This is a genomic window from Pseudogulbenkiania ferrooxidans 2002 (assembly GCF_000174355.1).
GTDB classification, from domain to species: domain Bacteria; phylum Pseudomonadota; class Gammaproteobacteria; order Burkholderiales; family Chromobacteriaceae; genus Pseudogulbenkiania; species Pseudogulbenkiania ferrooxidans.
The window spans coordinates 299,274-354,120 of the sequence record NZ_ACIS01000005.1; the positions used below are offsets into that span (position 1 = coordinate 299,274).

Sequence of the window (54,847 nt, forward strand, 5' to 3'; positions counted from 1 at the left end):
GCCACGGTGTCGTCCGGCTGGAGGTGTTCGAACAGGGCGTGCCGCCGCGTTTCCGTCTGCACTACGCGAGCAAACACGGCCACCGCTGGCCGGCCGATCAGGTGCGGATCGAGACGGAGCGGGCCGACGGCAGCCGCCAGGGTTTCACCTTCGTGCAGCGCGATGGCTTTGTGGAGTCGTTGGAAACCATTCCGGAGCCGCACGAGTTCGTTGCCCGGCTCAGTCTGGGGCACGATCAGCACCACCACGACTACGACGTGGAGTTTGTCGAGCATGCCCATCATCACTCGATCAAGGATTACGAGGGGCTGGATTTGTCCGCGCCGGGGTATCAGGACCCGCACGAACTGGCCCACGCCAACGACATCCGCCGTCGCTTTGCCAACCGGGAGGTGACCACCGGCCAGATCATCCTGTTCGGCCTGACCGGCGGGCTGATTCCGTGCCCGGCGTCGATCACGGTGCTGCTGTTGTGTCTGCAGCTGAAAAAAATCGCCCTCGGCGCCACGCTGGTACTGTGTTTCAGCATTGGTCTGGCACTGACGATGGTGGCATCGGGCGCGCTGGCCGCGCTGAGCGTGAAGCACGTCTCGCGCAGTTGGAGCGGGTTTGGCGAGTTCGCCCGCAAGGCGCCGTACTTTTCCGGCGCACTGATCGTGCTGGTCGGTTTGTATGTCGGCTACCAGGGACTGAGCGTCTTGCTCTGACGCCGAGGGTGGCGTTTCAGGCCAGACCATTCCACACAGCCCGGGTGCGCCATGTCATGGTGCACCCGGGCTGTTGTTTTTAATGATCCTGCCCGCCGCCCGGGTTGCCTTGGTTGATGATCTGGCGGGGAGGAACCTGACCGCCGCGGCGCGGTTCCTCGGGGCGAGGAGCGAACGAGGGCCGGGCGGAAGGGGCGGCGTTGGGGCGCTCGATCTGGCGCCGCTCGATTTGAGGGGGGGCTCTGTGTCGTTCCGGGACGCCGACGTCCGGCTGACGGGGCCGGGCTGGCTCCGGTCGGATAATGGTGGGCATCCCCGTTGAACGTGGCACGCGCGGCGCCTCGGCTCCGGGTTGGCGCTGCTCGAAACGGCGGTTGTCGTTTCGACGTTCGCTGCTGCCGGGCTCCGGTGGGCGTGGCCGGCTCGACTCGGGGCGGATGATCTGGGGCGACTCCGCTGGCGGCCGCGGTGAGCGAGGCACGTCGATGAGCCGGTGATCCTGACCGGGAGGTGTGATGCGGCGGTCGCGTCGTTCCCCTTCGCCACGCGGGACCTCGGGGCGCTGATCGAAACGGCGCCGCGTTTCGGGTGCCCGGGCCGGATTGATGATGACGGGCATGTCGCGCCTCAGGTCCGGTTTGGGCTGCAACGCGGGCGAGGTCGGTTGAGCCTGCTGGCGCGGGAACTGGCGCGGTTCGCCCGACGGAGCCACGCGTTCGGGCGGCCGCGGGGTGAAACCGTGGTAAGGGACATTGCCGCGTCGTGACGGGTCATGCTCCCAACGGAACGGCCCCTTGCGGTCGAGCCACTCGCGGTGCGTGACGTGCGGGCGGAAGTAGTAGTTGTTGACGTTGACGATGGTGACGTGGCGGCGCGGCCAGTCGAAGTTGCCGAAGAAGAAGCCGACACCGACCGTGATACCGGTGCCCCAGTAGATGCCCACGGTCGGCCCGACGTAGTAACCGGGCCAGATCCAGTAGTAGGGCGGATAACCCGGCCACCACCACGCCCCGTAGACCACCAGCGGATCGTAATACGGGACGTAGACGATTTCCGGGTCGGCCGGCTCGATCACGATAACCGTGTGTTCCCGGGCAACCCGGAGGTAGCGGTTGGAGCGCAGGGAGCCCTGCTCCCAGGCTTTATCGCGCAAGCGCTGCACGGTATCCATGACCTGGTCTTCCTGGGCCAGGAAGGCGTCGCCGAGCTGCTCGGTCCAGTCCAGGTGCTCGTCCATCATCTGCAGCACCTGCGGGAAGGCGAGCAGGGACAGCACACTCGGGTCCCAGTCGTTGCGGTTGGCTTCGCGCACGGCCTGGTCGCCCTTGAGTCCGGGGTGATCGCGCGACCAGCGCGCAGCTTCGACCACCTCGAGCGGGTAGGTCGATGCCATCAGCACCTGCGTCAGCAGCGAATCGGGGTAGAGGGCGATGGGCGCGAGCATCTGGTCGAGCTCTGCTTGGGTGTACACGGCGTCCTGGGCGACGGCGGGCGGGGCGGTCGCCAGGCCCATGGCAGCGGCAAAAATCAGGACCAGGCACTGTGTCATAAAACGTCGGATGCGTTGGGGCATGGCGGGCCTCCAGGGCATGCAAGGCGAGTCGGGCGTCAGCCGGGTGACTCGGGGTTGCGGGCAATGTCGTGGTCGCCCGCTCAAGCCATCGTTACCCTGCCGGGTGTCGATGGGTCATGGCTATCAGCCGGGTATCGAGCAGACGGGCCAAGCCCTGTCCGCCGGCCGTCATCACGGCGTCGTGATTCCACTGGAAGAGCGGTTGGGCTACCGGGGCCAGCAGGTTCATCCAGCGCTTGGTGGTGCGCACCTGCCAGTCGTAGCAGACGACGGTGATCACACCTTCTTTTCTGAAACTCCAGCGGCCATGGCCTTCGAGTTCGCCGCTCGCCGTGCCTTCCAGGCAAACCAGCGGTTCGATGCGGGTGACGCGCATGTCAAAGGTCAACCGGTACGGCAGCACGCTCTTCCAGGTATAGCGCTGTACCGCACCGAGACCATTGTCGTCACCGGCCTCCAGGTCCAGCACCTGCTCCAGGCCACGCCACCAGCTGGGCCAGCGGCGCGAGTGGTAGATGGCGTCCCATACCGCCTCCACGGGAGCCTCCAGGTACCATAGGGTGGAGAAGCGGTATTCCGCCATGACTGTACGGTTTTCCTGTGTTTGACGGTTTACGGTTGGAAAAAATCCGCAGCGAGCGGGACGTCGATTTCCACGTCGTCCATCAGCACGGTTTCCTGCTGCTCGCCGTCAAGACCGAAACTGACCACCTTGACCGGGAACAACGTGCCTTGCGTCAGCCAGAGCTGGAAGCGATGCACGCCGGCCACCGTGTTGCCGGGGGCGCCGGTGATGCTCCATCCCTGGACGGGCCAGTGGCCGATAGTGCCCTTGCCGAGTGGCGTCGTGTCGCCACCGGCCTGCAGGATGTGCACCGCTTGCAACAGCATTCCGACATGGGAGCGGTCGATGCGGTGCCCGTGCGGGCCGCGGATCAACGGGTTGTCGGGCGCCAGCGTCAGCGCGAAGCCAGGTTGGCCGAAGGGCCAGACCCGGACCTTGTTGCCGTGCGGGCTGTAGATCATCAGTGCCCCGGGATGCGGCGTGACGAACTCCATGCGTACGAAACCCGGTTTGCGGTAGGCGTAACGGACGACTTGCTGGCGGGTGTGCGGTGCGCGCGAGCGGACGGTGACCCGGTAGCTGTCGAGCTGTTCGAACTGCTGCTGCGCGGCGGCGATCGGATCCGTCAGGCCGGCCGGGACGATCAGGGCGGTGGCAAGCAAGGGCCAGAGCATGGCTTACTCCACGACCTCCAGCACGCCGGCCATGCCTTTTTCTTCGTGGCTCTTGAAGAACAGCAGCTTGTTGGGGCAATGGAAGGGGTAGCGCCCCGCCACGGTCGGAGTGAAGCGGAAAGAGCGGGGCTCCTCGCCCAGGCGGCTGTCGATGTCGACCTGGTCGGGCGGCAGCTTGAGGACGAAGCGGTGCGGGATGAGCCCTGCTTCGACCTTGACCGATAGTTCGACCGGGGTGCCGGCCTTGACCACGATGTGGGCGGGCCTGAAAAAATAGCTGCCGCCGACGATGGCGACGTGCTGTACGCCGTCGCTGGCCACCGGCACCCGATAGGGTTCGTCGGCAGCACGAGCCGTGCCGGCAATCAGCGGGAAGGCGAGTGCCAATGCCAACCCGGCGAGGGTGAGTCTGGTCCTGTGCATGGTGACTCCTGTGTCTCGTCCGGGCGCGCCCGGGAGCGGCGCCCGGCTTGTGGTGATGCCGGGGTCAGTAGCCGCCCCCGCCGCGGCCGTGGTCGCCCATGTCGCTGTCGTGCGTCGGTGTCGCCCCTGGGTCGCCCATCGAGTGGCAGCCGCCGAGAGGCAATGCCAAGGCCAGAGCCAGTAACAGCAGCCAGCCGGTCAGCCGGTGCTTCCTGTTCATGTCGATCTCCTTCATCTATCGGGTTGGGAAAGGGGCCGGCCCGGCTTAACCGGACCAGGCGCCCGCGTCGCCCCCCAGCGCCGTGCAGGCGTCGGCAGCGATCGCCCGCAAGCGGGGCTCGTTGTCGGTGCCGGACAGGGCGTAGCCCATGCCGTGGTTGGCCCAGTAGGCGGTACGGCTCGCGCCGTTGTGCAACAGTCGCAAGCTGATTTCGCGGGAGGAGTAGGGAGAGATGTACAGCGTGAGGCGTTTGCCTGTGCTGTTCTGGTACATGAACTGCGCGGCGGGGCCGGATTCGCCCGGCAGCAGCCGGCCGCCCACCAGCGCGTAGCCATACTCGCCGAGCGACGGCGCCGTTACCGCGCGCTTCAGCCGGGCCGACAGCCAACTGAGCAAGTGGGCTTCTTCGCGGACGGTGACTTCCACCGGGTGACGGCGTTCCGGGGCGTACACGGCATAGGCCAGATCGGCGCGCTGGGCAAAGGCAGGTTGGCCGAAGCCGCCGGGCAGCAGCTGTGCCGGCAGCGTGATGGCGAGCATCAGGCCGAGGGCCAGCCCCCCGGCGATGGCCGCGCCCAGTTGCCACCATGGCGTGCGGCGCTGCACGAACAGGCTCGCGGTTTCGCCGGCGAGCGGGAACAGCCGCCGCAACGCTGTGTTCTGGCTGCGGTAATGCGCCACGCGCGCGGCGGCGGCCGGGTCATGGCCGAGCCGCTCCAGCAAGGCGCTACGCTCGGCGTCGGACAGTTCCCCATCCACCAGCGCCGACAGCGGACGCAGCTCGTCGGCGCTGTCAGGGGTGTTGGCGGTGGTGTCGCGTGGCTCGTTCATGGTGAGTGCTTCACTACTTTCAATGGGGGCCGGCCGGGTGTCGCATCGGCCGCGGGCTCGGTCAGCAAGATACGCATGCGTTCCCTTGCCCGCGACAGGCGCGACATCACGGTGCCCACCGGTACCTTCAGGACCTTGGCGGCTTCCTGGTAGCTGAGCTCTTCCAGAGCGATCAGCAGCAGCACTTCGCGCTGTTCCAGGGGCAAGCGGTAGAGGGCGCGCTCCACATCGCGCAACAGCAGTCCGTCAACCTCGCCGGTGGCGGCCGGCTGTTGCTGCCAGGGGGCTTCCTCATCGTCGAATGCCACCTCGCGCCGGGAGCGCAACTGGTCGATGAAGCGGTGGCGCAACAAGGTCAGCAGCCAGGCGCGCAGATTGCCGCCGCGCCCCCAGCGCCATTTGCTCAACGCCCGCTCCAGCGTGTCCTGCACCAGGTCGTCGGCCCAGGCCGGATCACGCGTGAGTGCCCGGGCGTAGCGGCGCAGATGCGGCAGCCAGACCAGCAGGTCGGATTCGAAACTCATGGCCCGCCGGGCTCAGGGCTTGACGGTGTGCCACATGCCCTTGAAGCCTTCGCCGTTGGTGTCGCCCGGCTTCTTGTCCATCGACCAGCGATAGAGCGGGTGCCCTTTGTGGGTCCACTGCTTCTTGCCGTCGCTGCGCGTGATCGTGCCCCAGTCACCCGATGCCTTGTCGTACGAATCGGCCACGGCCGGAGGCCAGTTGTCGGCGCAAGGGCCGGCGCAGGTGCTCGTGTCCTTGCCGTCCTTATCGAAGGTGTAGAGGGTCATACCGTGCTCGTCGACCGCCATGCCGTTCATCATCTTGGGCGATTCGGCCAATGCCGGCAGAGCCAGGGTGCTGCCCAGTGCCAGCAGGATCAGGGGGTGTTTCATGGTTACGCTCCTTGTGAGTAGGAAAATCGGGAACCTCAGGGATGTTTTTTGCCGGCGCCGAATCGGTGCGTGGCCGGCGCATCGTGTTTACGCACACTAAACGTTTCAGCGGCCAGGTTTATTCCCACCGGTAACGCGGGAGGCGCAAAAAAAATCCATCGCCATGGGCTAAGCCTAGTCGATGGCAGCGGGATGGGGCGGTGAGATGGCCCGATGGCTAAGGTATCGGCGGGGCCAAGGTCGGCAGCGGCGGCCGCTTGACGCCGACGGGATGGCCGGGTGGGTTGTGAGCGGGGTTACGGCCTGCTGCGCGAGCGGATGGCGATCTAAGCCGCCGTGGGGGAGGTTTCGGACGAGCCGATGCGGTTGCGGCCGGCGCGTTTGGCGGCATAGAGCGAGCGGTCGGCCTGTTCCACCAGCCAACCCGCCGTCGCCGGGCGGTTGGCCGGATGGCAATACAGCCCGACGCTGACGGTCACCACCGGTCGCAGGCTGCCGGGCGGGGTAGGGAGGGCGAGGCTCTCCACCGCGGCGCGGAAGCGTTCGGCGGCTTGCCGTGCCTGCACCAGGTCACAATACTGCAGTATGGCGACGAACTCTTCACCGCCGTAGCGCGCCACGGTGTCGCCGCCGCGCAGTTGTTCGGCCATGCACGCGGCGATCCGCTGGATGCACCGGTCGCCTTCTACGTGCCCGAAATGGTCGTTGTACTGCTTGAAGAAATCGATGTCGGCCATCAGCAGGGTCAGCGGCGCTTGGTGTCGCGCTTGTTGTTGCAGCGCCATTTTCAGCACGGCATCGAAATGGCGGCGCGAGGAGAGCCCGGTCAGGCTGTCGTGGATCGACGCTTCATAGGCCTGGCGGTAGGAGTGCTGCAGCCGCGTCTGCAGCTTCAGCACCTCGAACAGCAAGGCGCCCAGCATGATGCCCGCGGCCGCCAGCTCGAAAAAGCGCGAGGCATGCCAGCCGACGGTATAGCGGATCGATGAAGAACACACGGTGATCAGGTACAGCAGATAGGAATAGCAGCTGAGCGCGAGCCAGCAGTGGAACGCGCTACGTAGGCGCGTCACCAGCAGGACGCTCAGCAAAGCCACGAACCAGCTCGCGAGCAGGTAGGCGCCAATGCCGCTGTGGGTCAGCGCGCTGTAATCGCTGTTGTCCTTGATCAAGAGGTCAAGGTCTGGCACCAGCCGCGACAGCACGGCCACTGCGAACCAGGCCAGGCCGAGCGGGGCAAGTACGCAGAGGGACAGCGCCTGACAACGAACGCGCTTCGACAGCGGGCGATCCTGCTGCCGCTGCAGCACCAGCATGGCCAGCAGGATCAGAAAAGCGGTGCCGCCAAGACGTGCCAACCAGAGCCAGATCGCCATGCGTGAGCCGGGCGGGAACCCTCCGCTGGTGGAAAACACCCCGGGCAGGTTGATCAGCAAATAGCCGGACATCAGGGCCGAGTAGCCAAAGGCGACACTGAGCAGGCCGTTGCTGAGTTTGTGGTCGGCATAGAACTGCAGCAGCACCAGGTAGGCGATGATGCTGTTGGTGACGGTCAGGGCGGTGATCTGCACCGGCCGCAGATTGCCGCCGAGTGCCGTCGGGACGTCGATGTCGGGCAGGATCATGAGCACAGCGGCCGTCATCGCGGTGGCGATGAGGCCGGCCAGGAGCAGGCTGCGGCGGGAGGGGGCGGTCGAGAAGCTGTCTTCCATGGGGCACCGTTCTAGGCGGTTTTTTTGTCAATGCGGGCGGTCGTTGGACTCGGTGATGGTGTTCTGCCTGCCTTGGTGCAGGGGCAGTCATGAGACGGACGGACTAAGCGGAGAGGAAGGGGGAGCTCTCAGCGGGTGTGAATAATACCAATAGGATTATGCAATTGTCACGCCGCCTTTGGCTGGCCAGCTCGACGTCATGCGGTGGTGAGGCCGCCGCAGGCGGTACGGCGCGAGTGGTAACCCGTGCGATCGGGGTTTTCCCAACCCGGTATGAAATTTGCTGTGGTGTTCAGACCGGTCTGAACACGGCTTGATTGAAACGACTATGGAACGAGCGCCTGCCACCTTGTCATCGCGACTACCCGCCAGCCTGTCCGCCGGCTGGCATGCGGCCCTGGAACTGGGCTATGCCCGTCTGCCTGGCCGCACGATTCCGGTGCGGCGCCGCCATGTCGGCCCGTTACGGGTGCAAAAGCACTTTGTCGATGCCACAGGCGTGTGCCAGCACATCATCGTGCACCCACCCGGCGGCATTGCCGGCGGCGACCGGCTGAGCATTGACGTCTCGTTGGAAGAGGGCGCCGATGTGCTGATCACCAGCCCAGGTGCCGCCAAGTGGTACGACGGTTTCGGCCGCTCTGCCAGCCAGTCCGTCACGCTCGCGCTGGCCGACGGCGCCCGGCTGGAATGGCTGCCGCAGGAAACCATCCTCTACGCCGGGGCGGACGTGAGGCTGGACAGCCGCATCAAGCTCCACGGCGACGCCAGCCTCTTGCTCGGCGACGTGGTCTGCCTCGGACGACCGGCTTGCGGCGAGCATTTTGACCGCGGGCAATGGCAGCAGCTGGCCGAGATCGAGCGCAACGGCCGGCTGATCTGGTGCGAGCACGCCGTGCTGCCCGGCGCCAGCCCGCTGCTCGCCTCACCGGTGGGACTGGCCGGCCACAGCGTGGTCGCCACCCTGGTCTGGGCTGGCCCGGCGCTGCCGGACGAACTGCACCAGGCCGCGCTGGAAGTCGATACCCCCGGCCGGGCCGCCGCCACGCAACTGCCCGAGGTCTGGCTGGCGCGCTTCATCGGCGACTCGGCCGAGGACGCGCACCACTGGCTGCGCCATCTACGCGCACTGTTACACCCCTTCACCCACGGCCGTCCGGCGCAATCCCCGCGCATCTGGGCGACCTGAACCAAACAACGGAAAACACATGGAACTGACACCCCGCGAGAAGGACAAGCTGCTGATCTTCACCGCCGGCTTGCTGGCCGAACGGCGCCGCGCGCGTGGCCTCAAGCTCAACTACCCCGAGGCGGTGGCCTTCATCAGCGCCGCCATCATGGAGGGCGCGCGCGACGGCAAGACTGTGGCCGAACTGATGCACTACGGCACCACCTTGCTGACGCGCGACGAGGTGATGGAGGGCGTGCCGGAGATGATCGGCGAGATTCAGGTCGAGGCGACCTTTCCCGACGGGACCAAGCTCGTGACCGTCCATCAACCCATCGTTTAGGAAAGGGCCATGACCCTGCGGCGCAGGCGCGATCACGGCTTGGGCACTGCTCGGAATCCTCATGTGCACCACGTACATGCCGGTTCCTGTACGGTGGCCGCACCGTGTTGACGTTTGCGCGCGACAGGTTCTGCCCCTCTCCAGGAGAAGACGCATGATTCCCGGACAAATCCTCGCCGCGCCCGGCGAGATCGAACTCAACGTTGGCCGAAGCACGCTCACGCTGACCGTGGCCAACACCGGCGACCGCCCGATCCAGGTCGGCTCGCACTACCACTTCGCCGAGACCAACGATGCGCTCGCCTTCGACCGCGAGGCCGCGCGCGGCTTTCGCCTCAACATCCCGGCCGGCACCGCGGTGCGCTTCGAACCGGGCCAGACGCGCACCGTCGAGCTGGTCGAACTGGCCGGCGCACGCGTGGTGTACGGCTTCCAGGGCAAGGTGATGGGGGCGCTATGAAAATCAGCAGGCAAGCCTACGCCGAGATGTTCGGCCCCACCGTCGGCGACAAGGTGCGCCTAGCCGACACCGAGCTGTTTCTTGAAGTCGAGCGCGACTATACCCTCTACGGCGAAGAAGTGAAGTTCGGCGGCGGCAAGGTGATCCGCGACGGCATGGGGCAGGGCCAAAGGTTGGCCGAAGAAGTGGCCGACACCGTCATCACCAACACTCTGATCCTCGACCACTGGGGCATCGTCAAGGCCGACCTCGCGCTCAAGAATGGCCGCATCGCCGCCATCGGCAAGGCCGGCAACCCGGACATCCAGCCCGGGGTCGACATCGTCATCGGTGCTGCCACCGAGATCATCGCCGGCGAAGGCATGATCGTCACCGCCGGCGGTATCGATACCCACATCCACTTCATCTGCCCGCAGCAGATCGAAGAAGCACTGATGTCCGGCGTCACCACCATGATCGGCGGCGGCACCGGCCCGGCCACCGGCACCAACGCCACCACCTGCACGCCGGGGCCGTGGCACATGGCGCAGATGCTCAAGGCGGCCGAGGCCTTCCCGATGAACCTCGGCTTCACCGGCAAGGGCAACGCCAGCCTGCCGGAACCGCTGCGTGAACAAGTGCGTGCAGGGGCCATCGGTCTGAAATTACATGAAGACTGGGGCACCACCCCGGCGGCCATCGACAACTGTCTCTCCGTGGCGGACGAAATGGACGTGCAAGTGGCGATCCACACTGACACGCTCAACGAATCCGGCTTCGTCGAGGCTACGCTGGCGGCGTTCAAGGGCCGCACCATCCACACCTACCACACCGAGGGCGCCGGCGGCGGCCACGCGCCGGATATCATCAAGGCCTGCGGCGAGCTCAACGTGCTGCCGAGTTCCACCAACCCGACGCGGCCGTTCACCGTCAACACCATCGACGAGCACCTCGACATGCTGATGGTGTGCCACCACCTCGACCCCGCCATCGCCGAGGACGTGGCCTTCGCCGAAAGCCGCATCCGCCGCGAGACCATCGCCGCCGAGGACATCCTGCATGACCTGGGCGCCTTCGCCATGATGTCGTCCGACAGCCAGGCCATGGGCCGCGTCGGCGAAACCATCCTGCGTTGCTGGCAGACCGCCGACAAGATGAAGCGCCAGCGCGGCCCGCTGGAGGGCGACGCCTCCGGCAACGACAACACCCGCATCAAGCGCTACCTCGCCAAGTACACCATCAACCCGGCCATCACCCACGGCATCGCGCACGAAGTCGGCAGCATCGAAGTCGGCAAGCTGGCCGACCTGGTGCTGTGGAAGCCGATGTTCTTCGGCGTCAAGCCGAGCCTGATCCTCAAGGGCGGCATCATCGCCGCGGCGGCGATGGGCGACGCCAACGCCAGCATTCCGACCCCGCAACCGGTGCACTACCGGCCAATGTTCGGCAGCTACGGCGGCGCCATCGCCGCGGGCAGCGTCACCTTCGTGTCGCAGGCGGCGCTTTCGGCCAACGTGGGCGAGGCTTTGGGGCTCAAAAAGCGGCTGGTGGCGGTCAAGGGCTGCCGCAGCCTCAAGAAAACCGACCTGATCCACAACGACTACCTGCCGAAGATCGAGGTCGACCCGCAGAACTACCAGGTCAAGGCCGACGGCCAACTGCTGTGGTGCGAACCGGCCGACGTGCTGCCGATGGCGCAGCGCTACTTCCTGTTCTGACGGGGATGGGATAAATCTTGCCGGGCGGGCAAAACGCCGTGTGTCCGACTTGCCACCGGAATGCTACGTGAAGGAGACACCATGCTGGTGATTACTAAGCGCGCCGACGACCCCAGCCACTGGAACGCCGAGCTTGTCATGAGCTTCGAGCTGCGCAGCAAGAGCCGGCTGCGCACCACCGCCAGTAGCGGCGAAGAGGTCGGCCTGTTCCTTGAGGCCGGCCAGCCGCTGCGCCACGGCGAGGTACTGCAGGCCGAAGACGGCCGCCGCGTGCGCGTCGTCGCCGCGCCCGAAGCGCTGCTGCACGTCAGCTGCGCTAACCCGCGCGAACTGTGCCGTGCCGCCTATCACCTGGGCAACCGCCATGTCCACCTGGAAGTGGGCGAGGGCTGGCTGCGCTTCTTGGACGACGACGTGCTGGCGCAGATGCTGCTGCAGCTCGGTGCCAGCGTCGAGCGCCTCTCGGCGCCGTTCAACCCCGAGCACGGTGCTTATGGCGGGGGCCATCACCACTCGCACGGCAAGGAGGCGGCGTTCCAGTACGCCCCCAAGTTGCACCAATACGGGCAGGGCGCATGAACGGCGGACTCGCGCTGCTGCAACTGTTGCGGTTGGCCAGCCCCAGCCTGCCGATCGGTGCCTACAGCTATTCGCAAGGGCTGGAAAGTGCGCTCGATCTCGGTCTGGTGACGGATGCCACCAGCGCCCGCCAGTGGCTGCATGACGTACTGCACGGGCCGCTCAGCCACTTCGAAGCGGTGCTGCTGGTGCAGGCGTGCCGCGCCTTGGTGGGCGCCGACGAAGCGAGGCTCGATGCCATCAACCAGCGCCTGCTAGCCAGCCGCGACAGCCGCGAACTGCGGCAGGAAACCGAGCAGATGGGCTACTCGCTGCGCCAGCTGCTCGCCGCGCTGCCCGAGAGCCAAAACCAGCCCTGGCCTTCCACCCTGGCCGACGCCCCGGTGGCGGTGCCGGTCGCGTGGGCGGTGGCGGCACGCACGCTGGGGTTGGCCGAAGACGCCGCGGTGACGGGCTACCTGTGGGGCTGGCTGGAAAACCAGGTGATGGTGTTGCTCAAGGCCATGCCGATGGGGCAGACCGCCGGCCAGCGGCTGCTGTCGGCGCTGCTGCCGGAACTGGCCGTCGCCGTGCAAACGGCACGCACACTGCCCGAAGACGAACTCAGCAACTTCGCCCCCGGCCTCGCCTGGGTGGCGATGAAACACGAAACGCAGTACAGCCGGCTGTTCCGGTCTTGAGAATCTGAAGGAGAACATCATGCAAAAAGCCCCTCTGCGCGTCGGCATCGGCGGTCCGGTCGGTTCCGGCAAGACCCATCTCACCTGGGCGCTGTGCAAAGCGTTACGCGATATCTATAATGTCGCCGCCGTTACCAATGACATCTACACCCAGGAAGACGCGCAATTTCTGGTGAAGAATGAAGCCCTGTCGCCCGACCGCATCATCGGCGTGGAAACCGGCGGTTGTCCGCACACCGCGATCCGCGAAGACGCCTCGATCAACCTCGAAGCCGTGGCCAGGCTCAACGCCCGCCACCCCTGCCTCGACGTGATCTTCATCGAAAGCGGCGGCGACAACCTAGCCGCCACCTTCAGCCCGGAACTGTCCGACCTGACGATCTACGTCATCGACGTCTCGGCCGGCGACAAGATTCCGCGCAAGGGCGGGCCGGGCATCTGCAAGTCCGATCTCCTGGTGATCAACAAGATCGATCTCGCTCCGCTGGTTGGCGCCTCGCTGGAGGTGATGGAGCACGACGCCAAAAAGATGCGCGGCGAGCGGCCGTTCGTGTTTTCCAATCTCAAGAGCGGGCAGGGGCTGCAGGACATCATTCGCTTCATCGAAGACAAAGGCATGCTGACACTTAACAAGGAAGGAACCACCCATGCGTAAACACTCCCTGATCCCGGCAGCGCTGCTGCTGGCCCTGAGCGCCGCCGCCCAGGCCCACCCCGGCCACGGCGTCAGCGGCCTGGACAGTGGTTTCGTCCACCCGTTCTCGGGCCTGGACCACCTGCTGACGATGCTGGCCGTCGGCCTGTGGTCGTGGCAGATCGGCGGCTCCGCGCGCTGGCACGGTCCGCTGACCTTCATGCTGATGCTGGCCGTGGGCGGCGCACTGGGCTGGGCCGGCTTGGCCGTGCCCGGGCTGGAAACCGGCATCGCCGCCTCGGTGGTGGCCACCGGCATGCTGGTCGCCTTCGCCGCGCAGCCGGGTCGTACCGCCGCGCTCGCCGTGATCGGCGCCTTCGCCGTGCTGCACGGCATGGCGCATGGCCTGGAAATGCCGGGCAACGTCTCGGGCCTGGCGTATGCCGCCGGTTTCGTGCTGGCCTCCGGCCTGCTGCACGCCGCCGGTCTGCTCTTGGGTGCCGGCCAGGCGCGCGTGCGCGCCAGCCGCCTGCTGGTGCGCGGCGCCGGCGTGGCGATCTCGGCCAGCGGCGTGGCCCTCTTGGCCGGATGGGTCTAAGAACCGGTTTACGATCGGCTGCGCTTCGGCGATTCGGCGTTAAAAACGTCTTCGGGATATTCGTTTACCACGTGTAAACGCCGCTTCCTCCGCCGTTTTTGCCTTGCCTCGCCCTAGCTTGCGTGATCGTAAACAGGCGCCACACCCACCCGTCCAACACCACAGAACGCCCCGGCATGGGGCGTCTTTTTATGCTCACATGCCAGAATAAGAACAACCTATTGGTCCAAAAGTCGCGATTTGGGACAATAGATTGATACAAGCATCGCCGGGCAGCGTACCGCACCCTAGCGCACGACGTGGAGCCGTCACACCACAGGACATGGAAAAGACCAACCTATTAGTCCATAATCAGCCAATTGGACCAATAGGTTGAACTTCATGCCAAAACGCAACCTGCTCAAGCTGAGCCCGCTCCCGATAGAGGCCCGGTTCGCCCTGGAGGCCTTGGGCGAGCGCATTACCCAGGCCAGAAAGGAGCGCCGCCTCTCGCAACGCGAAGTCGCCGAGATGCTCGGCATCTCCAAGACCACCTACGTCTCCATCGAACACGGCCGCGACTCGGCGCAGATCGGGCACTACGCCCGGGCGGTCTGGCTGCTCGACGTGCCGGGCACCTTCCTGCCGGTGCCGGAAGACGACGTTCTGGCGCTGGAGAAGGGGAAACCATGAGCGATGCACCGGTCCACGTCTGGCTGCCCGGTCAGGCCGTCTCGTCGCTGGCGGGGGCGTTCACGCTCGATGCCAGGGTCTCCCGCTTCCACTACGACGACGGCTACCGCGAGCAGGGCGGCCCCTCGCTGGCGCCGGACATGCCCGTCAGCAAGTCCACCCACAAGATCGCCGGCCGGGACCCGATTTTCCCGATCATGCTCGACAGCGGGCCCGACGACTGGGGTCACATGCTGCTCGAGCGCCGCCTGGAAAGAGAAGTATCGCGTCTCGACGCCCTGACCCTGGGGCCCGCCGATGGCGCGGGGAACATCGTGCTCGGCCATCTGACCCCGGAACGATTCGAGACGATGTCGATCGAGGCGTTCCAGGCCGTGCTGGCCGACCTGCCGGAGGCACAGGACCCGGCGAGCCAGCGGCACCGGGAGCGCGTCATGCAGTCGGTGTTCCAGGGCACCAGCCTGGGCGGCGCCAAGCCGAAACTGACCCTCGAGCGAAACGGCGTGCAATACATCGCCAAGTTTCCCGAGCGCGGCGACGATCCCTTCCTGCCGCAACTGGAACTGGCCATGCTGCGCCTGGCGCGTGACTGCGGCATCGACGCCTGTGAGGCGGAAGTGATCGAACCGGCGCCGCATCGCTACGCGCTGCTGGTCAAACGCTTCGACCGTCACGCGCAGGGCACGGGATTCGCCCGCACCGGCTATGTCAGCGCCTGGTCCGTCGCCCGGCTGGATCAGCATCAGGAGAAGAGGGAAGACCAGGCCTTATTGGCCACCCGGGGCTTTACCCCGGCCATGTACGCGCGCAGCTACGTGGCGCTGGCCGGCCACATGATGCGTTGGTGCGGGGGCGGCGAGCGCTACCGCGCCAACCTCCGTGAACTGTGGCGGCGGATCGTTTTCAACTCCCTGATCCGCAACACCGACGACCACCCGCGCAACCACGGCCTGCTGTGCGACAGCATGGACCCGCACCAATGGGGACTGTCGCCGGCCTTCGACATGGTGGCGCAACGCTCCGCCGGCATCGTGCCGAGCCACGCCATGGCCTACCTGTTCGACGAGCCCACGCGCGGCAGGAAGCACGCGCAGCGCCGGCTCGTGAGCGCCTCCAGCCGTGCCGACCTACTTCTCGCCGCCACGCTGCACTACGGCTATGAACGGCACGAGGCGGAAAGCGTTCTTGATGAAATGCGGGGGCTGGTGCGGGGCAAGTGGCGGGAGTATCTGATTAGCGCGGGGATGCCGGCCGAGGAAACCGACCGTTATGCAAAAACATTGGGGCTGGATTTCGATTGAGCGTCACGCTTGCTTGAGTCCCGGGAGCCCCGCCGGGCTTTTCCTGGCATGGAGCCCATTGTCGTGGTCATGCAGGCGCCACAACCGGCAACGCCTTACTCATCAAGGTATTGCATGAGCACAATGCCGGCATGAATATCACGTGCTAATACGGACCCGGCCGGTTCGCTTACTCGCGGTCAGCTTCATAGGGAGGGATAAGGAAAGTGGCAAATACCGAGCATTTCCCCGCCGAAGGCGGTTGTGACTGTCGACACGTTCGCTATCGCATCGAAACCGCGCCACTGGTCGTGCACTGCTGCCACTGCCGCTGGTGCCAGAGAGAGAGCGGGGCCTCCTTCGCCCTCAATGCCATGATTGAAGCCGACCGAGTCACGCACTTGTCTGGCGAGCCTGAGGTTGTCGACACCCCATCGGCAAGCGGCCAGGGGCAAAAGATTGCTCGATGCCCCAGGTGCCACGTGGCGGTGTGGAGCAGCTATGCCGGTTCGGGGCCGATACTGCGCTTTGTGCGTGTCGGCACATTGGACAATCCCGACGTGCTCCCGCCGGACATCCATATCTACACCTCAACGAAGCAGCCCTGGGTCATCATTCCGGATACCGTGCCGTCCTTTACCGAGTACTACGATCGCGCGCAGTACTGGTCAGCGGCGAGCCTGGAGCGGCGCCTGGCGATACTCCCACAGATTCAGGCTTATCAAGCCGGGCGTCAGCGGGCCTAATTGGCGGGCCATCTCGACTTCGTGGCATTCCCTGTGCGCCGCGTCGCGCACCACGTCGCCGGTCTCGGTTAATAGCGCAAGCATGAAGCTGGAGCCACACGCTCTCGCAGGCTTTGGGCTTGGCTGAAGCGCCGCGGGCAGGTGAGGCGGAGGCTTCCTCTTGGGAAGCCTCCGCCCCGCCGATTACGAGGCCAGCGAGCCGGCGGCGTTCACCTTGACCGCCTCATGCGCCTCGACCCGGCTCTTGACCCGCCCCAGCGAGCCGATCGCCACCGCCGCGATCAGCGCCGGCACCGCCAGCAGGCTCAGGATCACGCCCATGTCGAGCTGCATCGCCATCAACCAGCCGCCGGACAGCGACCCCACCACCGAACCGCAACGACCCACGGCGTTGGCGTAGCTCACCCCGGTGGCGCGGTTGCTGGTCGGGTAGAAGGCGGCGGCCAGGGCGTTGGCCCCCACTTGCGAACCGCTGACGCAGAACCCCACCCCGAACACCGCCAGCACCAGGAGCCAGAGCTGGCCGGCGCTGGCGCCGCACAGGGTCACGAAGACGGCGCCGATCACGTAGGTGACCGCCAGGGTACGGCAGGCGCCGAAACGGTCCATCAGTCGCCCCAGCAGAATGGCGCCGAGGGTGCCGCCGATCTGGAAGGTGGCGGTGACCCACGAGGCGCGGCTCAGGCTGGCGCCGGTGTTGTGCAGCAGGGTCGGCAGCCAGCTCGAGATCAGATAGATGATCAACAGGCTCATGAAGAAGCTCACCCACAGCAGCACGGTGCCGACGGCGAACGGAGCGCGGAACAGCTCGCGGACCGGCGCCTGGTCGCTGGCTTCGTGCGCGGTCAGCTCCGGGTGGGACGACTGGGCCGGCGCCAGACGCGCCACGACGGCGTCGATCGCGGCCTGCGGACGGCGCTTCAGCACCAGGAAACGCAGCGATTCCGGCAGGCTGCGGAGCAGCACCGGCACCAGCAGCAAGGGCAGCACGCCGCCCAAGAACAGCACGCCGCGCCAGCCGAAGCTGGCCAGGATCTGCGCCGAAGCCAGGCCGCCCAGGGCCGAGCCCACGGTGAAGCCGCAGAACATCAGCGTGACCAGGCTGGAGCGGCGCGCGCCCGGGCAATACTCGGAGGTCAGCGTGATGGCGTTGGGCATGGCGCCGCCCAGGCCCAGGCCGGTGAGAAAGCGCAGCACGATGAGCCAGGTGAGGTCCGGTGCCGCGGTCGAGGCCAGGCTGGCCAGACCGAAGAAGGCCACGGACAGCACCAGGATGGTCTTGCGCCCGACCCGGTCGGCCAGCGGGCCGAACAGCAGGGCGCCCGCCATCAGGCCGAACAGGCCGGCGCCGAACAGCGGGGCGAGCGCCGCCGCCGTCAAATGCCATTCCTCGCGGATGGCCGGGGCGATGAAGCCGATGGCGGCGGTGTCGAAGCCGTCGACCGCCACCACCAGAAAGCAGAGCCAGAGAATGCCGCGTTGCAGCCGTGAAAATGGCAGGGCATCGATGAAGTGCTGGACGTCCAGAGAGGCGCGCATGGGTTATCTCCTGAGTAGTGTGTGGGCGGCGCGTCGTGCACGCCGCTTCCGTTTTTGTTGTCGTGCGAATGCGGGATTGAGGGATCAGGCCACCTTGACCGTGATCGGGGCCAGGCCGTCGACGCGGGCCACCATGGTCTGGCCGCGCTCGATCGCGCCCACGCCTTCCGGCGTGCCGGTGAAGATCAGGTCGCCCGGCTGCAGTTCGAACAGGGTGGAGAGGTTGGCGATGGTCTCGCTCACCGACCAGATCAGGTGGGTCAGGTCGCTCTTCTGGCGGGTTTCGCCGTCCACGGTCAGCACGATCTCGCCGGCAGTGATCTCGCCGACGTTATCGCGCGCGCTGAGGACGCCGATCGGTGCGGAGTAGTCGAAGGCCTTGCCCACTTCCCACGGGCGGCCCATCTCGCGCATCTTCATCTGCAGGTCGCGGCGGGTCATGTCGAGGCCGACGGCGTAACCGAAGATATGGCTGGCGGCGTCTTCCACGGCGATGTCCTTGCCGCCCTTGCCGATTGCCACCACCAGCTCGATCTCGTAGTGGTAGTTGCTGGTCTGGGTCGGGTAGGGGATGGTCACGGTTTCACCAGCGGCCACCGGCACGACCGATTCCGGATCGTTCGGCTTGCAGAAGAAGAACGGCGGCTCGCGGTCCGGGTCGAAGCCCATTTCGCGGGCGTGGGCGGCGTAGTTGCGGCCGACGCAGTAGACGCGGCGCACCGGGAACAGCTCGGACGAACCGTCGACGGGCAGGCCGACGGTGGCAACGGGGGTGAACAGGTAACTCATGGTGGTCTCTTCCTGGTTTGATGTGGATCAGGGTCGGGTTCAAACGGTGGCCGGCTGCGGCGCGTCGGGCTGCCGTGCCGGCTCGGCGCGGCGGAACGCTTCGAGCTCGGCGCAGGCGCGGTCCACGGCGACGATGTTCGGGTAGGGCGACAGATCCACGCCGAAACGGCGCGCACTTTCCACCTGCGGCACCAGGTACACGTCGGCCAGCGTCGGCGTGTTGCCGAAGCAGAAATCGCCCCGGGTTTGGTCGGCCGCAAGTAGTGCTTCCAGCGCGCCGAAACCGGTCTCGATCCAGGTGGCGCACCACGCCAGCACGGCGGTTTCGTCACAGCCGAGCGTCTTGCGCAGGTACTCCAGCACGCGGCGGTTGTTGAGCGGATGGATGTCGCAGCCCACCAGCGCCGCCAGCGCACGGACGCGGGCACGGCCATCCGGGTCTGCCGGCAGCAACGGCGGGGTCGGGTAACGCTCTTCCAGCCACTCGATGATGGCGGGCGACTGGATCAGCGTGTGCTCGCCGTCGACCAGCGCCGGCACCAGCCCTTGCGGGTTGAGCGCCTTGAAGGTGGCGCCGAGGTGCTCCTCGCTGCGCAGGTCGACCGGCAGGTACTGGTAGTCCAGCCCCTTCAGGTTGAGCGCGATGCGCAGGCGGTGCGAGGTGCCGCTGCGAAAGAAGTTGTAGAGCTTCAGCACGTCGTTCCCCTCAGCCGCGCGCCAGGCAGTTGTCGGCGTTCCAGCCGTACAGCCATTCCATGGCGTCGTAGAAACGCTCGGCGCTGCGGCCTTTCCACAGCTCGTTGCGCACCAGCCGCTCCACGCCCTTGGCGTGGAAGATGCGGCCCATCTCGCGGGCGGAGAGCACGATGCGCGCGGTGCGGGCGACGCGAGAGCGTTGGTAGAGCTCGAAGGCCTTAATGAAGTCGTTGCCGTTGACGCGCAGCGCTTCGCCCAGCGTCACGGCGTCTTCCAGCGCCATGCAGGCGCCCTGGGCCAGGTACTGCAGCGTCGGGTGGGCGGCGTCGCCCAGCAGCGTGACGCGGCCGAACGACCAGGTGTCGATCGGTTCGCGGTCGGCGGTGGCCCAGCGTTTCCAGCTCTTGGGCAGCTCGATCAACTGGCGTGCCTTGGGGCAGATGCCCTGGAAGTAGCTCTGCACCTCTTCCGGGCTGCCTTCGGTGACGCCCCATTCTTCCTTGTCGCGGCTGTGGAAGGTCACCACCACGTTGTACTGCTCGCCGCCGCGCAGCGGGTAGTGCACCAGGTGGCAGTTGGGGCCGACCCAGATGCTGGCGGCGTTCCACTGCAGGTTTTCCGGGAAATCCTTCTTGTCGATCACGGCGCGGTACACCACGTGGCCGGAGACGCGCGGCGGATCGTTGACGAACTGCTTGCGCACCACCGACTTGACGCCGTCGGCGCCGATCAGGGCGATGCCGCGATAGGCGTTGCCGTGCTGGTCGTAGACGGTGACGCTGTCGGCATCCTGTTCCACGCGCTCGACGTGGGTGCCGGTCAGGAACTCGACGCGGCCGGTTTCCTTGGCGCCTTCCAGCAGCGACAGGTGGACGTCGACGCGATGGATCACGGCGTAGGGGTTGCCGAAGCGTTTACGGAACGCCTCGCCGGTGGGAATGCGGCCGACCAGGGTTTCGTCGAGCGCGTCGTGCATCACCATTTCGTCGGTGTAGACGGCGCGGCCGCGCGCCTTGTCGCCCACGCCCAGAGCATCGAAAGCATGGAAGGCGTTGGGGCCCAGCTGGATGCCGGCGCCAATCTCGCCGATCTGCGGCGCCTGCTCCAGCACTTTGACGGAAAAGCCTTGGCGTACCAGGGCCAGGGCGGCGGCGAGGCCGCCGATGCCGCCACCGGCGACGATCACGGGAAGGGTCTGAGTCATGTCTGTCTCCTCGATTTACAGGGGTTGGCTGTGCTGGCTGGCATCAGCCACGGTGGCGGACTTCGTAGAGTCCCAGCTTCTTGTGCAGGGGGGCTTCGTCGGCGATGAAGACGAAGGCCGGGGTGTCGGCGGAACCGTTCTTCAGCGTCACCAGGGCGAAGCCCGGGGCGCAGCAGGTGTCGGCTTCGGCCAACGTGAAGGTCTTGCCGTCGATCTCGGCGGCCACGCTTCCCTCGATGAGGTGGAACACCGCGGCGGGCGAGCGCGCCGGCAGCGCGAGCGATTCACCCGGGCGCAGCATCAGCGCCGAGTAGCCGAGGATGTTCTGGCAATCGCCGCCGGTTTCCGGGTTGACGTAGGCCACTTGCACCGCTTCGCCGGCCGGCTGGCGTGCCGCCAGGGCGAGCAGGGCGGCGCGCACCTCGGCCCAGGGGTAGCGCAGCATCGGGTAGCGCGGGGCGTTACGGCTGAAGATCGGGGAGGGCACCACGCCGCCGCGCAGGTAGGCGCGCTCGCTGCCTTCGCCGCTAATGGTCTGCGGCTGGCCTTCCTCGACGTAGGAGGCTTCCATGTAATAGACCAGCGGCAGGTCGAGCACGTCGAGCCACACCACCGGGGCGTCGCCGTCGTGGCCGTGTTCGTGCCACAGCCCGGTCGGGGTCAGGATCAGGTCGCCGCGCTGCATCGGGCATTTCTCGCCGTCCACCGTGGTGTAGGCGCCTTCGCCCTCGACGATCATGCGCACCGCGTTCGGGGTGTGGCGGTGCGACGGTGCGATCTCGCCCGGCAGCAAGAGCTGCATGCCGAGGTAGATGGCGGAGCTGGCCTGCATCTTTTCCAGGCCGTGGCCGGGGTTGGCCAGCACCAGCACACGGCGCTCGGCCTTTTCGATCGGGGTGAGTTCGCCGGCCTGCATCAGCAGCGGGCGCAGCGCCTCGTAATGCCAGCAGGTGGCCTGGGTGCGCGGGCGGGGTTGTCCCGGGGGCAGCACGGCGCGCAGGCTGGGCCACAGCGGCACCAGGTTCTGGGCGCCGAGGGCGGCGCGGTAAGCGGCAGGCAGATCGTCCAGTCGACCGAGTTCCAACATGAGCTGTCTCCATACGTGTGGGCCTGGCACCGAGCCGGATTCGAAACTCCTGATCCAACTCAAGGCGTTCAAGTCCTTGTTGTGATGGCTCTCAATGTAGTGAGCTGTCGACATTCGGTCCATGCAATGGTATCAATGGACGTCATTCGAAAAACGAATAGTGCTGGAGGGGAAATGCAGACAGCGGACGTGCGCCTGTTGCAGGTGTTCGACGAGATCTACAAGACGCGCAGCGTCACGCGCGCCGCGGACAATCTGGGGTTGGGGCAGCCGGCCGTCAGCATCGCGCTGGCCAAGCTGCGCGAGCATTTCGACGACCCGCTGTTCGTGCGCATCGCCAACGGCATGGAGCCGACACCGATGGCGCGCGAGCTGGAGCACGCAGTGCGCCAGGCGCTGGATGCGCTGGACCTGGTGTTCGGCCACCGCATCGATTTCGACCCGGCCAGTTCCGAGCGCACCTTCTGCATTAGCATGACCGACATCAGCCAGTTGGTGCTGCTGCCCAAGCTGTGGGCGCAGCTGCGCAAGACCTCGCCGGGCGTGCACATCGACATCGTGCCGCTGTCGGCCGAGACGCCGCGCATGCTGGAAACAGGCGAGGCTGATCTGGCGCTGGGCTTCATGCCGCAGCTGGAAGCCGGCTTCTACCAGCAGTCGCTGTTCCGCCAGCGCTATGTGTGCGTGGCCAGCACCGACCACCCACGCATCCACGACGAACTGACCCTGGCGCAGTTCGAAACCGAGGAGCACGCCGTGGTCACCTCGTCCGGCACAGGGCACCTGATCCTGGATCGTGAAATCGCCCGCCAGGGCATCACCCGCCACATCGCGCTGCGCGTGCCCAATTACCTGGGCATCGCCTTCGTGGTCGAGCAGACCGACATGCTGGTGACGATTCCGGAACGACTGGCGCAGGTGCTGGAAGGGCGCGGCCGTTTCAGGGTGTTCCCGGTGCCGTTCGAGCTGCCCGACTATGCCGTCAAGCAGCACTGGCACGAGCGCTACCATCACGATCCGGGCAACCGCTGGCTCAGGCGGGTGATTTCCGACCTGCTATCCGCTCCCGCCGCAGGAGCAGCTTAGAACCTGTTCACGATCTTGCTGCGCACCCCTGATCGGGGCTCATGTGCTGCTCGAAATCCTCATGTACTCCAGTACATTCCGGTTCCTGCGCTGCTCTTCACCCCGCTGAGGGCTGCTCGCGACAGATCGTGAACAGGTTCTTAGGCCTCCCGCCACATCGCGTCGCCGGCAAACGACTTCGCCAGGAAATCCAGCATGGTGCGCAGCGTCGCCGGCATGTGCCGGCGCGAGGCATAGACCGCGTAGATGCCCAGGTCGCGCGGCCGGTAGTCGTCGAGCACGGCCACCAGCTCGCCCGTGTCGAGCCAGGGCGCGGCCGCCTGCAGCGGCTGCATGGTGATGCCGACGCCCTGGCGCGCCGCTTCCAGCAGGGCGGCGGTTTCGTTGGCGCTGACGTTGCCGCCCACCGGCACCGAGACCGGCTGCCCGTCGCGGGAAAACGCCCACAGGCTCTTGCCGAAGTAGGAATAGGTCAGACAGTTGTGCAGCGCCAGCTGCTCGGCGCGCTGCGGTGTGCCGTGTTCGCGTAGGTAGGCGGGGGAGGCGCACACCACCGAGCGGCACAACCCCAGCTTGCGCGCGATCAGGTTGGGGTCGAGGTCGTTGGTGATGCGGATGGCCAGGTCGATGCCTTCCTCCACCAGGTTCACCGAGCGGTTCAGCAGCTGCATGTCGACGGCGGTGGCCGGGTAGCGCTTGACGTAATCAGCCACCGCCCGCGCCAGGTAAGACTGCCCCAGCCACACGCTGCAGGTCAGGCGCAGGATGCCGCGCGGCGCGGCCTCGGGGGTGGTGACGGCGGCCTGCATCTCGTCTTCCAGCGCCAGCATCTGGCGGCAGCGCGGCAGCATTTCGCTGCCGGCCGAGGTCAGGCTCAGCTTGCGCGTGGTCCGGTGCAGCAAGCGGGCTCCGGCCCATTCCTCCAATTCCGCCAGGTAGCGCGACACCATGGCGCGCGACATGTCCAGGCTGTCGGCGGCGTGGGACAGGCTGCCGCGTTCCGCCACTTCGACGAATACGCGCATGGCTTTCAATCGATCCATGATTTGCTCGACTCATGCAACAAACTGATCGCCATTATGCGGTTTTTTGTACCGTTCCGAACCATTACCATGCAGCCCATACCGTTATTCGCCGCAAGGACACCCTCATGAGCACGACCGTACTGCATTACCTCTACGACCCGCTGTGCGGCTGGTGCTACGGCGCCGCGCCGCTGGTCGAAGCCGCCCGCGCCATTCCGGGGCTGCGCGTGGCGCTGCACGGTGGCGGCATGATGAGTGGCGCCAACCGCCAACCGGTGAGCGCGGCGCTGCGCAACTACGTAATGCCGCACGACCACCGCATCGCCGCGCTGACCGGGCAGGTATTTGGTTCCGACTACTTCGACGGCCTGTTGCGTGACACGGGCGTGGTGTTCGACTCCACGCCGCCGACCACGGCCATTCTCGCCGCCGAAGCCCTCGGCAGCCGTGGCGCCGACCTGCTCAAGCGCATCCAGATCGCCCACTACGTCGAAGGCCGGCGCATTGCCGACGCCGAGGTGCTGGGCCGGCTGGCGGCCGATATCGGCCTCGACCCGACAGCCTTCGCCGCCGAGTTCGCCCGCCAGGACGGCGCGGCGACCCAGGCCCACATCGCCGCCAGCCGTCACTTGCTGGGCCAGGTCGGCGGACGGGGCTTCCCGACCTTCGCGCTGCAGCAAGGGGACGTGCTGACGCTGCTCGATGCCGGCCGCTTCTTCGGCCAACCTGCCGCCTGGCGCCACTTCCTCGAACGGCAAGGACGGGCAACGTTGGCCGAAGCCCCCGCGGCGACTGCCCAGCCAGGCTGTGCCAGCGGTAGCTGTACCATCTGACCGATCCGAGCACGCCGCAGCATGGGTGAAGCGCAGCGCAACCCATCGAGTCGGCGAGCCGCAACATTCTCGATATCCATCCCGCTTTCCGCCGTGTCCGGCGTGGCACGGCACCTCATCCAAGGAGAACACCATGAACGTCGTCATCATCGGCATCAGCGGCCGCGTCGGCTCGCGCCTCGCCACCGAACTGCTGCAACGCGGCCACCAGGTCACCGGCATCGCCCGCGATATCGGCAAGGTGGCGCCATGCGCCGGCGTAACGCTGAAACAGGGCGACGCCACCGACCCGGCGGCGCTGGCGCCGCTGCTGGCTGGCCACGACGCCGTGATCAGCGCCGCGATGTTCCTGTCGAGCAACGCCGACAGCCTGATTTCGGCAGTCAAGCAAGCCGGTGTGCCGCGCCTCTTGGTAGTCGGCGGCGCCGGCAGCCTGGAAGTCGCCCCTGGCGTGCAGCTGATCGACACCCCGGAATTCCCCGCGATCTACAAGGCCGAGGCGAGCGCCGGCCGCGACTTCCTGAATGCCCTGCGCGACGAGGCGGCGCTGGACTGGACCTTCCTGTCGCCGTCCGCGCTGTTCGAACCGGGCGAACGCACCGGCCGGTTCCGCATCGGTGCCGATGAACTCCTGATCGACGCCCAGGGCAAGAGCTGGATTTCGATGGAAGACTACGCCATCGCGCTGGCCGACGAGCTGGAAGCGCCAAAGCACGCGCGCCGCCGCTTCACCGTCGGCTACTGAGCCGTCAACGGCGGCGTTTCCGCCATAAAGCGACAGCCTTGGGCAAAACCCAAGGCTGTTGTGTATCGGCGACGCTGCACCGACGTGTTCGCGCCACGGCGGTAATGCCACCCCGGGCGGTCTTGCTTTGCCGAAAGGCTAGCGCCGCGCCAGGATCTGCAGCCGGCCGAGCACCTGGCGCTTGCTGACCACGCCGAGAAAGCGCCGGTCGTTCAGGTTGTCCACCACCGGTATCCGCTCCAGCGGACTGGTGGCGAACAGGGTCCAGGCTTCCTTGAGGCTCGCCTGGGCCGGCAAGAGGTCGAAGGCCGTCTCGATGAGGCCTTCGATCGCGTCGTCCTGCCGTTCGGGATGGTCGCACAGCAAGGCGGCCAGCCGATGGATCGAGACCACGCCGACAAAGCGGCCGGCGCTGTCGATGACGTAGAGGTAACGCGTCCGCGTCTGCTGGAAGCAGGCGTTGGACTGGGCCACCGTCGTCGACGGCGTCAGGTGGGTGGAGACGCTTTCCAGGAGCGACATCAGCTCGGTATCGTGGAGCTCATCGACCCGCGCCAGGTACGCGTGGCGCCGATTCAGCACGTCGTAGAGCGAGTTCGTCCGAATCTTGCGCGAAACGGCATACGCCAGAATGCTCCCGGCCATGAGCGGCAGCAGCAGGCCCGCGTTCATGGTCATCTCGAACACCATCAGCACCGCCATCAGCGGGGCGTGGCTCACCGCCGCCATGAACGCCCCCATGCCGATCAGGGCGATCAGGGTGCCATCGCCCTGGGGCAGCACCGGGTACATCGCCACGGCAGCGGCGACAATCGCCCCCAGCGCCGCGCCAATGAACAGCGACGGGGTAAAGATGCCGCCCACCGCGCCCGACCCCACGATCAATGCCGTGGCGGCGATCTTCGCCAGCAGCGCCCACGGCACCGGCTCGGACAGCGGCCGCCCCTGCAGAATATCGATGATCGGCGCGTAGCCGTTGCCGCACACCTCGGGAATGAACACGGCGATGGCTCCCATCAGGAGCCCGCCCAAGGCCATTTTCCACGGCATCGAGAGGGTAAGCTGCCGGAAAGCCTGCTTGCTGTTGTCGAGCACCAGCAAGAACAGCGGCGCCAGCAAGCCGGCCAGCAGACCGATCGGCAAGATCAGCAAGTAGACACCCAGGCTTGGCACGGCAACCCCCGAGGCGAGGGCGAACGGCGCGTCGTGATGGCCGAAGGCGAGAATCGTCAGCGAGGCGGTGACCGCCGAGGCAAACAACGGCACCAGCAAATCCACGGTGAGGGCGCCCAACACGATTTCGGCAACGAACATCGCCCCCGCCAACGGCGTATGGTAAACGGAAGCCAGGCCCGCCGCCGCGCCGCAGGCGGTCATCAAGCGCAACTGGCGTTCATTGGCCCAGCGCCGTCCGGTCAGCGACCCCGTCACCGCCGCGAGCTGCACCATGGCGCCTTCGCGGCCGATGGAACCGGCGGAAACGATGGAAGCCAGCGAGGACAGGCTACGCAGCAGGGAGGGCCATAGGGGAAGACGACCGTTTCCATCCGATACCGCATCCATATACTCGCCATGCGACGCCCCATGCTTGCGTTGCGCGTACCACAGGATCAAACCAGCCAGACCTCCGCCCAGGGCCGGAACAAACAAGCGCCAGCGCCAGTCGAGCTGCGCCATGATCACGGTGATATCCTGTGCCGAGCCGAACAGCACGCGATCACCGACATCGATGGCATGCCGGAACAGGCTGGTCACGCCCGCGGCGAGCATGCCAATCGGCACCGCCAGCAGCAGATTCACGGCGTTAATGTCGAGTCGTCCTAGTGTGCGGGAGCGGGCAGCATGCATATGACCGGGTATCTTGAGGGAGAGGTTGACTTGCTGATTGCCCGGCATTATAGCGAAGTTGCCGAGCGGCTCGGGTTCGCGGGCTGCCGCAATCAAACGTCCTTGCCCTATTTGTTTCAGATTCAGAACGGCGTGGGGCAAGCACCTCACGTCAAGCCGGAGAACGACGATGCGAAAACCACTTGCCATGATACTTGCCGCGTCGCTGGCAACAACCGTGGCGCAGGCTCAAACCATGGACGCACCGGACATGGCGCACATGGACCATGCGGCACACATGGTGGCCATCGCCCGCCAGCAGGCGGAAGTGGCGCAACGAGGCAAAGAAGTGATGCCGTTCGATTTGAGCGCAACCCAGCACATTTTCACCAAAACGCCGGAGGGCGGCATTCAGCGGGTCGTGGCACGACGCGCCGAAGACGCCGAGCAGGTGCGGCAGATCAGGCAGCACCTCGAAGACATCCGGAAACAGTTCTCGCAAGGCGATTTTTCCGGACCGCGCCATATCCACGGCGAACAGATGCCTGGACTATCGGCGCTTCAGGCGGCCAAGCCCGGTCAAATCGCCGTTACGTACCGCGCCATTCCCGAGGGTGCGGAGCTGATCTACTCGACGGCCGACTCGCGGCTTGTTACCGCGCTGCATGACTGGTTCGACGCGCAAGTATCCGACCACGGCAAGGATGCCGTAGCGGGCCACTGACACGGCTGTATCGCCGATAACATCGAGCCCACCCGGCGAAACCGCCGCGCAGGGCGGTCGCATCGCCGCTGCCTGCGCAGCATCCATGATGTGCAGGAATGCCTTATGCGTGCTTGTGCGGCAGAAGGGGACTCTCCTCATGGCCGCAGCGACTGCCGCCGAGGTGGCTCGCCGGCGTCGCCGGGCCTCGCCACGCCACGTCGCCAGGTTGATCCAGCTCGCGCAAGATGCCGCAATCGCGCGTGGCCCGGGCCGCCAGACACTGGCCACGCAGATCGATCAATTGCCTTTCCAGGGCCTGCAGCTCGGCCATCCTGGCCTGCACATGCTGCAGGTGGGCATCGATCAGTTCGTTGATCGACTCGCAGCTGGCATCCGGCTCGACGCGAGCCTGGAGCAGCGCCCGAATCTCGCCATGCGTCATGTCCAGCGCCCGGCAGCGGCGGATGAACGTCAGTCGCTCCACGTGGCTGTGGTCGTACCTGCGGTAGTTGTTGGCCTGATCGCGCACCGCCGCCGGCAGCAGACCCTCGCGTTCGTAGTAGCGCACGGTTTCCACCGGGCAGCCCGCCTGTTTTGCCAATTCACCGATTTTCATTTGCCGCCCTTTGTTGCTTGACCCTGCAGTAACTACAGGGTGTTCAATGCACAGCATACGATGAAAAACGGAGCCTCACCATGGCCGGCTGCTGCGACCACGACCCCAATAACGAACCCGACCCCTTGAAGCGGCATGTTGTCCCGGTTCAAAGCCATGCGGGCCCGAAGTATCGTGTGGCTCCGATGACAGCACAAAGCCATCGGCACGACCACGCTCACGATCATGCCATTGGCCAGTGCTGCGCTCCCGCCGCGATCGCCTTAGGCGCGCTCGCCGCACCGGAAACGGTCGCGGACGGTATGCGAACCACCATGCGCATCATGCAGATGGACTGCCCCACAGAAGAGGCGCTGATTCGCCAGAAACTGGGAAAGATGGCGTCCGTCAAGAACCTCGAGTTCAACCTGATGCAGCGGGTGCTGACGGTGGTGCATGCCCCCGAGGCGCTGGCCCCGATCCTGGAGGCGGTGCGCTCTCTCGGCTTCGAACCCGAAGTCCCGGATGCCCAAGGCCAGCTTGCAAAACCTGTGGTGCAGAAGAAACCGTGGTGGCCTTTGACTCTTGCCGGCACGGCGGCCATCGCCTCGGAGGCGGCGGGGTGGGGCGGTTTGCCGGGCAACCTGTCCGCCGCACTGGCCATTATCGCGGTCGCTTCATGCGGGCTGACCACCTACAAGAAGGGATGGGTGGCGATTCGCCACCGCAACCTGAACATCAACGCTCTCATGAGCATCGCCGTGACCGGCGCGCTGTTGTTGGGGCAGTGGCCCGAGGCGGCCATGGTGATGGTGCTGTTCACGCTCGCCGAACTGATCGAGGCCAAGTCGCTCGACCGGGCCCGTCATGCGATCAAGAGGCTGATGGAACTGGCACCGGAGGTGGCGACCAGTTTGCAAGCCGACGGGACGTGGCAGGAGGTCGAGGCCAGGACGGTGACGGTGGGCAGCCTGGTCCGGGTCCGGCCCGGCGAGCGTATCGGGCTCGATGGCGAGATCGTGCGCGGCCGCTCCAGCATCAACCAGGCACCGATCACGGGTGAGAGCCTGCCGGTCGACAAGGGCGAGGGCGACGCCGTATTTGCCGGCACCATCAACCAGTCGGGCTCCTTCGAGTACCGCGTCACGTCTGTAGCGGCCGATACCACGTTGGCGCGCATCATTCATGCTGTCGAACAAGCACAAGGTTCAAAAGCACCGACGCAGCGCTTTGTCGACCAGTTCGCCCGCGTCTATACCCCGGCCGTGTTCGCCATTGCCCTGGCCGTGGCCGTACTGCCGCCCTGGCTGCTGGGCGGCAACTGGCACGACTGGATCTACAAGGCGCTGGTCTTGCTGGTGATCGCCTGTCCGTGTGCGCTGGTGATTTCCACTCCGGTCACCATCGTCAGCGGCCTGGCCGCCGCGGCTCGCCATGGCATTCTGATCAAGGGCGGCATCTATCTGGAGCAAGGCCGCCTGCTGAAATGGCTGGCGCTCGACAAGACCGGCACCATTACCCATGGCCAACCGCAACAAACCGACTTCAAGCTACACGCTGACGTCGCAGCGGAACACTGCCGCCGCCTGGCGGCCAGCCTGGCCGGCCGTTCTGACCACCCCGTATCGCAAGCCATCGCCAACCAGGCCGAACAGGACGGCATCAAACGGGACAATGTCGCCGCTTTCGAGGCGCTACCGGGGCGCGGCGTACGCGGCATGATCGCCGGCAAGCGCTACTTTCTCGGCAATCATCGCCTGGTGCATGAACTCGATCGGTGCGCTCCTTCGCTGGAGGCGCGCCTCGATGAGCTGGAACGCCAGGGCAAAAGCGTCGTCATGCTCATCGACGAACACCAGGTCCTGGCCTTGTTCGCCGTGGCCGACACGGTCAAGAGCTCCAGTCGCGACGCCATCGCCGAACTGCACGCATTAGGAGTCAAGACGGTCATGCTGACCGGCGACAACCCACATACGGCAGAAGCGATAGCGAAGCAAGTGGGCATCGACCAGGTTCGCGGTAATCAGATGCCTGAAGACAAGCTGAAAGCCGTCGAATCCTTCGAAAAAGCAGGTCCGGTGGGGATGGTGGGGGATGGCATCAACGACGCCCCGGCACTGGCTCGTGCCCGCATTGGCTTTGCCATGGGCGCGATGGGCACCGACACGGCGATCGAAACCGCTGACGTCGCCTTGATGGATGACGACTTGCGCAAGATTCCGACCTTTATCCGCCTGTCGCGTGCCACTCGCGCCGTGCTGCTCCAGAACATTACCCTGGCGCTGGGGATCAAGGGGCTATTCCTGGCACTGACCTTGGGCGGACTGGGAACGATGTGGATGGCGGTGTTCGCCGACGTGGGTGCGAGCCTGCTGGTGGTCGGGAATGGCTTGAGGCTGCTGCGACAGTAGGCATCGTCCACAGCCCTCATTCCGGACAGCCAATCGGTATCGGCCGCTTCAATCCGGCACCGGCAGGCGGCTGGACGATTTGACTTCCCGCAGCGCGAGGCTCGACTGGATCGAGTGAACACCCGGCATCTTGCGCAGCACGTTCTCGACGAAATCGCTGTAGCCATCCAGGTTTTCCGCCACCACCTGCAGCAAGTAGTCGGCCGCCCCCGTGATCTTGTGGCAGGCCAATACCTCCGGACGATCCCGTATCGCCTCCTCGAAGCGATTGGGCGCCTCGTCGGCATGCACGGCGAAGCTCACGCTGACGAAGGCCAGCACGTCGTAGCCCAGTTTGCGGCGATCGAGGTTGGCCTGGTAGTCCTTGATGTAGCCCTCGTCCTCCAGCCGCTTGAGCCGACGCCAGCACGGCGTCACGCTCAGCGAGAGCTGTTCGGCCAACTTAGGGTTGGACAGGGCACCATCCTGCTGCAACAGGCGCAAGATGGTCCGATCCGTCGTATCCAGCTCATGCCTTGGTTTGTTTCCGCTCATTTTCGCTGCTTTGTGAGTTTATCTTTCTCAAAGAATAGCTATTTTTGAGTTCAAAAAGCAAAACACATCCCGCCGGCAGACTACATACTTGTTCCCGTCATCTTCTTCACCGGATTGCCCACGCCATGCTGACCGTCTACAGCCAAGCCCACCGGCTGCACCATGCCACCGAACTGAAAGACGGCCTGATCAAGCCGTGCTTCGAAATGCCCAGCCGGGCCGATACCATCCTCGCCCGAGTGCAGTCGGTCGGCCTGGGCGAGGTGATCGTCCCGCGCGACTACGACACCTCCCGCTATGCCCGCGTGCACAGCGAGCGCTATGTGCGCTTTCTCGAAAACGCCTGGGCCGAATGGAGCGCGCTGGGCCGCACGCACGATGCCTTGCCGCTGATCTGGCCGGTACGCGATCTGCGCAGCGACATCGAGCCCGAGCACATCGACGGCAAGCTGGGCCTCTACGCCATGGACGCCGGCGTGGCGATCACCGCCGGCACCTGGGAAGCGGTGCGCACCAGCGCCAACCTGGCCCTGACCGGTATGGCCAAGCTTGAAGAGGGCGAACACAGTGCCTTTGCGCTGTGCCGCCCGCCCGGCCACCACGCCGCCGCCGAATACATGGGCGGTTACTGCTACCTGAACAACGCGGCCATCGCCGCCCAGGCCTGCCTCGATGGCGGCGCCAAACGCGTGGCGGTGCTCGACGTCGATTACCACCACGGCAATGGCACCCAGAGCATCTTCTACCAGCGCGCCGACGCGATGTTCGTGTCCCTGCACGGCGACCCGAAACAGTCCTACCCCTATTTCCTGGGGCACCGGGACGAGCAGGGCGCCGGCGCCGGGCTGGGCTTCAATCACAACTACCCGCTGCCGCACGGCACCGCCTGGGACGGCTACGGCGAGGCGCTCGCCCACGCCTGCCGCACCATCGCCGCCTACGCACCGGACGCGGTGGTAGTGTCGCTGGGGGTGGATACCTTCAAGGACGACCCGATCAGCCACTTCCAGCTCGATAACGAGGATTTCCTGCGCATCGGCGTGACTATCGCCGGCATCGGCCGACCCGCCCTGTTCGTGATGGAAGGGGGCTACATGGTCGACGACATAGGCGTCAACGCGGTGAACGTACTGCGGGGTTTCGAGGCAGCGCGCTGAGTCTGTCGAGTTGACGGCCCCAGGCGGCGAGGCTGATGCATAAATGTCATCGGCCAGTGAAATAAACGCGCTTTGCCCAGTATGGCAGTGCCCGTAATATCGCCCATGCAATCACGGGCCACGCGGCAACCGTGCCCCATCCACGCCATCAACGAGCAAGAGAATTCTGATGAACATAACCATTCGCCCTGCCCATAGAGAAGATGCCGCGCTGATTCAGCGCTTTATCACCGAGCTGGCCATTTACGAGAAAGCTGGCGACCAGGTGGCCGCCACCGTGACGTCCATCGAAGTCAGCCTGTTCGGTGAGGATTCGCCGGCTCGCGCGCTGATCTGTGAAGTAAATGGCGAGGCGGCGGGCTATGCCATCTACTTCTTCAATTACTCCACCTGGCAGGCGAAAAAGGGGTTATATCTCGAGGATTTGTATATTTCGCCAGCCATGCGCGGTGATGGCGCCGGCAAACGCATGCTGCAGCATCTGGCGGCCATCGCGGTGGAAAACGGCTGCGGCCGTTTCGAGTGGAGCGTGCTGGACTGGAATCAGCCCGCCATCGATTTCTACCGGTCGATCGGCGCCGAGCCGCAAGACGAGTGGGTGCGCTACCGCATGTCGGGTTCCCCGCTGCGAGACTTTGCCGCCAGCGCCTGAGGCGATCGTAGGTCCACCGGAAATGCCACGCGTCAACGATGTGAACCTGGCTCGCTTATCACGAAGGCGAAGGCTTTGGAGCCGGTGAGGCCGAGGGGGTGTCAACCCAAAGCAAAGAGGGTGCCCAAGGCACCCTCTCTGCTTTATTTAGAACGGAGCACGGTCAAGCGGCAAGCCGTTTCTCAGCCTTGCAGCAGCGCCTCGTGCTGCAGTCCGAACATCAGGCCGCCCCAGTGCCGCCCCTGGTGGTAGATCGGCACCGAGACCAGCGCGAAGATGTCGCCGACGTCGCGCACGTAGGCCTGGAACAGGAACTCGCTCTTGTCGGTGCTGGTTCGATGCAGCATCGGGTTGCCCTTGTGGAAGCGCTTGTCGCGGCTTACCAGCGTGTTGCGTGCCACGTCGTCGGTCTGCGGCTGGCAGTATTTGCTGACGTGGGTGGGAGGATAGGCCTCGTCGCCGACGCAGATCACCGCCAGGTCGCAGCCCGGCATGTCGGCGGCCAGCCGGTCGAAGTAGGGGCGGAAGAGCTGCTCGTAGGCCTTGTCGTAACTGGTGTGGTACTGCTGCGGGTTGGTACCGGGAATCGGCTTGAAGGACTTGTCGAACAGATCGAGCCCCTGGGCGGCGAGCTGCTCGAGCATCGCTTCACACTCCACCTTGCTCTGGCGCAACCGGGCGGTGATGCGGTCGAACGCGGCGTCGGCCACCTGGAACAGGCCGAGTTTGGCCATGACCTGTTCGGCCGAACCGATCAGCTCCCGAGAGGGGCCGATGCTGCCCTCCATCAACGTGGACATCTGTTCCGACAACTGATGCATGCGTCCGACGCTGCCGTGGATGTCGCGGTTGTTCTCGCTCAGTGTGCTCATGGCGCCCTGAATGGCACCGATCTCGCGGTTGACCTGCTGGCTGCCCTGAACGAACTGGTTGAGCTGGCTCGTGGCATCATCCAGCACGTCGCTCGCCTTGAGGATGCTCTCTGCGATCGACTGTGCCGCCCCTGCCGTCTGCCGCGATTGCTCGTGGATTTCCTGTACCTTGCCGCCGACACTCGAAGCGAGGGTGTTGGTGCGTTCGGCGAGCTGGCGCACTTCGTCCGCCACCACCGCGAAACCGCGCCCAGCCTCGCCGGCGCGGGCCGCTTCGATGGCGGCGTTGAGCGCCAGCAGGTTGGTCTGATCGGAAATGCCGCGAATCTGCGCCACGCTGGAGATGATCGCCTCGGTGTCTTCCAGCAGCTTGTCGATGCTCCGGGTGAAGCCGGTCATGATCTGGGCGGCTTCACGTGCGTTCTGGTTGGCCACCGCCATCTCCTGGCTGGTGCTTTCGGCCCCCTGGGTCAGTTCGCTGGCTACGCCGGAGATCACGCTGACGCTGGCACTGACGTTTTCCATTTCGGCGCTGCTGCGTTCGGTGCGGGCGAAGATGCCTTCGGCCAAGGTTTCCTGTTCGCGCGCCTTGTTGTCTGCATCCTTGATCTGCTTGCCGATCTGCGCCGCCTTGATTGACAGCACGATGTTGTTGTGGCGTACGCCCACCATGGTCTCGCACACCGTGCCCCGGTACTTGTTGGCCGATTCCACCGAAGTGCGCAGCGCACCTCCCACCGCCGGGTACTGGTAGGTCAGGTTGCGCGCATGCTTTTGCTGCACATGGTGGATCGCCCCTTCGAAGCGGCTGAGCGGCCTGAAAACCTGGTTCACCAACCAGACGGTGCTGGCCGCCAGCAGCACGATGGCCGCGCTGGCGAACCCAGCGGCCGCCATTCCTGCGCCCTGATTGAGCAGCAGCAGGCTGCCCAGCACCGTCACGGCAAGCTGGCTCAGCACGACCCCAATGAAAATGCGCTTCATGTATTTTTTCCTTTTTTGTCGTTCTTTTTTTCTGCAACGCCGATGGCGCCCTGCCGCCATGCCTTGTGCGGGTGCATGGTGCGGCGGCACGCGCCTTATCGACGTTGCTGGTCCCAATGAGGAGGCGGCGCGGTCAGACGAGTTCGGTGGCGTCCTCCGTGGCAGCGGCCCTGTCCCGATGCCGGCCCGGCGGCTCGGCGAGATCCAGCGCGGCGGCGTGGTCGCGGCAGAAAGCTTGCCCGGCACGGTAGCCGACGTCGAACAGCAATTCGAGGTTGGAACTGGTCCAATCCATCACCTGCGGCCAGTGCTCGTCAGGAATGCCGCCCATCAGGTCCACTTTAAGCAGCTGACGTTTTGGCTGGCCGGTAGCGGGGTCGATGTTGTGCTTGTATTCGAACAGGCGGATGTCGTCCTTGGCGATTTCCACCAGCGGCGTGATGATCGAGTGCACCCAGGCGTCGTAGAGCCCGCGCGGCTTGCGGATCAGCTTGTCGGCACCGAGGATGTCGAACACCACCAGCGTGTCGATGTCGCAGTGCTTGCCGGGTGAGGCCGGGTCGTCGTTCACCAGCGCCTTGAAGTTGAGCGTATCGATGGCGGCGCCTTCAATGTAATCCTCGCCGTCCAGGGTGTAGGGCGGGTAGATCAGCGGGAAGGAGAAGGCCGCCTTGAGGTGCTCAGGCGTGATCTCATCTTTGCCCCAGATGACCATCTTCTCGCGGTTCATGTTATAGGCATTGATGTAGAACTCGGGCGCTACGGCGGTGATGGCGTCGAAGTCGACGACCTGCTCGGCAAACGGCAGGTGAGCGCACAGGCCCAGGCTCGATGGCGACAGGTTGCTGGGCGACATCGTGGCGAGACCGAGCTTGACCCAGTCTGAAAACAGCCCGCTGCCAAACGGCGAGCTGGGATCGAAGAACGGGGCGGTGAAGGGGTTGCGGGCGAGCCAGTCGCGATACGCGGCGGCTTCGGCCCCCGGTTTCATGAAGACCTTGTAATTGACCGGCAGCATGCCGTAGATCGGGTCCGAGACGCCAATTTGCGCCCACTGCCGCAATGCCTCTATGGGATCGCCGGCCTTGGGGGCGGCATAGAGCAAGCCCATCAGCGCACCGGCCCCTGAGGTGGAAATCACGTCGAACTCCACCCCATGCTCCAGGAAGGCAACCAAAGCTCCCGCCATCAGCGTGGAATTGGGGGCGCCACCGCCTATCAGCAGGGCTTTCTTGTGCTTCTTTGTCACTGCCTTTTCTGCCATGGTCATTCTCCAGACTAACATCGCCATATCATAATAAAAACCAAATGTAATTGCCGATAGAATTTTTGCCGATTGTCAGGTTACGAATGCAAGGCAATATCTCATGAAGTCTGCACGATCATTATGAAAATTGATTGATCTCGAGGCGTGCCGGAAACCTTCCGACAACGACACCTGACGGGCGGGCACAACACCTTGCGAGGCGCCGCCTCCCACAGAGTCCTCCTCGGCCGACGCTGTGGTACACAGGCGCGTCGCGATTGGGTATGCTGTTACCGTTCGGTGACAAAATTGCCGGGCTGGCGGGCCGCACCTACCGCAACACAACAAGGGTGCCCAATAACCACACGTTATGGAGCAGATACCGTGAGCATTTTTGAATTGCCCGATTTCGACGGGCATGAGCAGGTCGTTTTCGCCTCCGATTCCCAATCCGGTCTCAAAGCCATCATCGCCATCCACAACACGCACCGTGGCCCGGCCATGGGGGGCTGTCGCATGTGGGCCTATCCCGACAGCACCGCCGCCGCGACCGATGCGTTGCGCCTGGCGCGTGGCATGACCTACAAGAACGCCATGGCTGGCCTACCCATCGGCGGTGGCAAGGCGGTCATCATCGGCGACGCCCGCACCAGCAAATCGCCCGAGCTGTTCCGTGCCCTGGGCCGCGCCATCGACCAGTTGGGCGGTCGCTACATCACGGCAGAGGACGTGGGCACCAGCCCGGCCGATATGACCTTCGTGCGTGAGCAGACCCGCTACGTGGCCGGCCTGTCGGGCGATCTGGGCGGCACCGGCGATCCGTCGCCGGCAACGGCGCTGGGCGTGTTCGTGGGTATCGAAGCAGCGGTACGCCATCGCCTCGGTGTCGATTCGGTCAATGGCCTGACGGTGGCCGTGCAAGGGCTTGGGCATGTCGGGTATGATCTCGCCCGTCGCCTGCACGAGGCGGGAGCCCGCCTGATCGTCGCCGACATCGACCGTGCCAACGGCGAGCGTGCCGCGGCACAATTCGGCGCCCGCATCGTGGCCCCCGACGAGATCGTCGATGCCCAGGCTGACGTGTTCGCCCCCTGCGCCCTGGGCGCGGTGTTGAACCGACAGACCCTGCCACGACTCAAATGCTCCGTCGTCGCCGGTGCGGCCAACAATCAGCTCGCGACCGATGACATCGGCGAAATGCTGCGCGATGCCGGTGTGCTGTACGCCCCGGATTACGTCATCAACGCCGGCGGCATCATCAAGGTCTGCGCCGAGTACCTGCAAGAGCCGGTGGACAGCGTGGAAGACCGTGTGCGCGCCATCTCCGGGACGCTGGACGAAGTGTTCCAGATGGCCGAGCGCGACGGCATCGCCACCAGCCGCGCCGCGGACACGCTGGCGCGTGCACGCTTCGCCTGAAAGCACTGCGTCTTGCGCGGAGCGGCTACGCCGCTCCGTGTCGGTAAATACGCCGCCTTCCTCGAGGGGAGGCGGCGTTTTCGATCGCTCCGGCGACAACCAAACAACAACGAAATGATACCCGTCGGGCGACGACGGCCATGATGACGCAACAAAGGGTAGGGCAACGATGATAGGCATGTTCGATTCCGGACTGGGCGGACTCTCGGTGTGGCGCGAGCTGACCCGGCTGCTGCCGCAGGAGCCGGTGATCTACCTCGCCGACCGCGCCTATTGCCCTTATGGCGGGCGCAGCCACGAGGACATCCTGGCCCGATCGGAAAAAATCACCCGCTACCTGGTCGAGCAGGGCGCAAGACTGATCGTCATCGCCTGCAATACGGCCACCAGCGCCGCCGCGCGTGAATTGCGCCGACGCCACCCCGAGCTGCCCATCGTCGGCATGGAGCCGGCGGTCAAACCGGCGGCCCTGCACTCGCGCAGCGGGCAAATCGCCGTGCTGGCGACCCGCGCCACCTTGAAGGGTGACAAGTTCCTGGAGCTGAAGGCGCAGTACGACGACAGTGTCGACATACTGCCGCTACCGGGCGATGGCTTCGTCGAACTGGTGGAGAATGGCGACCTCGCCAGCGAACAGGCGCAACGCGTGGTGGAGCGTCAGTTGCAGCCCCTGCGGGCTCACACCGTCGACCAGGTGGTGCTGGGCTGCACTCATTACCCGTTTCTCTCCCCCCTGATCGAGCGTGCGCTACCCGCTGGCGTCAAGCTGATCGATCCGGCACGGGCGGTCAGCCTGCAGGCCGAACGTCTGTTGCAGCGGCACGGCCTCTCCAGCCCCCCGGGCACCGTGCCAGCCCATCGTTTCGTCACCACCGGTGAAGCACCCGGCATGCGCCATTTTCTACGTCAGGTCCTGGGGCATCATGCCGAGGTGGATACGGTGGACCTCGATCGCATCCCCGCCCATTGAGGCGGCTTATAAAAACGGCCAGCGCGTCCCCAGCAGTTTCAGCAGGTCGTTTTTTCTCAAGTGTCCCAGCAGCTCGCCCTTAGCTCCGATCACCGGCAGCCGCTCGCCGTGGTGGGCGGTCATCAATTCCAGGCTTTCGGCCAGGCTCATGTCGGCGCTGACGCGGGGAAAATCCAGACGTATCAACGCGTCGGGAATTCGGCGGTCCGGATCGCTTTCCTGTCGTTGAATAGCATGAAACTCGTGGATCGGCACCGCACCCATGAAGCCTCGCCGGGGATCGGTGATGTAGACATGCTGCCAGCGCCAGTGGGCAAAGGCATCCGCCAGTTGCCGCAGGCTGGCGGGGTAGGGAAGATGCGGCGTGTTCTTCTGCATGATGTCGAGCACGGCATGTCGGTCCTTTTCGCTCTTGGGCAGGGCATGGGCGTAAATCGAGCGGCAACCGAGCAGGCGGACGGTCAGATGCGCGGTGGCTACCGCCAGCATCAGCGGTACGGCAGCGCCGGGCGTGCGGGTCATCTCAAGAAGCATGATGATGGCCATGAGTGGGGCCTGGGTGGCGGCGGCCAAGAAGGCCCCCATGCCGGCCACCACCCACAAGGGACCGGCCGGCTGGCCGGTCAGTCCGGTTATCGCATGGCCGCACACGGCGCCCAGAACGGCACCGACGAACAGGGTCGGCGTGAAGATGCCCCCCACCGCCCCCGAGCCGGTGGCGGCCGCGGTGGCCAGCAGCTTGCAGGTCAGCACGCCCAGCAGCAAACCGAGCGGCCAGGCGGTGTGCAGCAGCTGGCCGACGGTCCTGTAGCCGTTGCCCCATACGTGGGGCGTGAGTAGCGACAAGCCGCCGACGAAGGCCCCTCCCAGTCCCAGCTTGAGCCATAGCGGCAGCGGCAGTTGGCCGAAGATGGCCTTGCTCCGATGCAACAAGAGCTGAAAACCTGGCGTGAGCAGGCCGGCAACGATGCCCAGCAGCGCGAACCCTAACCCGCTGCTGTCTCCCTGTGTGGTCAGCGGGGGCAGTTGATAGATAGCGGTGTCGGCAAACAGGCAGGCGCTGGTCAGCTGCGCGCCGGCGGCCGCCAGCAGCAAGGGGCCCAGTGTTTCGATGGTGACCGAGCGCAGGATGATTTCACCGACGAACAACGCACCGGCAACAGGTGTGTTGTAGGCTGCACTGACGCCGGCGGCGGCACCGCAGGCCAGCCACAGGCGGCGGTGGGCCGTGCCGAGCCGGGCCAGCGCAGCCGGCAGGCTACCGGCCAGGGCAGCCAGCTGGATCATCGAACCTTCCCGTCCGATCGAGCTGCCCGAGACAATGGACATGGCCGACGAGGCGGCACGCAGCAGGGTGGCACGCAGTGAGAGCCGGCCATCGCCCAAAGCAATGCTTTCCATGTAGTCGGAAGCATGCTGCCGAATCTGCGGGAGCTGTTGCAGGATCCACCCCGCCGCGATGCCTCCGATGACGGGCGTCAGCACGCGCAGCCCGGGGGAGAGAGCGCCGGCCACCTGCACCGGACCACCATCGCCGCCGAACAGCCAGCGGCTCGCGCCATCGAGCAGCAGTCGGAAACCGTGAGTCGCCAGGGCGCCCAGGCAACCGGTGAGGGCTGCCACCGCCAGTAGCAGCGGCAGCCCGAACGGGGAGGAACGATGCGGAGTCATGCCCGGCTTACTTGAGCTGCAGCGCCTTCTTAACGGCCGCCAGGCCGTCTCCACCCTGGGTGGTCTGCACGCCGGCCAGCCAACTCGCCAGAAGCTCCGGCGATTGCTTCAACGCCGCCCTGGTCGCGACCTTGGCATCCTGCTTCTTGTCGAGGATGTCGCTGATGATGCGGTTTTCCAGATCGACGTTGAACTTCATCTGGGCGAACAGCTTGCCGGCATTGGGGCACTGGCTGGCAAAGCCCTTGCGCGTGACGGTATGCACGCTGGCGCTGCCGTAGTTGGGGCCGAAGTAAGCGTCGCCACCGGCCAGGTAGTTCAGCTTGAACTTGGTGTTCATGGCGTGCGGTTCCCAGGCGAGGAACACCACGAAATCCTTGGCGGCGACCTTGCGGGTGACCTGGCTCAGCATGCCGGCCTCGCTGGATTCCACCAGCTGCCAGTCACCCAGGTTGAAGTCCTTGGCCTTGATCATGTTCTGGATGTTGCGGTTGGCCGGGGCTCCCGCTTCGATGCCATAGATCTTGTGCCCGAACCGATCGGCGTGTTTCTGCAGATCGGCAAAGCTCTTCACCCCCGCGGCGGCGACGTAGGAGGGCACGGCCAGGGTGAATTTCGCCTGATCGAGGTTGCTTTGCAGCGATACGATCGAGCCATCCTGGAGAGGTCCTTCCACCATCGGTTTCTGGGCCGGCATCCAGTTGCCGAGAAACACGTCGGCCTGGCCCATCTGAAGACCGCGATAGATGATCGGAACCGACAGCGTGTCGGCTTTCTGGTGATAACCCAGCGCCTCCAGCACGATGCCGGCAATGGCGTTGGTGGCCGAGATATCCGCCCAGCCTGGTTCGGGCATGCGGATGGTGGTGCAGGACTCGGGATCGGCAGCCCAGGCGGCGTGGCCGGCGCTCAGTGCCAACAGCGCGCATGACAGGGTAAACGTGTGTGTGTAACGCATGGTACCTGCTCCTTCGTTTGGGCGATGGGATTCAACCACCGTGTCCGTGAACTTTGGGGAAGCGCGCCATTGCTTCGAGCGTGTCGAGCTCGATGTGGTTGCGCATGTATTTCTGGCTGGCATCCTGGAAGGGTTGGAAGTCCCACGCCTTGCGTTGCCCCATCGTTTGCGCCTCGTAGTGGAAGCGCCGGCGTTGCTGGCTGGCCAAAACTTCCTGATGCAGCGCGGGCAGGTCCCAGCGTTCGGCCACCTCCCGGCGCAGGGCGTGCATGCGGTCGGCCTGGCTCGGGTCGTCCGCCAGATTGTTTCGCTCCAGCGGATCCACGCGCAGATCGTACAACTGGTCCAGATCGACGGGGCTGTGAATGTACTTGAAGCCGCCGCGCCGGATCATCACGAGCGGGGCGATGGCACCTTCGCCGAGGTATTCGCCGATGACTTCATCGTGCCCGCCTTGCCCGGCGAGATGAGGCCACAGGCTGCGCCCGTCGAGGGGTTCTGGGGGGGCGGGGCTATCGCCGTCATGCGCGAGGTCCACCAGCGTGGGCAGTATGTCGGTCAGCGAGACCGAGGCGCCGACACGGCCGGCAGGGAAGCGTGCCGGTGCATTGACGATCAGCGGCACGCGGGCAGCGCCCTCGAAGAAATTCATCTTGTACCAGAGTCCGCGCTCTCCCAGCATGTCACCATGATCCGCCAGCAGGATGACGATGGTGTCGTCGGCCTGACCGGTCTGCAGCAGGGCGTCCAGCACCGCGCCGATCTGGTCGTCAACGAAGGAGACCGCGCCGTAATAGGCATGTCGGGCATTGCGAATCTGCTCGTCGCTGAGCGGGGTGCTGTCCATATCGCTGACATAGCGCAGCCGCAGGCTGTGCGGGTCGGCCTTCACGTCAGCCGCCGTGACCTTGGGCATATCGATCTCGTCGTGGCAGTAGCGGTCCCAGTAGCGCTGCGGGATGGCGTACGGATCGTGCGGGTGGGTCAGCGAGACCACCATGCAGAACGGCCGCGGGTCGTTGCCGCGGGCGAGGTCGAACAGCTTCTGCCGCGCGGCGAACACCACCTCCTCATCGAAATCGAGCTGGTTGGTCCGCACGCAGACGCCGGCATCGATCACCGAGCCCATATTGTGATACCAGCTGGGACGCACTTCGGGCTGCGTCCAGTCCGGCGTCCAACCGAAGTCGGCAGGGTAGATGTCGGTGGTCAGGCGATCTTCAAAACCGTGCAGCTGGTCGGCGCCACAGAAATGCATTTTCCCGGAGAGGATGGTGTGGTAGCCGGCATGGCGCAGGTAGTGGCCGAAGGTCAGGACTTCCGACGGCAATTCCGATGCATTGTCGTAGCCGTGGATGCGCGAGGGAAGCTTGCCGGACATGAATACGTAGCGGGCAGGTGCGCACAGCGGGCTGTTGGTGTAGGCCGAATCGAACACCACCCCGGAGTGGGCCAGTTTGTCGATGTTGGGGGTTTGGCAGACGGTATTGCCGTAGGCGGCCAAAGCGCCCGGCGTCAATTGGTCGGCCATCAGAATCAGGATGTTGGGTTTCTTGCTCACGACGCGCTCCCTTGTCATTGGCTTGGCTTATGCTTGGAAACAATGTAGCGTCTGATAACAACCGTGTGAACGCTATAAAATGATATGAAGGCATAAGATAACGATATGGCAAAACCATCCCGGCTTCCGGCCTTGCACACCTTGCTCTATTTCGAAGCGGCCGCGCGCCACCTCAATTTCACGGCGGCGGCGGCCGAGCTTGGCAGCACGCAGCCGGCGGTCAGCTTGCGCGTGGGGCAATTGGAAAGCGAACTCGGCGTCCCCTTGTTCACGCGGCGCCATCGCGGAGTGAGCCTGACGGCGGACGGAGCGCGTCTCTTCGAAGCGGTGCGTCAGGGGCTGGACCTGATCGGGGAAGTGACCGGGGAGATACTGGCGCGCCGGCGCCAGCCCTTGCTCACCCTGGCAACCGACTTCGGTTTTGCCGCCTATTGGTTGATGCCGCGCTTGCCTGCGCTAAGAGAGGAGATGCCGGAGCTGGAAGTCAGGATCATCACCTCGCAGCAGGCGATCGACCTGCGCGACGAGGTGATCGATGTCGCCATTGCCTTCGGCGAAGGGCACTGGCCGGGCTGCGTGGCCGAGAAGCTGCTGCCGGAAAGTGTCGTGCCCGTGTGCAGCCCGTCCTTCCTCGCGGCGTCGGACTGGCGGCGCGAGACGATTCCCTGGGCCGAGGTACCCTTGCTTCACCTGGAGCGTCCCACCCCGGCACGTTGGATGGACTGGCCCGACTGGTTCCAGCGGCATCGGCTGCCCGATCATCATCCGGGGCACGACCTGACCTTCAACAATTATCCCTTGGTGCTTCAGGCCGCCATGAGCGGACAGGGCGTGGCCTTGGGCTGGCTGCCGCTGGTGCAGGATCTGCTGGCAGGTGGACAACTGGTCAGTCTGGTCGATGCGCCGATCACGACGCCGCGCGGCTATTTTTTGGTGCTGCGGGAGTCGACCCGATTGACGGGCGTAATTGGGCGTTTCCGACGCTGGGCGCGTGAGGTGTGCGCGAATGGCACTCAGGAACAGGCTGGGCCGGGCGGTACATCCGCATAGGGTGACGACAAGAGGTCAGGCAGGCGGGGAGCTGGCTCGCGAAACCGGGCGGAGCCGTCGGCGTGGTCGACACGCCGCATCAAAACGGCCCGGCAGCCGCCTTCGGGTGCCGGGCGTTGGGGCTACCCGCTCGGGCGATCAGACCTTCCAGTCGTCATCGGCCTGCAGTGCTTCGAGTACGATCCCGCTCAATTCAGCACCGTCGCCTTGCTGCAGGTACTGCTGCAGTTCGCGGCGCATGCGCGGTTCCCAGAAGCGTTTGATGTGTTGCGAAATGCCCGCGAGGGCTTCCTGGCGATCCGGCATGGCCTCGAAGAAGCTGCCGATCTGGTTGGCCATGCGGGTCAGGTGATGTGTATCCATGGTGCATTCTCGGTTTCAATCGGAGGAGCGTGGGAGCGGGGCGACGATACGTTCGGCATGGCTATAGGCGACCCAGCGCTCGGGGCGGGCAAAGCCGATCAGGCACAGGCCGGCCTGTTGGGCAAGGTCCACCGCGAGCCGGGTCGGAGCCGAAATCGCCACCAGGGTGGAGAAGCCGGCGGTCACGGTTTTTTGCACCATTTCCATGCTGGCGCGACTGGTGACCACCATGAAGCCATCGCGCTCGGCGGGGTGCGAGGCCAAGGCCGCACCGATCAGTTTGTCGAGGGCGTTGTGGCGGCCGACGTCTTCACGCAACAAACGCAGCTCGCCGCTGTCGTCGCACCAGGCGGCGGCGTGCGTCGCCCCGGTAACTTGCTGCAGTGCCTGATGCCGGCGCAACCCGGTCAGGGCACGCCGCACCGCCTCGGCATCCAGCGTTCGCGGCTGCGCCAGAGGCCGCAAGGGACGAATGGCGCGCGCCAGGCTTTCGGTCCCGCATAACCCGCAGCCGGTGCGGCCGGTGAGGTTGCGGCGCATTTCCTTGAGCCGGGCGAAGCAGCCGGCGGCAATCTCGAGCTTGACCGTGATGCCGTCGCAGCCCGTCTCCACCTGGATGTCGAACACTTCTTTCGGCGTGTCGACGATGCCCTCGCTGACGGCAAAACCCAGCGCGAAGTCTTCCAGGTCGAGCGGAGTCGCCAGCATCACCGCGTGCGAGATGCCGTTGAACTCCAGCGCCACCGGAATTTCTTCGGCCAAGGTGTCGAGGCTATCGGCCACCACCCCGTTTTGCCAGGTTTGCACCTGACGGGTGGTGGCGCCGCTGGGGCTAGGTGAGGACTCGGGCGCCCCCATCATGCCTTGCCTTCTCCAGCCTGCTCGAGCAGTTCGAGCTGGGTCTGGTTGAAGCGCTGGTAGCTTTGCTGCCACTCGGACGGCTGCGTTACCGGCAGCACCTGCACCGCAGTCACCTTGTATTCCGGACAGTTGGTGGCCCAGTCCGAATTGTCGGTGGTAATCACGTTGGCGCCGGATTCCGGGAAGTGGAAGGTGGTGTACACCACGCCCGGCTGCATGCGCTCGCTGACCTTGGCGTGCAGCACCGTCTCGCCGGCACGGCTGGTCACCGCCACGCTGTCGCCATCCTTGATGCCGCGCTCCTCTGCATCGTGCGGATGAATCTCCAGCACGTCTTCCGGATGCCACATGCTGTTGGCGGTGCGGCGGGTCTGGGCACCGACGTTGTACTGCGACAGGATGCGGCCGGTGGTGAGGATCAGCGGGAAGCGCCGGTTCACCTTTTCATCGGTGGCGATGTACTGGGTCACGAAGAACTTGCCCTTGCCGCGCACGAAACCGTCGATGTGCATGGTCGGGGTGCCATCCGGCGCGTCGTCGTTGCACGGCCACTGCACGCTGCCGTGCTTGTCGATCTTCTCGTAGCTGACACCGGCAAAGCTCGGTGTCAGACGGGCGATCTCGTCCATGATCTGTGACGGATGAGTGTAGTCCATCTTCAGACCCAGGGCGTTGGCCAAGAGCTGGGTGACTTCCCAGTCGGCGTACTTGGCCAAGGGTTTCATCACCTGACGCACGCGCGAGATGCGGCGCTCGGCGTTGGTGAAGGTGCCGTCCTTCTCCAGGAACGAGGAGCCGGGCAGGAACACGTGAGCGTACTTGGCGGTTTCGTTAAGGAAGATGTCCTGCACCACGATGCATTCCATCGCCGACAGCGCGGCGGTGACGTGCTGGGTGTTCGGGTCGGACTGCACGATGTCCTCGCCTTCGCAGTACAGGCCCATGAAGCTGCCCGAGAGCGCGGCGTCGAACATGTTAGGGATGCGCAGGCCCGGCTCCGGGTCCAGCGTCACGCCCCAGGCGTCTTCGAACAGGTGGCGCGTGGCGTCGTCGGAAATGTGGCGGTAGCCCGGCAGTTCGTGCGGGAAGGACCCCATGTCGCACGAGCCCTGCACGTTGTTCTGGCCGCGCAGCGGGTTGACGCCGACGCCTTCGCGGCCGATGTTGCCGGTGGCCATCGCCAGGTTGGCGATGCCGATCACCATGGTGGAACCCTGGCTGTGCTCGGTGACGCCGAGACCGTAGTAGATCGACGCGTTGCCGCCGGTGGCATACAGCCGCGCGGCGCCGCGTACCAGCTCGGCCGGCACGCCGGTGATCTCGGCGGTGGCTTCCGGCGAGTTTTCCGGCTTGGCGACGAAATCTTTCCAGTCGTGGAAGGATTTCTCTTCGCAGCGCTCGGCGATGAAGTCGTCGGCCAGCAGCCCTTCGGTGACGATGACGTGCGCCAGCGCGGTGATCATCGCCACGTTGGTGCCGGGTTTCAGCGGCAGATGGTAGTCGGCCTTGATGTGCGGGCTGTTGATCAGATCGATCTGGCGCGGGTCGATCACGATCAATTTGGCGCCCTCGCGCAGGCGCTTTTTCATGCGCGAACCGAACACCGGGTGGGCATCGGTGGGGTTGGCGCCGATCACCAGGACCACGTCGGTCTGTTCGATCGACTTGAAGGTCTGGGTGCCGGCCGAGGTGCCGTAGGTCTGGCCCAGGCCGTAGCCGGTGGGCGAGTGGCAGACGCGGGCGCAGGTGTCGACGTTGTTGTTGCCGAAGCCGGCGCGGATCAGCTTCTGCACCAGATAGGTTTCTTCGTTGGTGCAGCGGCTGGAGGTGATGCCGCCGATGGAATCCTTGCCGTACTTGGCCTGCAGGCGCTTGAACTCGCTGGCGGCGTAGGCAATCGCCTCATCCCAGCTCACTTCGCGCCACGGGTCGGTGATCTTGCTGCGGATCATCGGCTTGGTGATGCGGTCTGGGTGGGTGGCGTAGCCCCAGGCGAAGCGGCCCTTGACGCAGGCATGGCCTTCGTTGGCCTTACCGTCTTTCCACGGCGTCATGCGTACTACCTGGTTGCCCTTCATCTCGGCCTTGAAACCGCAGCCGACACCGCAGTAGGCGCAGGTGGTGATCTTGCTGTGTTCCGGCTGGCCGAACTGGATGACCGATTTTTCCTGCAGCGTGGCGGTCGGGCAGGCGTCGACGCAGGCGCCGCAGGAGACGCACTCGGACTCCATGAAAGCTTCGCTCTGGCCCGGCGACACGCGAGACTCGAAGCCGCGGCCGGAGATGGTCAGCGCGAAGGTGCCCTGGGTCTCCTCGCAGGCGCGCACGCAGCGGTTGCAGACGATGCACTTGGACGGGTCGTAGCTGAAGTAGGGGTTGGATTCGTCCTTCGGGCTGTCCAGGTGGTTTTCGCCGGCCAGGCCGTAGCGGACCTCGCGCAGGCCGGTGACACCGGCCATGTCCTGCAGTTCGCAGTTGCCGTTGGCCGAACAGGTCAGGCAGTCGAGCGGGTGGTCGGAAATGTACAGCTCCATCACACCCTTGCGCAGGCTTTGCAGTTTGTCGCTCTGGGTGCGGACTACCATGCCGGCCTCGGCCGGGGTGGTACAGGAGGCGGGAAAGCCACGCCGGCCTTCGATCTCGACCAGGCACAGGCGGCAGGAGCCGAACGGTTCCAGGCTGTCGGTGGCGCACAGTTTGGGCACCATGGTGCCGGCTTCGGCGGCGGCACGCATCAGCGAGGTGCCTTCCGGTACGGTGACCTGCTGGCCGTCGATTTCCAGGGTGACCAGCTTGTCGGAAACGCGGGCCGGGGTGCCGAAGTCGGTGTCGTGAATCTGAGTGTTCATCGTCTGTTCCTTACTCTGCCGCGTCGTTGGCACCGAAATCTTCGGGGAAATGGTTGAGTGCCGACAGCACCGGGTAGGGTGTCATGCCGCCCATCGCGCACAGCGAGCCGTGCAGCATGGTGTCGCACAGGTCGCGCAGCAGGGCGATCTGCTGTGGACGTTTTTCATCTTTCTGGATGCGCTGGATCACCTCGACGCCGCGTGTCGAGCCGATGCGGCAGGGCGTGCACTTGCCGCAGGATTCGATGGCGCAGAATTCCATGGCGTAGCGCGCCTGCTCGACCATGTCGACGGTGTCGTCGAAGGCCACGATGCCGCCGTGGCCGACCACGGCGCCGAGCGCGGCGAAGGCTTCGTAATCGAGCGGGGTGTCGAACTGCGACTCCGGCAGGTAGGCGCCGAGCGGACCGCCCACTTGCACCGCACGGATCGGCCGGCCGGAGGCGCTGCCGCCGCCGAAATCGTGCAGCAGTTCACGCAAGGTCAGGCCGAAGGCTTTTTCCACCAGGCCGCCGTACTTCAGGTTGCCGGCGAGCTGGAACGGCAGCGTGCCCTTGGAGCGGCCCATGCCGTAGTCGGCGTAGAACGCGGCACCTCGCGCCAGGATCACCGGCACGCTAGCCAGCGAGATGACGTTGTTGATCACGGTAGGTTGGCCGAACAAGCCAGAGAGCGCCGGCAGCGGCGGCTTGGCGCGTACCACGCCGCGCTTGCCCTCGAGGCTCTCCAGCATTGCGGTTTCTTCGCCGCAGACGTAGGCACCGGCGGCCTTGCGCACGTCGAGCTTGAAGCACTTGCCGGAAGCGAGGATGTTCTCGCCGAGGAAGCCGGCGTCTTCGGCCAACCTGATCGCCTGGTTCAGTACGTCGAAAGAATGCGGGTACTCAGAGCGGACGTAGATGTAACCCTGGGTCGCGCCCACGGCGAGGCCGGCGATGGTCATACCCTCGATCAACATGAACGGGTCGTCTTCCATCACCATCCGGTCGGAGTAGGTGCCGGAGTCGCCCTCGTCGGCGTTGCACACCACGTATTTCTGGGCGGCTTCGGCCAGCGCCACGGTGCGCCACTTGATGCCGGTCGGGAACGCCGCGCCACCACGGCCGCGCAGACCGGAGTCGAGCACTTCCTGTACGATCGCCGCGCCATCCATGCTCAGCGCGCGCTTGAGACCGGCAAAGCCTTCATGCGCCTGATAGTCGGCCAGCGACAGCGGGTCGGTGATGCCGACGCGGGCGAAGGTCAGGCGTTCCTGGTTCTTCAGATAAGGGATGTCCTCGGTCAGGCCGTGGCCGAGCGGGTGTTCCGCGCCGTGGATCAGCGCGTCGAACAGCGCCGCCACGTCGTCGGCCTCGACCGGGCCGTAGGCGACGCGGCCTTGCGCGGTCTCTACCTCGACCAGCGGTTCGAGCCAGAACAGGCCGCGCGAGCCGTTGCGTACCAGCTCGATGTCGACACCTCGGCGCGCTGCCTCGGCGGCGAGGGCGACGGCGGTGTCGTCGGCGCCCAGGGCGAGGGCGGCGGAATCTCTCGGGACAAACAGGCGGATGCTCATTGTGCCTCCTTCACGTTGGCCAGGAGGCGGTCGAGCTTGGCGGCGTCGACGCGCGAGACCATCTTGTCGTTCAACTGGATGTTCGGGCCGGAGGAGCACAGGCCCAGGCAGTACACCGGCTCGAGCCCGATGCTTTGATCGGCGCTACGGCCGTGCAGGCTACAGCCCAACACCTGTTCCGCGTGCGCGGTCAGCTCGCGGCTGCCGCGCGCCTGACAGGCCTCGGCCTGGCAGATCTGCAGCGTGTGCTGCGCTGGCGGTGTGGTGCGGAAATGGTGATAGAACGTGATGACGCCGTGCACTTCGGCGCGCGACTGGCTGAGCGCCTTGGCGATATCGGCCACCGCCCAGTCCGGAATAAAGCCCAGTGTATCCTGCACGTCATGCAGAATCGGCAGCAAGGCGCCGGGCTGGTTCTGGTGCGTCTGGAGGATGGCCTGGAGCGACGCGTGCGCCAGGTCTTGTTCGGTCGTCATTGGATATCCCCTGTTGAAAACCTGCTTCCGATCTTGCTGCCTGCCCCAGTCGGGGCACAGGCGTGGCTCTTCACCCCGTCCGGGGCGCTCGCGACAGATCGTGAACAGATTTTGAGAGCCTGCTCTCAATCATTCTCGGACATCCTTGATTGTCCCGCTGAAAAGCGCGACCGATCTGTCTGAATCCGACCCCGAATGGTTGGGAACACGCCATTCCATATGCTTCCAAAAACATAATGAAAGCCGTGATGAGCCGCAGTGTGCTAGGTTATGGGGTGCTTTTCAATATGAACCAGATTGCCGGATGATTATGCAATCAAAACATAATATGGCGCAGCGCCTGCGGGTGCAAAGCCAGCTGGTATGGGAACTGGCCGCCGACAGCGGCGACCAAATCCCGTTCCGCGTGATCGAGTTGCTGACGGCGGTGCAGACGCACGGCAGCCTGCTGACCGCCGCCAAGGCCTGCGACACCTCGTACCGGCACGCCTGGGGGCTGGTGCAGCAGGCGCAGGACGCGCTCGGGGTGCCGCTATTGGAAATGGCGCGCGGCAAGGGCGCGCGGCTGACGCCGCTGGGGGAAAAACTGGTGTGGGCCAACCGCCGCATCAAGGCGCGCATCGGGCCCTTGCTGGAAACGCTGGCGTCGGAAATCGAGACCGAACTGCGTCACGCCCTGCAGGCGGTAGGTGCACCGCTGCGGCTGCACGCCAGCCATGGCTTTGCCGTGGAAATGCTGGTGCGCACCCTGAGCGCCGCTGGCATGGCCATCGACCTCAAGTACCGCAGCAGCCAGGACGCCGTGGCGGCGTTGCATGCGGGGGAATGCGACCTGGCCGGCTTCCACGTGCCGCTGGGCGAATTCCAGAGGACGATCGCCGCCAGCTACGCCGAGCACTTCGATCGCCACGAGCAGCGCGTCATCCATATCGTGACACGGCGCCAGGGCCTGATGGTGGTGCGCGGCAACCCGCGCAAGATCTACGAAATCGCCGACCTGGGACGGCCGGAGGTGCGCTTCGTCAACCGTCAGCCAGGCTCGGGTACCCGGCTGTTGCTCGACAAGCTGCTGCAGAAAGCCGGCGTATCGCCGCTTCAGGTACACGGCTATGAACAGGCGGAACTGACTCACGCGGCGGTGGCGGCGTTCATCGCCAGCGGCATGGCCGACGTCGGGCTCGGCATCGAGACCGCCGCACGGCGTTTCGACCTGGACTTCCTGCCGCTGCAGACCGAGCGCTATTTCTTCCTGGTGCGCCGCGCGACGCTGGAGCATCCCGCGCTGCAGACCATGATTGCCGCCTTGCAAAGCGCCGAATTCCGGCGCGACATCGGCCAGCTGCCCGGCTACGATGGCGCCCAGTCCGGCGCCATCCTCAGCGTCGACGAGGCGTTTCCGGAGCTGGCGGCACCGTAACTGAGCCCGCCGGCCAGGGACGCGTCGGGCAACCATCGCCCGTCCCGGCAGGAAGGGATCAATCGTGCAGCGGCCTGGCCGCGCGATCCTCGGCGGCGTTGGCCATCAGGTCCAGCGCCAGCGGCGACTTGTCGCGCAGCAGCCAGCCGAAGAACACGGTGGCCGCCAGCGCGCCGGCCAGTTGCGCCACGATGAAGCCCGGCGTGTCGACAGGGCGGATGCCGGAGAAGGTGTCGGTGGCGGCACGCGCCAGCGTCACGGCCGGGTTGGCGAACGAGGTGGACGCGGTGAACCAGTAGGCGCCGACGATGTACGATGCCACGGCATAAGGCACCGCATCCGGCCGGCTGCGCGAACAGCCGAAGATCACCGCCAGCAGGCCGAAGGTGGCGACGAACTCGCTCCACCATTGCGACGGGCCGGTGCGGATATGCTGCGAAGCGAACAACAGCGGTTCGCCGAACATGCCGTGCGCGGCCGCCACACCGCAAAAGGCGCCGATGAGCTGGGCGAGCGTATAGAGCAGGGCCTCGCGGCCGGACAGCTCGCGGCGCAGCGCCGCCGCCAGGGAGACGACCGGGTTGAAGTGGGCGCCCGAGATGCCGCCGAAGGTCAGGATCAGCGCCACCAGGCCGCCGCCGGTGGCAATGGCGTTGGCCAGCAGCGCCACGCCGACATTCCCGCCCGACAGGCGCTCGGCCATGATGCCGGAGCCCACCACCGTGGCCAGCAGCAAGGCCGTCCCCAGCCACTCGGCCACTAAACGACGCGGTAAATCCATTGATTACTTCTCCCCCGGCTGGCGCAGTCCACGCTGCCCGGTGTTGCAGGTTTTATTGATCATGATGGTGTTGTCTCCCCGCGCCGCTCAGTGACGCGTCAGCCCTTGCAGCCGCTCGACGCCGACCGGTTCCTCGGCCTGCAGCGGCACCACCGCCCAGCGCTGGGCATGGCGGGTGGCCACGGCGTCGATCTGCGCCAGCTCATTGGCGGCACGTCGTCGCAACAGCGGCGACGTCGGATTGGCCAAGGCCAGGCTGTTGTTGATGATCCAGGCCCAGGGCTCGATACCGGCGCGGCGCAGATCGGACTGCAGGTTGGCGGCCTCGAGCACCGGCGTGGTTTCGGCCAAGGTCACGATCAGCACCTTGGTCTGGGCCGGGTCCTGCAACTGCATCATCGGGGTGGTGAAGTGGATGCCGCTGGCCCCCATCTGGCGCGCCACCTCGCGGTGATAGGCGCCGGTGGCGTCGAGCAGCAGCAGGGTGTGTCCGGTGGGGGCGGTATCCATCACCACGAACTTGCGGCCGGCCTCGCGGATCACGCGCGAGAACGCCTGGAACACGGCGATTTCTTCGGTGCACGGGGAGCGCAGGTCTTCTTCCAGCATGGCGCGGCCCTGCTCGTCCAGTCCCTTGCCCTTGGTGGCCAGCACCTGTTGGCGATAGCGCTCGGTTTCGGTGTGCGGGTCGATGCGGCTGACGCTCAGGTTGGCGAGCGAGCCCTCAAGCGTTTCCGCCAGATGGGCGGCCGGGTCCGAAGTGGTCAGATGGACCGGGTAGCCACGGCGGGCCAGCTCGACGGCGACGGCCGCCGCCAGCGTGGTTTTGCCGACGCCGCCTTTGCCCATCAGCATGATCAGGCCGTGCCCGTCGCCCGCCAGCCCGTCGACCAGCGTGGCCAGATCGGGCGCGTCGGGAAGGACAATGGCCTCGATGACGTCGCCCGCGCAGTCTTCCGGCGACGACAGCATCCGGCGCAGCGCCGGCAACCCGACCAGGTTGAACGGCATCAACGACACGTGGTCGGTGGGGAGGTCACGCAGCACTGGCGGCAGCTCGGCCAGTGCGACCTGTTCGCGCTGCCAGACGGCGGCCGCCAGCGCGTCACCCGACGTTTCCGATTGCGGCAGGATGCCGTTGACTACCAGGTAGTGCTGGGTCAGCCCGATGGCCGCCAGTTCTTCATGGGTGCGCGCCACCTCGCGCAGGGTCGAGCGTTGCGCGCGGGCGACCAGGATCAGGCGGGTGCGACGGGGGTCCGACAAGGCCTCCACAGCCCCCTGGTATTGGCTGCGCTGCTTTTCCAGTCCGGCCAGCGGGCCGAGGCAGGAGGCATCGCCTTTGCCTTCTTCCAGGAAACCGCTCCAGGCGCCCGGCAGTTGCAGCAGGCGGATGGTATGTCCGGTCGGCGCGGTGTCGAACACGATGTGGTCGTAGCCGGCCTGCAGGGCCGTGTCGGTCAGTAGCGCGGTGAACTCGTCAAACGCGGCGATTTCGGTAGTGCAGGCGCCGGACAACTGCTCCTCGATGCCCTTGACCACCGTCTCCGGCAAGACGCCGCGCACCGGGTCGACGATGCGGTCGCGGTAGGCCTGGGCGGCGGCCTGCGGATCGATTTCTAGTGCATTCAACCCCGGCACCGTGTCGATCGGCGTGACCACGTTGCCGATGGTGACGCCGAAGACCTGACCGACGTTGGAGGCCGGATCGGTGCTGACCAGCAGCACGCGCTTGCCTTGGTCGGCCAGCCGGATGGCGGTGGCGCACGCCAGCGAGGTTTTGCCGACACCGCCCTTGCCGGTGAAGAACAAAAACGGCGGAAGATGATCGAGGAACAGCATGGGCATCCTTTCTTGGTGGCTCAGCAGCAACCGCTGCCGGAACAACAGCTGGAGGCCGGTTTCGTTTCTACCGCAAGCTGGCTGATGCCGGCCCAGCGCGCCAGCTCGGCGCGGCGCGGGTAGCGGCCGGCCAGCACCAGTTCGCCGTCCACCAGGATCAGCGGCAAGCCCTCCTGGCCCGAGCGCTCCAGGAACGCTTTGACGGCGGCGTTCTCGGCGAAGGCGAGCGGTTGCTGCGCCAGGTTGAAGCGGTCGATCTGGCCACCGTTCTGCTTCAGCCAGTCCACGTCGCTGGCAAACGTCACCAGCGCCTGGTCGACGTCCACGCCACAGACGCCGGAGCTGCAGCACAGTGCGGGGTCGAATACCTGAATGGTTGCCATGGGTGAATCTCCTTTACGCGGTCAGGGTGGCGATCTTGTCCATCTCGGCCTTCAGTGCGGCCTTGTCCTGCTGCAACGTGGCCAGCGGCAGCGCCAGGAAGGCCTCGATACGGGCACGCAGAATACGGTAGGCGGTCATGAACGCCGCATCGATTTCCGCGTCGGTACCGGTTGCATGAGCAGGATCTTCCACGCCCCAGTGGGTACGCAGCACCGGGCCCAGATATGCCGGGCAGGTTTCGCCG

55 protein-coding genes (2 of these 55 only partly in view) are annotated in these 54,847 nt (G+C 65.6%); 23 read left to right on the top strand and 32 right to left on the bottom strand.

Going from position 1 to position 54,847, the window contains the following annotated elements; genetic code table 11:
* Positions 1–707: the 3' portion of a nickel/cobalt efflux transporter gene (locus FURADRAFT_RS10655; protein ID WP_456238947.1), read on the top strand. The gene continues 19 nt to the left of window position 1, outside the view; only the last 707 of its 726 coding nucleotides appear in the window; its start codon lies beyond the left edge, outside the window; it ends in the stop codon at positions 705–707.
* A 79-nt stretch (positions 708–786) separates the two neighbouring features.
* On the opposite strand, the gene FURADRAFT_RS10660 is transcribed toward FURADRAFT_RS10655, so the two are convergent.
* The 9 genes from FURADRAFT_RS10660 to FURADRAFT_RS10695 all read right to left on the bottom strand — a co-directional run bounded on the left by FURADRAFT_RS10660 (position 787) and on the right by FURADRAFT_RS10695 (position 7,601).
* Entirely contained in the window at positions 787–2,280 is a 1,494-nt protein-coding gene (locus FURADRAFT_RS10660; protein WP_008954158.1) for a DUF3300 domain-containing protein, read from the bottom strand.
* A gap of 91 nt (positions 2,281–2,371) precedes the next feature.
* A complete protein-coding gene (locus FURADRAFT_RS10665; RefSeq protein WP_008954159.1) occupies positions 2,372–2,863 on the bottom strand; it encodes an SRPBCC family protein in 492 nt (163 codons plus the stop codon).
* Between the two features lie 29 nt (positions 2,864–2,892).
* Positions 2,893–3,519: a LolA family protein gene (locus FURADRAFT_RS10670; RefSeq protein WP_008954160.1), complete on the bottom strand. Its 627-nt coding sequence runs from the start codon at positions 3,517–3,519 to the stop codon at positions 2,893–2,895.
* Positions 3,520–3,522: 3 nt separating this feature from the next.
* Positions 3,523–3,942, bottom strand: coding sequence for a quinol oxidase (locus FURADRAFT_RS10675; protein ID WP_008954161.1), 420 nt, complete (start codon positions 3,940–3,942; stop codon positions 3,523–3,525).
* Between the two features lie 64 nt (positions 3,943–4,006).
* Positions 4,007–4,162 (bottom strand): hypothetical protein, encoded by a 156-nt coding sequence (locus FURADRAFT_RS20815; RefSeq protein ID WP_008954162.1) that lies wholly within the window; start codon positions 4,160–4,162, stop codon positions 4,007–4,009.
* A 45-nt stretch (positions 4,163–4,207) separates the two neighbouring features.
* Positions 4,208–4,993 carry an anti-sigma factor family protein gene (locus tag FURADRAFT_RS10680; protein ID WP_008954163.1) on the bottom strand — a complete coding sequence of 262 codons (786 nt, stop codon included), beginning with the start codon at positions 4,991–4,993 and terminating at the stop codon, positions 4,208–4,210.
* The gene (locus tag FURADRAFT_RS10685; RefSeq protein WP_008954164.1) at positions 4,990–5,517 is read right to left on the bottom strand and encodes a sigma-70 family RNA polymerase sigma factor; all 528 of its coding nucleotides are present in this window, start codon (positions 5,515–5,517) and stop codon (positions 4,990–4,992) included. Before FURADRAFT_RS10685 ends, FURADRAFT_RS10680 begins: the two co-directional genes overlap by 4 nt.
* A 12-nt stretch (positions 5,518–5,529) precedes the next feature.
* Positions 5,530–5,889, bottom strand: coding sequence for a COG4315 family predicted lipoprotein (locus tag FURADRAFT_RS10690; protein ID WP_008954165.1), 360 nt, complete (start codon positions 5,887–5,889; stop codon positions 5,530–5,532).
* Positions 5,890–6,215: 326 nt separating this feature from the next.
* The gene (locus tag FURADRAFT_RS10695; RefSeq protein ID WP_008954167.1) at positions 6,216–7,601 is read right to left on the bottom strand and encodes a sensor domain-containing diguanylate cyclase; all 1,386 of its coding nucleotides are present in this window, start codon (positions 7,599–7,601) and stop codon (positions 6,216–6,218) included.
* Between the two features lie 328 nt (positions 7,602–7,929).
* On the opposite strand from FURADRAFT_RS10695, the gene FURADRAFT_RS10700 reads away from it, so the two are divergent.
* The 11 genes from FURADRAFT_RS10700 (at position 7,930) to FURADRAFT_RS10750 (ending at position 16,458) form a co-directional block, all read left to right on the top strand.
* On the top strand, positions 7,930–8,790 hold the full coding sequence (locus FURADRAFT_RS10700; protein WP_008954168.1) for an urease accessory protein UreD: 861 nt from the start codon (positions 7,930–7,932) through the stop codon (positions 8,788–8,790).
* 19 nt (positions 8,791–8,809) lie between these two features.
* The gene (ureA, locus tag FURADRAFT_RS10705; protein ID WP_008954169.1) at positions 8,810–9,112 is read left to right on the top strand and encodes an urease subunit gamma; all 303 of its coding nucleotides are present in this window, start codon (positions 8,810–8,812) and stop codon (positions 9,110–9,112) included.
* A 154-nt stretch (positions 9,113–9,266) separates the two neighbouring features.
* Positions 9,267–9,572, top strand: a complete 306-nt coding sequence (locus tag FURADRAFT_RS10710; protein WP_008954170.1) for an urease subunit beta — start codon at positions 9,267–9,269, stop codon at positions 9,570–9,572.
* Positions 9,569–11,269: an urease subunit alpha gene (gene ureC / locus FURADRAFT_RS10715; RefSeq protein ID WP_008954171.1), complete on the top strand. Its 1,701-nt coding sequence runs from the start codon at positions 9,569–9,571 to the stop codon at positions 11,267–11,269. The genes FURADRAFT_RS10710 and ureC overlap by 4 nt, the downstream gene beginning before the upstream one ends.
* Positions 11,270–11,350: 81 nt before the next feature.
* Positions 11,351–11,848, top strand: a complete 498-nt coding sequence (ureE, locus tag FURADRAFT_RS10720) for an urease accessory protein UreE (RefSeq protein WP_008954172.1) — start codon at positions 11,351–11,353, stop codon at positions 11,846–11,848.
* A complete protein-coding gene (locus tag FURADRAFT_RS10725) occupies positions 11,845–12,528 on the top strand; it encodes an urease accessory protein UreF (RefSeq protein WP_008954173.1) in 684 nt (227 codons plus the stop codon). The genes ureE and FURADRAFT_RS10725 overlap by 4 nt, the downstream gene beginning before the upstream one ends.
* A gap of 19 nt (positions 12,529–12,547) precedes the next feature.
* Positions 12,548–13,183, top strand: a complete 636-nt coding sequence (gene ureG / locus FURADRAFT_RS10730; protein ID WP_008954174.1) for an urease accessory protein UreG — start codon at positions 12,548–12,550, stop codon at positions 13,181–13,183.
* Entirely contained in the window at positions 13,176–13,760 is a 585-nt protein-coding gene (locus tag FURADRAFT_RS10735) for a HupE/UreJ family protein (RefSeq protein WP_008954175.1), read from the top strand. The genes ureG and FURADRAFT_RS10735 overlap by 8 nt, the downstream gene beginning before the upstream one ends.
* A 381-nt stretch (positions 13,761–14,141) precedes the next feature.
* Positions 14,142–14,432, top strand: coding sequence for a helix-turn-helix domain-containing protein (locus tag FURADRAFT_RS10740; protein WP_008954176.1), 291 nt, complete (start codon positions 14,142–14,144; stop codon positions 14,430–14,432).
* Entirely contained in the window at positions 14,429–15,733 is a 1,305-nt protein-coding gene (locus FURADRAFT_RS10745) for a type II toxin-antitoxin system HipA family toxin (RefSeq protein WP_008954177.1), read from the top strand. The genes FURADRAFT_RS10740 and FURADRAFT_RS10745 overlap by 4 nt, the downstream gene beginning before the upstream one ends.
* A gap of 206 nt (positions 15,734–15,939) precedes the next feature.
* Complete coding sequence (locus tag FURADRAFT_RS10750; RefSeq protein ID WP_008954178.1) at positions 15,940–16,458, top strand: GFA family protein; 519 nt, start codon at positions 15,940–15,942, stop codon at positions 16,456–16,458.
* A 183-nt stretch (positions 16,459–16,641) separates the two neighbouring features.
* Here the strand turns inward: FURADRAFT_RS10750 and FURADRAFT_RS10755 are convergent, their stop codons facing one another.
* The 5 genes from FURADRAFT_RS10755 to FURADRAFT_RS10775 form a co-directional block, all read right to left on the bottom strand.
* Positions 16,642–17,997, bottom strand: coding sequence for an MFS transporter (locus FURADRAFT_RS10755; RefSeq protein WP_008954180.1), 1,356 nt, complete (start codon positions 17,995–17,997; stop codon positions 16,642–16,644).
* Positions 17,998–18,081: 84 nt separating this feature from the next.
* A complete protein-coding gene (locus FURADRAFT_RS10760; protein ID WP_008954181.1) occupies positions 18,082–18,786 on the bottom strand; it encodes a fumarylacetoacetate hydrolase family protein in 705 nt (234 codons plus the stop codon).
* Positions 18,787–18,825: 39 nt separating this feature from the next.
* Entirely contained in the window at positions 18,826–19,482 is a 657-nt protein-coding gene (gene maiA, locus FURADRAFT_RS10765) for a maleylacetoacetate isomerase (RefSeq protein ID WP_008954182.1), read from the bottom strand.
* Between the two features lie 10 nt (positions 19,483–19,492).
* Positions 19,493–20,686, bottom strand: a complete 1,194-nt coding sequence (locus FURADRAFT_RS10770; protein WP_008954183.1) for a 3-hydroxybenzoate 6-monooxygenase — start codon at positions 20,684–20,686, stop codon at positions 19,493–19,495.
* Positions 20,687–20,729: 43 nt separating this feature from the next.
* On the bottom strand, positions 20,730–21,773 hold the full coding sequence (locus FURADRAFT_RS10775) for a cupin domain-containing protein (protein WP_008954184.1): 1,044 nt from the start codon (positions 21,771–21,773) through the stop codon (positions 20,730–20,732).
* Between the two features lie 174 nt (positions 21,774–21,947).
* Between FURADRAFT_RS10775 and FURADRAFT_RS10780 the strand changes: the two genes are divergently transcribed.
* On the top strand, positions 21,948–22,859 hold the full coding sequence (locus FURADRAFT_RS10780; RefSeq protein WP_008954185.1) for a LysR family transcriptional regulator: 912 nt from the start codon (positions 21,948–21,950) through the stop codon (positions 22,857–22,859).
* Positions 22,860–22,999: 140 nt separating this feature from the next.
* Here the strand turns inward: FURADRAFT_RS10780 and FURADRAFT_RS10785 are convergent, their stop codons facing one another.
* Positions 23,000–23,902, bottom strand: a complete 903-nt coding sequence (locus FURADRAFT_RS10785; RefSeq protein WP_008954186.1) for a LysR family transcriptional regulator — start codon at positions 23,900–23,902, stop codon at positions 23,000–23,002.
* A 107-nt stretch (positions 23,903–24,009) separates the two neighbouring features.
* Between FURADRAFT_RS10785 and FURADRAFT_RS10790 the strand changes: the two genes are divergently transcribed.
* Both FURADRAFT_RS10790 and FURADRAFT_RS10795 read left to right on the top strand, forming a co-directional pair.
* Positions 24,010–24,717: a DsbA family protein gene (locus tag FURADRAFT_RS10790; protein WP_008954187.1), complete on the top strand. Its 708-nt coding sequence runs from the start codon at positions 24,010–24,012 to the stop codon at positions 24,715–24,717.
* A gap of 133 nt (positions 24,718–24,850) precedes the next feature.
* The gene (locus FURADRAFT_RS10795; protein WP_008954188.1) at positions 24,851–25,462 is read left to right on the top strand and encodes an NAD(P)-dependent oxidoreductase; all 612 of its coding nucleotides are present in this window, start codon (positions 24,851–24,853) and stop codon (positions 25,460–25,462) included.
* 138 nt (positions 25,463–25,600) lie between these two features.
* Here FURADRAFT_RS10795 and FURADRAFT_RS10800 read toward each other — a convergent pair whose 3' ends face one another.
* Complete coding sequence (locus FURADRAFT_RS10800; protein WP_328269463.1) at positions 25,601–27,358, bottom strand: ClcB-like voltage-gated chloride channel protein; 1,758 nt, start codon at positions 27,356–27,358, stop codon at positions 25,601–25,603.
* 121 nt (positions 27,359–27,479) lie between these two features.
* Here FURADRAFT_RS10800 and FURADRAFT_RS10805 point away from each other — a divergent pair, with 121 nt between their 5' ends.
* Entirely contained in the window at positions 27,480–28,013 is a 534-nt protein-coding gene (locus FURADRAFT_RS10805) for a hypothetical protein (protein ID WP_008954190.1), read from the top strand.
* 103 nt (positions 28,014–28,116) lie between these two features.
* On the opposite strand, the gene cadR is transcribed toward FURADRAFT_RS10805, so the two are convergent.
* Entirely contained in the window at positions 28,117–28,611 is a 495-nt protein-coding gene (cadR, locus tag FURADRAFT_RS10810; RefSeq protein WP_008954191.1) for a Cd(II)/Pb(II)-responsive transcriptional regulator, read from the bottom strand.
* 80 nt (positions 28,612–28,691) lie between these two features.
* Here cadR and FURADRAFT_RS10815 point away from each other — a divergent pair, with 80 nt between their 5' ends.
* Entirely contained in the window at positions 28,692–31,001 is a 2,310-nt protein-coding gene (locus tag FURADRAFT_RS10815; RefSeq protein ID WP_008954192.1) for a heavy metal translocating P-type ATPase, read from the top strand.
* Between the two features lie 48 nt (positions 31,002–31,049).
* Here the strand turns inward: FURADRAFT_RS10815 and FURADRAFT_RS10820 are convergent, their stop codons facing one another.
* Complete coding sequence (locus FURADRAFT_RS10820) at positions 31,050–31,535, bottom strand: Lrp/AsnC family transcriptional regulator (protein WP_008954193.1); 486 nt, start codon at positions 31,533–31,535, stop codon at positions 31,050–31,052.
* A gap of 125 nt (positions 31,536–31,660) precedes the next feature.
* Between FURADRAFT_RS10820 and FURADRAFT_RS10825 the strand changes: the two genes are divergently transcribed.
* Together FURADRAFT_RS10825 and FURADRAFT_RS10830 are read left to right on the top strand one after the other, a co-directional pair.
* Complete coding sequence (locus FURADRAFT_RS10825) at positions 31,661–32,692, top strand: histone deacetylase family protein (protein WP_008954194.1); 1,032 nt, start codon at positions 31,661–31,663, stop codon at positions 32,690–32,692.
* Between the two features lie 169 nt (positions 32,693–32,861).
* The gene (locus FURADRAFT_RS10830; protein WP_008954195.1) at positions 32,862–33,344 is read left to right on the top strand and encodes a GNAT family N-acetyltransferase; all 483 of its coding nucleotides are present in this window, start codon (positions 32,862–32,864) and stop codon (positions 33,342–33,344) included.
* Between the two features lie 182 nt (positions 33,345–33,526).
* Here FURADRAFT_RS10830 and FURADRAFT_RS10835 read toward each other — a convergent pair whose 3' ends face one another.
* A complete protein-coding gene (locus tag FURADRAFT_RS10835) occupies positions 33,527–35,200 on the bottom strand; it encodes a methyl-accepting chemotaxis protein (RefSeq protein ID WP_008954196.1) in 1,674 nt (557 codons plus the stop codon).
* A gap of 133 nt (positions 35,201–35,333) precedes the next feature.
* Positions 35,334–36,464 (bottom strand): patatin-like phospholipase family protein, encoded by a 1,131-nt coding sequence (locus FURADRAFT_RS10840; RefSeq protein ID WP_008954197.1) that lies wholly within the window; start codon positions 36,462–36,464, stop codon positions 35,334–35,336.
* Positions 36,465–36,830: 366 nt separating this feature from the next.
* On the opposite strand from FURADRAFT_RS10840, the gene FURADRAFT_RS10845 reads away from it, so the two are divergent.
* Together FURADRAFT_RS10845 and murI are read left to right on the top strand one after the other, a co-directional pair.
* On the top strand, positions 36,831–37,865 hold the full coding sequence (locus FURADRAFT_RS10845; RefSeq protein WP_008954198.1) for a Glu/Leu/Phe/Val family dehydrogenase: 1,035 nt from the start codon (positions 36,831–36,833) through the stop codon (positions 37,863–37,865).
* Between the two features lie 178 nt (positions 37,866–38,043).
* Entirely contained in the window at positions 38,044–38,835 is a 792-nt protein-coding gene (gene murI / locus FURADRAFT_RS10850; protein ID WP_150105053.1) for a glutamate racemase, read from the top strand.
* 6 nt (positions 38,836–38,841) lie between these two features.
* Here the strand turns inward: murI and FURADRAFT_RS10855 are convergent, their stop codons facing one another.
* Genes FURADRAFT_RS10855 through betC form a run of 3 tightly spaced genes read right to left on the bottom strand, consistent with a single transcriptional unit; the run spans position 38,842 to position 43,025 of the window.
* Complete coding sequence (locus tag FURADRAFT_RS10855) at positions 38,842–40,506, bottom strand: chloride channel protein (protein ID WP_008954200.1); 1,665 nt, start codon at positions 40,504–40,506, stop codon at positions 38,842–38,844.
* 7 nt (positions 40,507–40,513) lie between these two features.
* On the bottom strand, positions 40,514–41,464 hold the full coding sequence (gene choX / locus FURADRAFT_RS10860) for a choline ABC transporter substrate-binding protein (RefSeq protein WP_008954201.1): 951 nt from the start codon (positions 41,462–41,464) through the stop codon (positions 40,514–40,516).
* 31 nt (positions 41,465–41,495) lie between these two features.
* The gene (gene betC, locus FURADRAFT_RS10865; RefSeq protein WP_201441946.1) at positions 41,496–43,025 is read right to left on the bottom strand and encodes a choline-sulfatase; all 1,530 of its coding nucleotides are present in this window, start codon (positions 43,023–43,025) and stop codon (positions 41,496–41,498) included.
* A gap of 105 nt (positions 43,026–43,130) precedes the next feature.
* Here betC and FURADRAFT_RS10870 point away from each other — a divergent pair, with 105 nt between their 5' ends.
* Complete coding sequence (locus tag FURADRAFT_RS10870; protein WP_008954203.1) at positions 43,131–44,075, top strand: choline sulfate utilization transcriptional regulator; 945 nt, start codon at positions 43,131–43,133, stop codon at positions 44,073–44,075.
* Positions 44,076–44,213: 138 nt separating this feature from the next.
* Here FURADRAFT_RS10870 and FURADRAFT_RS10875 read toward each other — a convergent pair whose 3' ends face one another.
* From FURADRAFT_RS10875 to FURADRAFT_RS10895, 5 genes are read right to left on the bottom strand one after another with little or no spacing between them, the layout of a single operon-like run.
* On the bottom strand, positions 44,214–44,438 hold the full coding sequence (locus FURADRAFT_RS10875) for a formate dehydrogenase subunit delta (RefSeq protein WP_008954204.1): 225 nt from the start codon (positions 44,436–44,438) through the stop codon (positions 44,214–44,216).
* 15 nt (positions 44,439–44,453) lie between these two features.
* The gene (fdhD, locus tag FURADRAFT_RS10880) at positions 44,454–45,299 is read right to left on the bottom strand and encodes a formate dehydrogenase accessory sulfurtransferase FdhD (RefSeq protein ID WP_008954205.1); all 846 of its coding nucleotides are present in this window, start codon (positions 45,297–45,299) and stop codon (positions 44,454–44,456) included.
* Positions 45,296–48,148 (bottom strand): formate dehydrogenase subunit alpha, encoded by a 2,853-nt coding sequence (gene fdhF, locus FURADRAFT_RS10885; protein WP_008954206.1) that lies wholly within the window; start codon positions 48,146–48,148, stop codon positions 45,296–45,298. Before fdhF ends, fdhD begins: the two co-directional genes overlap by 4 nt.
* Before the next feature lie 10 nt (positions 48,149–48,158).
* The gene (locus FURADRAFT_RS10890) at positions 48,159–49,703 is read right to left on the bottom strand and encodes a formate dehydrogenase beta subunit (RefSeq protein WP_008954207.1); all 1,545 of its coding nucleotides are present in this window, start codon (positions 49,701–49,703) and stop codon (positions 48,159–48,161) included.
* Entirely contained in the window at positions 49,700–50,179 is a 480-nt protein-coding gene (locus FURADRAFT_RS10895; protein WP_008954208.1) for a formate dehydrogenase subunit gamma, read from the bottom strand. Before FURADRAFT_RS10895 ends, FURADRAFT_RS10890 begins: the two co-directional genes overlap by 4 nt.
* Before the next feature lie 310 nt (positions 50,180–50,489).
* Here FURADRAFT_RS10895 and FURADRAFT_RS10900 point away from each other — a divergent pair, with 310 nt between their 5' ends.
* Complete coding sequence (locus tag FURADRAFT_RS10900; protein ID WP_008954209.1) at positions 50,490–51,596, top strand: substrate-binding domain-containing protein; 1,107 nt, start codon at positions 50,490–50,492, stop codon at positions 51,594–51,596.
* 58 nt (positions 51,597–51,654) lie between these two features.
* Here FURADRAFT_RS10900 and FURADRAFT_RS10905 read toward each other — a convergent pair whose 3' ends face one another.
* The 4 genes from FURADRAFT_RS10905 to FURADRAFT_RS10920 form a co-directional block, all read right to left on the bottom strand.
* On the bottom strand, positions 51,655–52,377 hold the full coding sequence (locus FURADRAFT_RS10905) for an MIP/aquaporin family protein (protein ID WP_008954210.1): 723 nt from the start codon (positions 52,375–52,377) through the stop codon (positions 51,655–51,657).
* Positions 52,378–52,464: 87 nt separating this feature from the next.
* Positions 52,465–54,219, bottom strand: coding sequence for an arsenical pump-driving ATPase (gene arsA, locus FURADRAFT_RS10910; RefSeq protein WP_008954211.1), 1,755 nt, complete (start codon positions 54,217–54,219; stop codon positions 52,465–52,467).
* A gap of 20 nt (positions 54,220–54,239) precedes the next feature.
* Complete coding sequence (gene arsD, locus FURADRAFT_RS10915; RefSeq protein ID WP_008954212.1) at positions 54,240–54,602, bottom strand: arsenite efflux transporter metallochaperone ArsD; 363 nt, start codon at positions 54,600–54,602, stop codon at positions 54,240–54,242.
* A 13-nt stretch (positions 54,603–54,615) separates the two neighbouring features.
* Positions 54,616–54,847: the 3' end of an arsenate reductase ArsC gene (locus FURADRAFT_RS10920; RefSeq protein WP_008954213.1), read on the bottom strand. The gene runs 248 nt beyond the window's last position; only the last 232 of its 480 coding nucleotides appear in the window; the start codon falls outside the window, past its right edge — the gene reads right to left on this strand; its stop codon occupies positions 54,616–54,618.

Coding starts and splice junctions, on each gene's coding strand:
- FURADRAFT_RS10660 (WP_008954158.1), bottom strand. CDS start 2,280: ATGCCCCAACGCATCCGACGTTTTATGACACAGTGCCTGGTCCTGATT.
- FURADRAFT_RS10665 (WP_008954159.1), bottom strand. CDS start 2,863: ATGGCGGAATACCGCTTCTCCACCCTATGGTACCTGGAGGCTCCCGTG.
- FURADRAFT_RS10670 (WP_008954160.1), bottom strand. CDS start 3,519: ATGCTCTGGCCCTTGCTTGCCACCGCCCTGATCGTCCCGGCCGGCCTG.
- FURADRAFT_RS10675 (WP_008954161.1), bottom strand. CDS start 3,942: ATGCACAGGACCAGACTCACCCTCGCCGGGTTGGCATTGGCACTCGCC.
- FURADRAFT_RS20815 (WP_008954162.1), bottom strand. CDS start 4,162: ATGAACAGGAAGCACCGGCTGACCGGCTGGCTGCTGTTACTGGCTCTG.
- FURADRAFT_RS10680 (WP_008954163.1), bottom strand. CDS start 4,993: ATGAACGAGCCACGCGACACCACCGCCAACACCCCTGACAGCGCCGAC.
- FURADRAFT_RS10685 (WP_008954164.1), bottom strand. CDS start 5,517: ATGAGTTTCGAATCCGACCTGCTGGTCTGGCTGCCGCATCTGCGCCGC.
- FURADRAFT_RS10690 (WP_008954165.1), bottom strand. CDS start 5,889: ATGAAACACCCCCTGATCCTGCTGGCACTGGGCAGCACCCTGGCTCTG.
- FURADRAFT_RS10695 (WP_008954167.1), bottom strand. CDS start 7,601: ATGGAAGACAGCTTCTCGACCGCCCCCTCCCGCCGCAGCCTGCTCCTG.
- FURADRAFT_RS10700 (WP_008954168.1), top strand. CDS start 7,930: ATGGAACGAGCGCCTGCCACCTTGTCATCGCGACTACCCGCCAGCCTG.
- ureA (WP_008954169.1), top strand. CDS start 8,810: ATGGAACTGACACCCCGCGAGAAGGACAAGCTGCTGATCTTCACCGCC.
- FURADRAFT_RS10710 (WP_008954170.1), top strand. CDS start 9,267: ATGATTCCCGGACAAATCCTCGCCGCGCCCGGCGAGATCGAACTCAAC.
- ureC (WP_008954171.1), top strand. CDS start 9,569: ATGAAAATCAGCAGGCAAGCCTACGCCGAGATGTTCGGCCCCACCGTC.
- ureE (WP_008954172.1), top strand. CDS start 11,351: ATGCTGGTGATTACTAAGCGCGCCGACGACCCCAGCCACTGGAACGCC.
- FURADRAFT_RS10725 (WP_008954173.1), top strand. CDS start 11,845: ATGAACGGCGGACTCGCGCTGCTGCAACTGTTGCGGTTGGCCAGCCCC.
- ureG (WP_008954174.1), top strand. CDS start 12,548: ATGCAAAAAGCCCCTCTGCGCGTCGGCATCGGCGGTCCGGTCGGTTCC.
- FURADRAFT_RS10735 (WP_008954175.1), top strand. CDS start 13,176: ATGCGTAAACACTCCCTGATCCCGGCAGCGCTGCTGCTGGCCCTGAGC.
- FURADRAFT_RS10740 (WP_008954176.1), top strand. CDS start 14,142: ATGCCAAAACGCAACCTGCTCAAGCTGAGCCCGCTCCCGATAGAGGCC.
- FURADRAFT_RS10745 (WP_008954177.1), top strand. CDS start 14,429: ATGAGCGATGCACCGGTCCACGTCTGGCTGCCCGGTCAGGCCGTCTCG.
- FURADRAFT_RS10755 (WP_008954180.1), bottom strand. CDS start 17,997: ATGCGCGCCTCTCTGGACGTCCAGCACTTCATCGATGCCCTGCCATTT.
- FURADRAFT_RS10760 (WP_008954181.1), bottom strand. CDS start 18,786: ATGAGTTACCTGTTCACCCCCGTTGCCACCGTCGGCCTGCCCGTCGAC.
- FURADRAFT_RS10770 (WP_008954183.1), bottom strand. CDS start 20,686: ATGACTCAGACCCTTCCCGTGATCGTCGCCGGTGGCGGCATCGGCGGC.
- FURADRAFT_RS10775 (WP_008954184.1), bottom strand. CDS start 21,773: ATGTTGGAACTCGGTCGACTGGACGATCTGCCTGCCGCTTACCGCGCC.
- FURADRAFT_RS10780 (WP_008954185.1), top strand. CDS start 21,948: ATGCAGACAGCGGACGTGCGCCTGTTGCAGGTGTTCGACGAGATCTAC.
- FURADRAFT_RS10785 (WP_008954186.1), bottom strand. CDS start 23,902: ATGGATCGATTGAAAGCCATGCGCGTATTCGTCGAAGTGGCGGAACGC.
- FURADRAFT_RS10790 (WP_008954187.1), top strand. CDS start 24,010: ATGAGCACGACCGTACTGCATTACCTCTACGACCCGCTGTGCGGCTGG.
- FURADRAFT_RS10795 (WP_008954188.1), top strand. CDS start 24,851: ATGAACGTCGTCATCATCGGCATCAGCGGCCGCGTCGGCTCGCGCCTC.
- FURADRAFT_RS10800 (WP_328269463.1), bottom strand. CDS start 27,358: ATGCCGGGCAATCAGCAAGTCAACCTCTCCCTCAAGATACCCGGTCAT.
- FURADRAFT_RS10805 (WP_008954190.1), top strand. CDS start 27,480: ATGCGAAAACCACTTGCCATGATACTTGCCGCGTCGCTGGCAACAACC.
- cadR (WP_008954191.1), bottom strand. CDS start 28,611: ATGAAAATCGGTGAATTGGCAAAACAGGCGGGCTGCCCGGTGGAAACC.
- FURADRAFT_RS10815 (WP_008954192.1), top strand. CDS start 28,692: ATGGCCGGCTGCTGCGACCACGACCCCAATAACGAACCCGACCCCTTG.
- FURADRAFT_RS10820 (WP_008954193.1), bottom strand. CDS start 31,535: ATGAGCGGAAACAAACCAAGGCATGAGCTGGATACGACGGATCGGACC.
- FURADRAFT_RS10825 (WP_008954194.1), top strand. CDS start 31,661: ATGCTGACCGTCTACAGCCAAGCCCACCGGCTGCACCATGCCACCGAA.
- FURADRAFT_RS10830 (WP_008954195.1), top strand. CDS start 32,862: ATGAACATAACCATTCGCCCTGCCCATAGAGAAGATGCCGCGCTGATT.
- FURADRAFT_RS10835 (WP_008954196.1), bottom strand. CDS start 35,200: ATGAAGCGCATTTTCATTGGGGTCGTGCTGAGCCAGCTTGCCGTGACG.
- FURADRAFT_RS10840 (WP_008954197.1), bottom strand. CDS start 36,464: ATGGCAGAAAAGGCAGTGACAAAGAAGCACAAGAAAGCCCTGCTGATA.
- murI (WP_150105053.1), top strand. CDS start 38,044: ATGTTCGATTCCGGACTGGGCGGACTCTCGGTGTGGCGCGAGCTGACC.
- FURADRAFT_RS10855 (WP_008954200.1), bottom strand. CDS start 40,506: ATGACTCCGCATCGTTCCTCCCCGTTCGGGCTGCCGCTGCTACTGGCG.
- choX (WP_008954201.1), bottom strand. CDS start 41,464: ATGCGTTACACACACACGTTTACCCTGTCATGCGCGCTGTTGGCACTG.
- FURADRAFT_RS10870 (WP_008954203.1), top strand. CDS start 43,131: ATGGCAAAACCATCCCGGCTTCCGGCCTTGCACACCTTGCTCTATTTC.
- FURADRAFT_RS10875 (WP_008954204.1), bottom strand. CDS start 44,438: ATGGATACACATCACCTGACCCGCATGGCCAACCAGATCGGCAGCTTC.
- fdhD (WP_008954205.1), bottom strand. CDS start 45,299: ATGATGGGGGCGCCCGAGTCCTCACCTAGCCCCAGCGGCGCCACCACC.
- fdhF (WP_008954206.1), bottom strand. CDS start 48,148: ATGAACACTCAGATTCACGACACCGACTTCGGCACCCCGGCCCGCGTT.
- FURADRAFT_RS10890 (WP_008954207.1), bottom strand. CDS start 49,703: ATGAGCATCCGCCTGTTTGTCCCGAGAGATTCCGCCGCCCTCGCCCTG.
- FURADRAFT_RS10895 (WP_008954208.1), bottom strand. CDS start 50,179: ATGACGACCGAACAAGACCTGGCGCACGCGTCGCTCCAGGCCATCCTC.
- FURADRAFT_RS10900 (WP_008954209.1), top strand. CDS start 50,490: ATGCAATCAAAACATAATATGGCGCAGCGCCTGCGGGTGCAAAGCCAG.
- FURADRAFT_RS10905 (WP_008954210.1), bottom strand. CDS start 52,377: ATGGATTTACCGCGTCGTTTAGTGGCCGAGTGGCTGGGGACGGCCTTG.
- arsA (WP_008954211.1), bottom strand. CDS start 54,219: ATGCTGTTCCTCGATCATCTTCCGCCGTTTTTGTTCTTCACCGGCAAG.
- arsD (WP_008954212.1), bottom strand. CDS start 54,602: ATGGCAACCATTCAGGTATTCGACCCCGCACTGTGCTGCAGCTCCGGC.